Source organism: Lactobacillus sp. ESL0246 (assembly GCF_003692965.1).
GTDB lineage: Bacteria > Bacillota > Bacilli > Lactobacillales > Lactobacillaceae > Lactobacillus.
On sequence record NZ_REHC01000012.1, the window covers coordinates 57,672 to 115,342 of the forward strand.

The following is a 57,671-nucleotide window of genomic DNA, read 5'->3' on the forward strand; positions in this document are numbered from 1 at the left end:
AATATATAGAACCAAGTCCAAGTAAGGAGGTTAACACGATTAGTTACAATAAATTTAACAAAAATTGACCAAGCTCGTTCACATATTTTAGCTAAATTAGATTCATGATCAAGATAATTAATGGTTCGAGCAAACGGCTTAATTTTAAATAAATATCGTTCAAGCACATCATCCCAAACAATAACTACTATAAACATTATCATAAGCATCAACAGCTTATTAACAGTTGATGAACCCGTGAAACGAAATGCATTCATGAATTTAGGAGAGATTGGCGCATCCATAAACATAATTACTGGAATCAAATAGCGCATTTGCCGCGGGCTAAAAGTCACAATAATCTTTTTAAAGATAAGAAAAACAGCAATAACCAATAAAAACATGAATGGAGATGATGGATTGTTTAAGAATTCACGATTCCAGTCACCGCCACCATTTCCAGAAATAATTTGCGACCAATAAACAGCATCAAAGCCAGATACTCCAATTACGACAATAAAAAACGAAAACAGTCCAATAATTACAGATAAGGTCAGTAATTTACCATCAATCGAAACATTGGATAGGAACATGCCCCAAGCAAAAAAGAGCACTAAATAAAGACCATAAAACGAGTATTGAAATGACAAATTACCCGCACTTAAAGCAAAACCTAAAAGCGTAAGCAGACTCAGTATCAGTAACTTCTGCTTTTCGGTTTGCCTATTAAGCAAGTCATATAAATATGGCTGTAGTAAAAGACTAAAAAATAACCCAGCAAATAAAACTGAAGTACTGGCAATAATCGGGAACAACATCCCCCATACCCGCCACATATTAAAGCTACTAGGCAATTTGAAGAAGAAAAGAATGTAATACACAATCAGCGTTACACTAGCAAGTAACCAGCATTTAAAACTTTCACTGACGCTCAGCTTTTTCTTGCTATAAACAGCACCAAAAACCATTGGTACAATCATTAAAGTTGCATTATGCAACATATTCGGTATAAAGCGAATAAAAGAATAATGTGCTCTAGAAGCAATTCCTTTCAAACTGTACATTTGTACTAGCATGAAAAGAGTTGCTACTAGAAGACAAACAATCTTGGCAGCTTTTAACGTTTTTTTATTTTTATTCATATTTCCAGTACATATCCTAACTAAAAGTAATGTTATTAATGAATTCGTCTTATACTTTATTATGTACAAGACATTCACTCTTTACCTTTACTCAGTAAAGAATTCTTGCAAATCACGCCTCAACTTTGAAGCCATGATTAATGTGACAGTCCCTGACACAATGACCTTTTCCTTAATCTGCATAATACAAGCTAAACCACAGCCTAAACACTAAAGGAAAATTATTAAATTTCGTATTCTTATCACCGATAGCAAAGTAATCAACAGTGCTGCTACAACAGCTTGGATATCTACATCACTACTAGTAATAGGCAACTCTTACCCTCTTGTTACCTTTAGAATGATTCCAAAAGAAAAATATATCCTAAAATTAGTCCTAAAACCGAACAAATCAAGTTCACTTTCCTTTGAAATAAATAATTGATCGGGATTAAACAAGTAGCTATCTTTAATAAACCACTAATCCAAGTTATAATTCCCATTTTCTCTCAAATGACAACCGTATTGGTAGACCCAACTCTAGCGTAATCTTGAAGAGCAATGCTACCCACAAACAACAACTAATCAGATACATGTCCAATTAGAGCTACATAAAGATGGGCCATCAATTTTCACCTTCTTCCTGCAGATCCCAATAGTCTTGATAAATATTATAATCTTGAGTAGCAGGATTAGTAAAATCAAAACCATGAGTTTTATTACGCTGATTTTGATAAGTTTCATTATTTTGAATCCGTTCAGGTTCTAATCCCAATTCTAAGCGTAAATAATCAGACACTCGTTGTAATTCCTGAGTCGACTGAACCTGATAAGAAGCACCTTCAATTGTGGCATTATGCCCATGGAGATAATCATTTTTAACATTTTTAGTTGAATTGCGATAATTAAAAGCAATCTGCTGCAAAGCATCAAATGGTAAGTTGGTTTTTACATTACCAGAAATTGAAGTCAAAACTGAGTCCAATTTAGTTAATGTGTTGAGTGCTACCGCTTTTTTAATTAGCGTTGTAATTACTTGTCGCTGGCGCTTCTGTCTGCCATAGTCTCCTTGCGGATCATCATAACGCATCCGTGAGTATGCCAAAGCACCACCGCCACCCATATGAGTTAACTGACCTTTTTTAAAAATATAGCCACCATACTCAAAACTAAGCGTTGGTCGTATCTTGATTCCACCAACATAGCGAATCAAACGCATTATGCCTTTCATATTAACTAAGGCATAATACTTGATTGGTATATTGACCAACTTAGAAACACTGGCCATTGACATTGCTGCCCCACCCAATGGATATGCTGCATTAATTTTTTCGATCTGGAACTTTTTTGTACCAACCATTTGTGCCATCGTGTCACGTGGTACAGACATTAGTGTATAACGCTCTTTTTGTGGATTAACAACAGCAATAATGATTGTATCAGTGTTACCAATCTTTTCGGTACGATCAAGAGCTCCCGTATCCGTACCCATTAACAATACCGCAAACTTTTTCTTGCCGTTAAATTCACCTTTTTTGATCTGAACCTGATTATTGTTATCATAGGTATCATCAACTGCATTCTTGGTTCGACAATAAATATAAGCAGAGTATGCTACTACTGCGACAATTGCAAAAAACAAAATGATCGATATCCATTTTAAGAGACTCTTTTTCTTGTTGTAATCCTTTGCGTGTATTTCAACCCGACTTTTCTTCGGATGATTATCGTTGTGATCCATATTCTTCGTTTACCCAATTTTTAATTACAATGAGTATATTATAGCAAAAAAAACAAGCCGTTGCTGGCTTGTTTCTTGTATCTTATTAAAATCATTAACTTATTAATTCGCAGTTAATGTCATCGTAAATTCTGTACTTTGATTACCATTCAATATTTCATCATTCGTTGTAGCAATAAAATTTTTATCTCTTAAAACTAGTGTAAGATTTGTAGAAGCAAATTTCACTTTAATATCCATTTTGCTCAACTCAAATTCATTAATATTCTCTTTAATATCCCATTCTTCAGAAATTGGCAAAAGAAATTTTAATGAAAAAGGCATCTCTTTATGAGAATTGTTTTTCAAATAACATTTAATATTGATACGATTTTCCTCAAGTACATAGGATACAATCACTTCAAAATGATATGGAAACTTTTTATAACTTGCACTGTTATCAATTAGAGTTAAACTAACTCTTGCATCTCCTTTATCAACGACCGTCCATGGCAGAAGTTCGGCCAAATTTTTTTCATCTTGACCATTTTCTGCAAAGACAATCTTCAACCTATTTTGCGTGTCGCCATCTTTAAAATAATCAGACTGGTTATTCTTTGAAACAAGATTAACCAGTTGTGCTCCCTTTTCATCCACAGCAACTTGCAAGACGGAACTTTCAATTATTTGCATAACTTTCTCCAAACTTTCTCCTCCCTAGAAAATATCACTTTGATGGCATCAATTCAAGCTTAAAATTAATTCAAATTCTTCATTAATATAAAAAATGCATTTATCAAGAATAGATAATTAAAGCTAAATTAGCAATTATTCTATTAAAAGCATTAAAATTATTAGCAAATTTCACTTTGATATATTATAATAATGGTGTTCCCGAGAATTATAAAATTAGTTTTTGGAACAAGTTAATAAGAAAACATCCCAAAGATATCTTTGGGATGTTTTTTTGAATAATTTTTCTTATCTATTAAATATCCATATTAAAAATTCTTACTTTACATCTTTTTTGAATAGGCGCCATCCACTCAAAATTACAGTTACTAAGCAAATAATTGTTGAAATGATAAAAACTACGTGCATACCATAGATAAAGATCTCTGGTTGTTTAGGTAAATATGCGGTAACACGAGAGCCCTTTGCATGACTCATTGCCGCAAAAAGAACGGTTGTTGCGCTGGAAATTCCGATAACCATACCTAAATTTCTTGAAAGCGAGTTAATACTACCAGCAACACCTAAATCTTTCTGTTCAACAGAACTCATTACTAAAGAATTATTTGGTGAACTGAAAATACCACTTCCAAGTCCCATGATGGCAATACTAATAATGAATAACCAAATTGACGAATTAAGGTTACACAAGGTATAACCAATTTGGCTAATTAATAATAAAACTAAGCCAATAAAGGTAATCAATTTAGGCCCAATTTTATCAGATAGCGTACCAGCAATAGGAGCTGCAAAAAGCTGAACAACTGGCAAAATCATTAAAATATAACCTGTTTGACTTGGAGCCAAGCTGCGCGCATTTTCTAAATAAAAAGGAGTAACAACATTAAAGAAAAAGTTCGTTATAAAAATTAACAGTGCACACAATAAGCTAATTGAAAAGTCAGGATTTTTAAACAAGTTAAATTGCAATAGCGGGTTTTCAGTATGGTTTTCAACAGAAACAAACCAGACAAAGCTGATAATTCCAATTATCAATAACGCTAAAACTGGCAAAGCTGTGAAGCCAAGCTGCTGACCTAAGAAAATTCCGCCAAATAAAGTAATCATTCCTAAAGCAAACCCAACTGAACCAGTCTTATCAAGAGGAGCATTAGTAAATGTAATATCTTTAGGAAGATAAATCGCACCAATAATCGCAGCAATGATTCCAACGGGAACATTTAACCAAAAAATGTATGACCACGAAAGTTTACTCAAAATCAGGCCACCAAGTCCAGGACCTGCAATCGAACCCAAAGCCACAAAAGAACCAATTGTTCCCAGAGCTTTACCTCGTTCAGTCGAAGGAAAAATTTCAGTAATAATTCCGTTATTAGTAGCCATTGTCATCGCCGCACCAACGGCTTGAATAGCCCGTGCCAACAATAAGAACGGTAAATTGATTTTAATACCAGATAACAATGAACCTGCAATAAAGAAAATAGCTCCAAAACGGAAAATTTTTATTTTTCCTTGCAGGTCACTTAACTTTCCAAAAAATAAAATAAAACTACAAACAACAATTAAGTAAAGAGAAACAACCCATTCCGATTGACTCATCGGAATTTGTAAATCATTACTAATTACTGGTAATGCAATATTAACAATTGTTCCATCAAGGGTAGACATAAATGTAAATAGCCCAACAGCTACTAATATCCACCACCGATTTTTTTGCACCTTTTCGTTAGTTTGGTAACTTACAGTTTGCGACATTTTTACCAATCTCCTCAATTCAAATTTTAGTTAGGTACCTTATTTGATTAAATTATACACTTATTTTTGCAGTTGCCAAGTAGCAAAAAACAGCCACATTGATAATGTGACCGCTTTTACTTCTTATATAAGTACACTAAATACTAATTTTTAAAAATCATGAGCATGATAATAATATTTTTCGCACATCCCGAGGAGATTCGGCTTTGAGTAACCGTTCGACATTATTGTTGTCGCGGACAATATCAACTAATTGCTCCAAAGCTTTTTCATGTTCATGCTTTAATCCCGGTGAAAGAACAAATAAGCAAGTAACAGAAGCATATTGATTACATGTATTTATTTCTAATGAATGATCAAATAGAATCAACGATAAACCAATGTTTTTATTGCTAATACTAGGCGCAGCATGAGCTAAAAAAATATCATTAGCAATTAACATATAAGGTCCATATTGATTAATCAGTTGTACGATTTTTTCAAAATAATACTGGTCAATAATTCCATCTCGTTCAAGTAAATTACATCCCAACTGAAGTGCTTTTTGCCAAGTTAAATCGGTAGTATTATTATGGTAAACCATGATGCGTTCAGTAGGTAATATACTACCTAATGTCGGTAAATTAGATTTCTTTACGTTTTTGCTTTTAGGGAAAATAAAATGATCAATGCTTTGTCTAAGTCCACTTTCATCCTTAACATCTGCATATTCATTTATAATTGATACTAAACTATTTACCACACTAGTATTATGCTCTACCTTAAGTGGATACTTCTGGCGCAAAATATTTTCAATTAGACTTTGATCATGCTTAGTTATAACTGCTCTAACATTAACTACAGGAATAGGATATTTTGTACTAGATAATATTGCTGTGCTAATAATCAATTTTGCTTGGTAATCATGTTTAAATATGTTAGGTAAATCTCGTATCTCAAGAGGTAAAGAAAATTTAATTAAGGGATACATCTTTCTGAGTTCTTGATAAAGCATCGCTGAAGTACCTATACCACTCGAGCAAACCACTAATACATCAGCTAGTGAAGCTCTTCTAAATTTATCGCTATTGGTTAAATCATGGTAATTTTTTTGACTAACCGATCCTAAATAAAGACATATCAGTGCTATTTCTTCACTTGGCAATTTTTTTCTTAAATAATTTTCTAATGGAGCACATGCAATCGTAGTAAACTTAATTAATTCTGGATATTGTCGTTTAATTTCATCTACTTCACTTGAAGAAAATGGTACGTCAAATTTCACTCTAAAAAAAGTAGCATATAAATGATTACATAAAACCTTAGTAAATAATTTATAAGAAATTTGTTGTTCAGTTAATTGTTCATATCTAAAAATAATATCCTGAGCAATATTATTTAAATCCTTATATAAATTTTTATTAACACAATTAACTTCTGTAGCTTGTGAACAAAGTATAATTTTACTAAAAAAAACTATTTCACCATTGCAAACTTTTTCCCCAATAAGTGACCGCAATAAATCTTCACATGTTGTCAAAACATTTGTCGTATTGGTTGCTATCCAATTATATTCTGAATCTTCTTGAATAGTAAATTTTTTTAATATTCTCCACTTTATAAAAACCAACAAATAGGCTAACTGTTCTATTGAATTTTCTGAAAAATTAATTTTCATTCGTTGTTGGGTATTAATGACTAGTTGCCTAGCTTTTGAAATAGAATAACGTAAATCTTTAATAAAAGAATAAGTTAACCTATTTTGATAAAGTAATAATTTATAAATTGTTAATCTAATTGCCACTTCATTACCAGTAATTTTATGACCCATTCTAGAGCTAGCAATTTTTAATTGAGGAAACCTTCCATTAATTGTCTTAAAATCTTTAATGATGGTGTTACGAGAACAATTAAATTTCTTAGCTAATTTATTAATAGATAAATAATCATCTTGTATTAACAATAAAATAATAACCGTTTGACGATCAATAGAATGTAAATTGTTTTCATAATTATAATCTTGTTTTGAAACCATTATGTTACGTTCATTAATCAATTTTTTTCTTGTACGATTCGTAATTTTATAACCATACCTAGGAACATTAACAATTTCATCTAAATTATGCTTACGTAAATTTTGATTGATTGTTTCTAACCAATTAAAAGCAGTTCTCCGAGATATGTTAAAAGTTTCAATAATTTCTTTTAAGCTAACAAAATCTGATGATTTAATTAAATAATTTAATAATCGATTAGCCCTAATCAAACTGGTAGAATTGCTTGCCACCACGTTTATCACCCTTCAAATTTAGTAACATAGCAATTTGCCCAAAATATCACAGACTTAATTTATCAATTACTTCATTTATTACTTGATCAATACCAATATTGGTTAATAATGGAAGTCCATTAATAACTGGTGTACTAACTGCATCATTATCATATTGAGTTGTCGTTATAACTAGGTCATAATCATTTGCAAGTGATTCTACTTGAGCAACTGATGACTGACCTAACGTATATTTGTTTTCTGAAATACCTCTCTTAGATAATTCTTCTTGTAACTTATTCATTGCCGATGTACTAGTAACAACACCTGCTCCACATGCAACTAAAATCTTTTTCATAAAAATTACTCCTTAAAACCTTTTTATTTTTTTACTGCCATTTGTTTTTCTTCTGCAATAATTTTTGTTCTGTTCCACCAGCATAATCCTAAAATCAAAACAATTCCTACTATATACGCTACCAATTTAAATGGGGCTACTTGAACAATCAACCATGGATATGGATTTGAACCATAATCAATACTAGAAATCAATGATGAGCCTTTAGGAATACTAAAATGAGCTGCTATTGCACATTTAGTAATTAATGGTGCCAAATTAGTACCAATCCATAACCCTAATACGACATTAATCGCACCAATAATAAATGATCTAAAGAAATCACCATGAGTAATTGATACAATTAGTGGAAACATAAATACGAATCCAACAAGTCCAATTGTCGGTAAGAATTGATTACCTGGTAAAATGAAAGCAAATAATAAAGCAACCGGAATCATTAAAGTAGCACATGCCAAAACAACTGGACTACCTATACCTACGGCAGTATCCATTCCAATATAAATTTTTCTTTTACCTGAAAACTTCTTTTGGGTAAATGCTTGAATTGCATTTGATACTGGTACAACACCTTGTAACAGTAACGCAGCCATTTTAGGTGTAATAATCATTACTGCCGATAAGGTTACACCCATCAACATTATCTTACCTAATTTAGTAGCTACACTCATTCCTGGAATAAAGCCATAAGCCAAAATTCCAATAATAATACCAATAGCGAATCCTAAAAGAGTAGGCTCACCCCATGAACCAAATTTTTTATTAAAATCTTTAGCATCCATATGGATCTTGTTAATTCCAGGAATTTTATCAATAATCCAGTTAAATACAATGGCAATCGGAACAAATGAACCGGCATATCCATGAGGAATTGAAATTCCTGGCAATCCTAAATATTTTTCAGAAAGTGGTGCAGTTCTATCCGCAGTTACCATTATCACAATCATATTTACACTAGCTAAAAAAAGGCTAAGTACAATATCTTTAGTTAAAGCGTATACTAATGATCCACTGAATGCAAAATGCCAAAAGTCCCAAATATCAACATCTATTGTTGATGTAGTTTTTGTTAATAACATCAAAACATTTATAGCAATTCCAAGAGGAATCATACTTACGCCAACAGCTGTACCATATGCAATAGCTGATGCTGATGGCCAGCCAACATCAATTACTTGCAAATTTAAGTGCATAACTTGGATCATATTTTTAATGGCCGGATTCATTACATCAGTTAAAATAGAAACAGTAGCATTTAATCCAATAAATCCGATCCCCACCATTAAGCCACCACGTAGCGCTTTTGTAAAAGGAACTCTTACACATAAGCCAAATATCAACATAATAATTGGAATTAGAACAGTTGGACCTAAGCCAACAATATACATAATGAAATCAATGATAGGTTTCATAAATATTTCCTCCCATAAACTTTATTTAAATTTGCTTTGAAATAGCTTTATATAATTCAACATTATTTTTAAGTTGTATTAAATTACTTAATAAATCTTGGTTTTGAAATAGCGCCATTAATTTTTGTAACATTTTTACCTGTCCATGAGATGTTTTTAATGCTAGCATTACCACAATCTGGACTTCCAAAGTTTCATTTGTAATGGCCATATTATGAAATTTTATAGGATGAGCTAAAGTTGCAAAGGCAATAGCCGCTTCATTGACATACTGAATATCAGTATGAGGAATAGCAACGGCAATTTCACCACTAGGTAATCCAGTAGGATGAACTTGCTCTCTGTCTTTAACGGCTTGCTCAAATGTGTCTTTAACTTTCCCTTGTTTTTTCAATTGTTGGGCTAAATAATGAATAATTTCATCACTGCTATTAAGATTTATTCTTGCAAAAACTAATGATTGATTTAAAAGTTCCATCAATTCACTTCTTTCTTTATTGTTTCTTTTTAAATTTAAGCACTTACAAAATCAATTTTTAAGTCAATTACATGACAAAATTTAGTGCAATCAATTAACTATTAAAGTTATTATTTTTTGCATGTAATTTTGATACAGGATTATTTTGTCCATAATACGCAGCTTTTCCATGCTTACGATAATAGTGCTTGTTTAACAAATAATGTGGTAACTCACAATTTGCTCGTGTTAATTGCATAGTATGATAATCTTCTTCTGCTACTGTCTCTAGCACTTTGGCATTATAAACCGCCTTTTCAGGCGTTTCTCCCCAACAAAAAGGTCCATGATGACTAATAAGTACACCAGGTGTCGCTTTATAATCAAGATTTCTTTCTTCAAAAGTACGGACAATTGAAACACCAGTATATTTTTCATAATCTGATGCAATTTCACTTTGAGAAAGAGAATCAGAAACTGGAATTGCATCATAAAATGTATCAGCATGAGTCGTATTCATTGCTGGAATATCCATTTTAGCTGCAGCAAACGATACGGCCCATGGAGAATGTGTATGTGCAATGCCGCCAATTTCTCCAAATTTACGATATAAAATAACATGAGTTGGAGTATCACTTGATGGATTTAGATCACCTTCGATTATTCTACCTTGCAGATTAATTACAACCATGTCTTGAGGTTTCAATTGTTGGTAATCAACTCCAGATGGTTTTATAACAAATAAACCACTTTCTCTATCGATTCCTGAAACATTACCCCAAGTAAATGTAACTAATCCTAACTGCGGTAATTGCATATTTGCTTTATAAACCTTTTCTTTTAGTTTTTCTAACATTTATTTACCTTCTTTAGCTTTCAATATGTTCTCTTAAAATTATTTAACTATTTTATAAGTCATGCTTTAAGTCAAGATTTATACTTATTTTTAGTGCAACCGATTAACTAATAATTTTCTACAAAACAAAAAGCACACCATATATAGTGTGCTTAAAATTTAATATATTATTATCTCTTTGAGCATCTATATCCTGCCCTAATTGCTTCTTTTTCAGAGTTAAAATATATCGCATTAACCATATTTAGACGATAACTATGTTGCCCAGGTACATGATAAATTTTTGAATTACGGTTGCCAATAATTCTTTTAGTTCCTGTTTCTATGTACCGATGTATTTTGTGTAAATAATTACGGGATTGTCTGTGATACCCTTTAGCTTGAACTACCATTGTTGGTTGAAGAATGTCTTTATCTAGAAGATTGATCAAACCACAACTACTTAGTAATAGCAATACAGGTAATAATATTTTTAATAGTCGATTTTTCATTTAAGTACCTCAATCAATAATTAAATATCACTTATATTATTATAACAAATCATTAAATCATGTCGAAACACTATAAGTATTTTTTGCTAGTTCTTTTAGCTTTTAATTATATTTATCAAAAATTCTTCCACTTACTTGATTCAATAACTTACTGGCTAAATCATAAAAGTTAGCTTTGACCCATTATCTTGGTAAACAAACAATTTTGTATTACAATTATAGTTATCTAAAAAAAGTGGTTATCTTACAGAATTTTCAAACTAAATATAGTGGCAACATGATTTCTGCTCAAATTTTTAGTTAGAAAGAGGACAATATGATTGATAATACCCCTCATCAAACCAAAGCATATCTTGCTGGCGTTAATTTAAATGACCCTAATTTTGACTACTACATGACTGAGCTTGCTAACTTAGCCGAAGCAGATAATATGGAAGTTGTTGGCCAATCACGACAAAACGCAGAAAAAGTAGTTACTGGTACTTACCTAGGTCTTGGTAAAATTAACGAAATTAAAGAGATGGCACGTGGACTAAAGGCTAAAATTCTTATATTAAACGATGAACTTTCACCAGTCCAAATCCGCAATTTAGAAAATCTAACTAAATTACAAGTTATTGATCGCACAGAATTAATTCTTGAAATTTTTTCTAATCGTGCACGAACTAAACAGGCCAAATTGCAGGTCCAATTAGCACGTTTACAGTACGAACTGCCACGTTTACATCCATCGCAAAACAACCTAGACCAGCAACGAGGAGGTGGTTTTGCCAACCGTGGTGCTGGAGAATCAAAGCTGGAATTGAATCGGCGAACACTGGGTAAGCAAATCTCTGCTATTAAGCAAGAACTAAAAGCAATTTCGGAACAAGAAGAAATCAAAGCTAAACGTCGCAATCAAAACCATATTCCAAAAGTAGCTCTTGTCGGCTACACCAACGCTGGAAAATCTACGACAATGAATGGACTTTTGAAAAAATTTTCTCAAGAAAATCATGATAAACAGGTTTTTGCTAAAAATATGCTTTTTGCTACCCTAGATACAAGTGTACGCCGCATTGAATTAAATAATAACTTTAGCTTTATTCTTTCCGACACGGTTGGGTTTATTTCTAAGTTACCACATAAGTTAGTTGAATCATTCAAAGCCACTTTACAGGAAGTCAAAGATGCTGATTTGTTAATCAACGTTGTTGACGCTGCTGATCCTAACATGATTCAAATGATTCGAACTACACAAGACGTACTAACTGAAATCGGGGTAAAAGATACACCAATGATTACAGCTTATAATAAAGCTGATAAAGCCAATCGTAATTATCCCCAAATTGAAGGTAATAATATTTTGTATTCAGCTATTGATACAGCTTCAATCACTACTTTAGCTAAGTTAATTACTAAACGAGTATTTGCTGATTATCAAAAAGTTGATTTACTCTTGCCACTATCTGCTGGTAAGACTCTAGCTCAATTACATGAAGACACGCAAATTATTAGTGAAACTTATCAATCTGATGGTGTTCACCTAACTGTGCGCATGTCTTCGCAAAAGCAAAATCAATTCACACAATACGTCGTATAAGTATAATATTTATTCAAGCAAAAGAGACCTTTAAATTAAGGCCTCTTTTTATTAATTATAAGAAAAATTATTGAATCACTCGTTTAGCAATACAAGGATAAAAATAAGAACTAATTGTTTGTTGCACCACTCCTTGGTCTGGACTTGCTGCATTCACATATTGATTATTGCCAATGTAGATACCAACATGGTACGGGGCATCAGGAGATCCCCAATACAATAAGTCTCCCGGTTGCAGTTGATTCATTGCAACTGTTACTCCTACTTTAACCTGATCAGTAGTTACTCGCGGCAAGCTTATTCCACCAACTTTGTTATAAATATACTGGACAAGTCCTGAACAGTCAAAATTATCGGGGCCATTTCCACCCCATGCATATCCTTTACCAACCTGACTTCTTGCTAAATCAGCTACAGCTTTGGCACGTTTATTTACTTCAACAGTTGCAGTCTGTTTATTAACTGATGTTTTTTCGATCCCTTTAATTTTATTGATATTTAACTTACTAATAATAACCTTATTTTTAGACTTGGCTACCTGATTCACAAATCTTTGCCTTTTACGTTCTTTTTGACGGTTATTTCTATTATTCTTTTTCTTAGCAACAATTGATTTACTTTTAGTCTGATTTATATCGACTGTATAACGTGCTTCAATCCATTCATTAGGACCAATGCGATACCATAATCGCTGCTTACGGTCTACAGCAACTTCAACAACGTTCCATTTACTTTTGTCTTTTGCATGAAAGGCAATTAATTGTCCACCATCATAATTAGTCCAAATTTTCACACTTTTTCCGGGCAAATAATTAATCTGAACACGCTTGATCGGTGCTTTTAATGTTGCGGCATTCACCATTTTTTGAGGTACAGCAGTCACTACACCAGTTATGGTTATTGCTGCTGCTAACCCCATTTTCCAAAAATTCCGCTTCATAAATCCATACTCTCCTTATTAGTAGCCTAAAGTAATCAAAAGAAATAATATTAACTTTATTTTAACTGCTTAAAGTTTTTAATCAAGTTACAGCCATCTTAATGTTAACAAAAAAGCACCTAGACTATCTCCAAGTGCAATTTTTTTGCTTATTTAGTTATTTGACTAGTCAAGCACGCGCTTGGCAACTGAGGGGTAGAAGTATGAACTTAAACTGTCCTTGACAACACCTTGTCCTGGTGCTGCTGCATGAATATATTGATTATTACCAATATAAATACCTACATGATAAGGAGCATTAGGCGACCCCCAGAATAAAAGATCTGAAGGTCTCAAATTTTGCATTGAAACTGTTTTGCCTTGTTTGACTTGAGTATAAGTCGAACGACTAACCTCTTTACCCGCAGCCTTGTTATAAACATATTGAACTAAGCCTGAGCAATCAAACGCACCAGGACCATTACTTCCCCAAGCATAAGCTTTCCCAACTTCTGCATTGGCTAAGTCTACAACTTTCTCCGCCTGTGTTGAACTGATAGAAGATGCTAGACTTTTTTGAACTACTTTTTTAATATGACGAGCAGGCTTAACAGTATAACGAGCTAATATCCATTGATTATCGCCTATTTGATACCAAGTTCTACCTTTCTCATCAACTGCACTACTCAACACTGAAACTGTCTTGCCGTGCTTAATTCTTTCGCCGGTAAAAGTTGGATTCTCGTAATTATCCCAAACATTGATACCGTATCCAGGAATATAATTAATTTTGACTTTTTCAGTTGCCGCATCAACATCAGAAGATGTCAATTTTGTATTAACAGTGGTAGCAACCCCAATACTAGTAACTGCCAGAGCGGCGGCCGTGGTAAATTTTACTAAATTACTCTTAACTTTCAAAATTAAATTCCCCCCAATATTAAGTTTATTTTCAATCAAATAATATTTAAACAATATTTATCTACTTCTACATACATTTATAATTCTACTCGTGCAGTGTTACAAAAATGTTACAAAAATAATACTGATACGTAAAAAAGCCCTATCAGGAATTTTGCTCTTGAAGGACTAAAATTTGGATTCTTGTATTTTAGAAATATTATTGAGTTTGATTGGTTTTATTCAATTATTCTCTTTGCAGCAGAAGGATAAAAGTAAGCACTCATTGGTTGCTGTAATACACCTTGATCAGGAGTTGCAGCATGAACGAACTGATTATCACCCACGTAAATTCCAACGTGGTAAGGAGCAGCAGCTGACCCCCAAAATAACAAATCGCCCTTTTTAAGTTTCTTCAAAGAAACATTCTTACCAAGTGTCACTTGAGAGTAAGTAGTTCTTGGCAGTTGGGTATTACCAGCTTTTCGATAAACGTACTGTACTAAACCCGAGCAATCAAAAGAATAAGGACCAGTTGCACCATATACATAACCTTTTCCCACCTGCTTTTTAGCAAGTCGTACAACAGCATTACGGGATTTAGTTATAGAATTAGCACTAACATCATTTGATGTAGTCACCAACGCTGTACCAGCAGTCGTAGTTCCTATTAAAACCAGTGCTACTACTGCAATTATCTTTATTAACCCATATTTATGTCCGTGTTTCAAAACCAATCTCTTCTCTCAACTAAATATTTCTTATTGTTTCTTGTTTAATTTGCTAGTTAACTTGACTGACAATCTATATACTACTCAATAAATGTTACACATTCATGTCAAAGAAGCTACAAAACATTAAGAATTAGTCGAAGTGTAATTTTAAAACTCTACGATTAGGATTAGGCTTAGGCTTTTAATAATTTTGGTACTAATGTTGCAAGTTTTTTTGTGGTAGTGGCCCAATCATCATTAACTAATATGTGAGCTTGTTTCTTTAGGCTTTTTGGTAATTCGTTTAATTCACTGCCACTTAGACGTTCACTAATTTTGGCTGGACTGTCACCTCTTTGCATTAATCGTGCTGCTAATTCTTTTTTAGTACTGGTAGTAACATACAAAAAATAAACTTGCTGTTTCAAGGCCGTAAGATACGACCTAACGCCATTAATATCAACAATTAGTGAAACTAATTCATGTTCTTGCCAAGCTTCATCTAAAGCCTCTTTACTAGAGCCATATTGGTAAGAGCCATACTTAATATGTTCGAAAAAATGTAGTTTTTCAAAACTTGCATCGCTTTCAAAATAATATGATTGATTAGGCACTTCTTCTTGGCGCATGGGTCTGGTCGTATGCGTCACTACTCGTGGAATAGCAAATTCGCGAGTCAAATATTCCGAAATAGTAGTTTTACCAGCACCGCTCGGGCCAGCAATTAAAATTAATTTTCGCATAATCCAAGCCCCCTTTACTTGAAAACCATTTGCTTTTATAATAATATCTTTCTATTATAATGAAACATGGGTAAGAGAGGAAGTAAAAATTATCATGAAAAAAACAGATGTAAAAATAGATGATATTCTGAGTGCAAAATCTGAAGAAGAACTCACCCAACCCTTTATTGGCAAGGTTGAAAAAATTTACGAAAATTCTGCCCTGTTAAAGATCATTGACTTTGATCCCATCGATAAAACTTCAGTTGGTGATCTTAATCATAAGATTGTCGTCAACTTTAAGAATTTAAAGACTGCACCTAAGCGCAAAATCAAAGAAATTCGAGACCTTGCAGAGAGCGATGTCAAAGTTGAAAAAATTGCCAAAACTGACCAGATATCAGAGCAAAATTCTACTGAAAAGCAAACTAATGATAAATAATAGTTTCTCTAGTGAGTTTTAAACAAAAAAGCGCAATTTCTTGTTAACAAAAATTGCGCTTTTTTAGTATGAATTAATACCTAATGCCAAGATAAACCCAAACTTTCACTAAAACTATGATCGCTAGTTTAACTAAAAATAGAGTCTCTCTTAGCGTAAAATAACTTGCCCTTAAGCAAACTTAATCAGGACTCACTGAATCTTAGCTACCATCTGTAGCTTTTGCATTGCTACCTTGCAAAAATACTCCTACTGTTCAATTTTTAAAAATATAATTAGCACTTAAACCCGCTGAATTAGAGTCAATCCAACGCGATGACTTCAAAAAATGACGCTCTCTTTAGTTTGTCCTAACCTAGCAGTAATAAGAATAAGCTATAAAATTATTATTTCTTCCAAAAACTACTATAAGTTAACACTTCTTAAAATTATGGGAGCATTCAACTTTTGAATAACACATTTTGTAACGTCATATATAAGCAATAAATTATGATAGGTATTTATTAATTACAAATACCAAATATATCATATTAAGTGGTAATAAATAGGGCTTAAAAGCTATTACCAAATGTGCTTAAGAATATGATATATCATTTTGACAGCTCGTACAGATTATAAAAAAAAAAAAAAAAAAACAATATAAAATTACCTATCTTTCAAATAGAAGCACGTCCTTTTTCAACTGATTATTATTTCATTTTTGTTGTCATAATTGGGGTCACAAGCAATTTTTAAATTAATAACAAGCAATAAAAAGTTATTTAATTACCATGCAAAAATAGTAATTAAAATAGATCGGACTATTAGTTATCCTTAAAGCCTTTTTTTTTACACTATTTTTGCCTACAATTAACTAATAAATATTTATTACTTGGAGAAAAAAAGTGAAAGAAAAAGTAAAAACCATTCTATTTTGGTTCATCCTCAGTCAACCGTTTTTAGATTTATATTGGTTCTATCATGGAGAGTTAGCCAATATTTTGCCATTTACCTTACCTACTATTATTCGTCTTGTGACAATTGGAATACTGCTAGGCCTTTTCTTTAGTCAAAAAAAGGCACGCAAGCAGCTAATTAACCACAAATGGTTATTTTGTTATCTGTTAGTTTTATTCATTTATTCGGTATTGCATCTTCTCCATGTTAAAAACTTTACCAGTATTAATCCCAGTGGCTATAATTACTCAACTAGTGGTGAAATTTTTTACTTAATTAGGATGATATTGCCCTTAATTGTCTTATATTTAACTTCAGAATTGCACTTTAGTGCGTTAAATTTACGCCAAGTAATCACAGGAATTTCAACGCTTTTCTCCGGAACAATTGTCGTATCTAATTTATTCGTAATTTCATTAAGATCTTACGAATCCGGAACGATCAGTGCCAATATTTTTGCTTGGTTCTTTAATACCAATATTGGTTACTCACACTTAGCTTCAAAAGGTTTTTTCAATTTTACCAATATGATTTCAGCAGTCTTATTCATGCTATTACCACTTATGGTCTACTATCTATTCACCAATTTTAATTGGCGCATTGTCACTTTAAATATCATTCAGGCACTGGCAATGGTGGAAATTGGGACAAAGGTTGCAGCAATTGGCCTAATTGGGGGAATAATCATTTGTTTAGGATTATTTCTTTTCCATAAGTACCTAGTTAAAGACATTAAGTCAGATGGGCGAGCTTTATTAGTGGTTATTTTGCTTGGAATATCTGCTGCTGGATTAATAACTATAGGTCCGGCTGTTCAACGCTACCATTATGAAATTTATTTAGCAAAACAGTCCGACCATGATTTAACTAAAGCAAAGCAAGAACTAACGCAGGGACTTAAAAAGTATCCTACAGGAAATAAGCGCACTGAATTTTTACAGCGCTATATTAAACAATACTACCAAGTATACGCTCTTAATCCTAAATTTGTTTTTAAAAGTTATCCTTACCAATATGATCCCGAATTTTGGCTGCAGATTATGCGTGAGCCGGGCCAAAGTCGTATGGGAAATCGTCATATTGAGCAAGCAATGCTTAAGCAAGTTGTTAAAACTAATAATAACTTGGGTGACAAGTTCTTCGGCATTTCTTATGTGCGTGAGAACAATATTTTTAATCTTGAGCGCGACTTTTCTGCTCAAATTTACTCCTTGGGTTGGCTGGGGATGATACTCTTTGTTAGCCCGTACTTAATTATTATCATTTATGCAATCTACCGCTGGTTGCGGTATCAATCTACTCGAACTTACTTAGTAAGCTCACTCATTCTTTCAAGCAGCTTTATTTTGTTAGCTGCTTTCTCTTCCGGTAATGTCCTTGATTTCCTAACCGCCAGCTTTATTCTTGCCTTTATCGAGGGTAATTTGTTGAAATATTCGTAACACTAAATAATTAAAACAGGTAACTAACCATTATTTTGGCTGTTACCTGTTTTTAGTTATTTTTGCTTAATAAACGAAGCATCTGGAATTCTAATTAAATAATAGCGAGTAGCAGTATGACCAGCATGTAACCCAATACCATTTTGCCATACCGATTTATACTTTGCTGTATAAACCGCTACATAGGCTCGTTGATATTTGCGATCCTGCTTTCTTAATTCTTTTTCATTATATGGAATCCGAGCAGCGTTTATATCTAAGGGATTCTTATCATAGGCCACTGTCGCAAAATTACTTGAAACTGTTGTCTTATTCCCAGCACAATAGTAGGTGTATGTCTGGGTACCAATTTTTTTCTTTTTTGAATCAATCGTTACATAACTGGAGTTACCAGCTCCCGTATTAATAATTAATGGTTGATACGTAATAGTTGATGAAATTTCACTCGTATCTTCAAGATCAGGATTATCGAGCATTGTTTTACCAAAAAGGTATCCTACTCCGATTAGCAAAACCAGAACTTCCAAAAGATCGATTAATAAATTGGGCCAATTAAATTGCTGATGCTTCTTGATAATCATCGCTAAATGACGTTTACGAATATTTTGAACAATAAACACCAGATAAAGAATAGCGATAACCCATAATAAAACACCAAGAAAATTCCAGCTTATCATAATAGACCTCCTATAAGTTCCATTATATTGTAAAAAGTTTATTTTGGATAGGTGCTTTAAATGAATGTCACTTCATCAACCAAATTTTACTCACTCCAAATTAACCCTTGCTTGTACTTACCTTTTTATTGCTTACTGTCTTGCTTTTTACTGGTATCTCATTTTTTTGATACTCACGCACTTGATGGAGTTTAGCCATTACCGCATCAGCAAGACGCTCACTTACTTCATCTTCATTTTCAATGAGTTCCTTATCCGTAGCCAATTGGTCAATTCGAAAGCCAGATGCATTCAAATAGTCTGATTCAGTCTCAAAATAAACATTCAGAGGTTGTTTCGTATTTTCATCAAAAAAATTAGCAATTTTCTTATAATCACTGTACGGCAAGTTGATAATATTATTTTCTATCGCGAATGTAACTGGTCGCTGTCCTGTCACTTCAAGAGCAATATGTCCTAAAGAATCATGCCTTATTGCCGCACCCAACTCTTTCACCATCTTAGATGCCAATGTCTTAATTTTGGTTTTCGATTTGCTAATTTCAGCGTACTTAATCGTTTCTAAATCTTCTAAATAATCTTGCTGTTCAATTTTATTGGTTAAATCGATTAAATTGATTTTCAAAGTAAAAGTCCTTTTCAAATTTAAAACTTAGTTATTAGTCTTCTATAACGATACTCAAATTCTTACCTAAAAACAATTTATTTTTATTTCTTTTAAAATTATTTTTAAAAAACATCAAATTTAAAAAACAAAATTATTTTGCCAAAAGTTAAATTGTTATCATAAAACCACTTTATTTATAAGTGTTTTGCCAAAAAATAAAATAACAAAATTATTTATATTTTTGCGAAAACGCATTATTTTTGTTAGCTACTCGGAAAACATAACTATGACCACTTTACAAGCGTTTTCATCTAGAGTAAATTTATCATACAGATAAAAAATTAAATTAATTTTTTAGTGAAAGGTAGACAAAAATGTCAGATAAAGTTTATACAGATTATTTCTATAAATCAGCCGACTTTGATAAAAATCATAATATGGGGTACAAAGAACTTCATATTCCAGAAGGTGTCGAGGCACAGCCTCTAATTGTACCTCCAGTTTTGGAGCCAGATAAGCAGGAAGGTAACGATATTTGGTTTACAATTGAATCTCAAGAAGGAGATTTCCAATTTTTACCAGGTAAAAAAACACATACTTGGGGATATAATTTCCCCGTCCTTGGTAAAACCATGGTCTTAACAAAGGGACAAAATGTTCATGTCACACTAAAAAATAGCTTACCCGAGTTAACAACCTATCATTGGCACGGAATGGAAGTTCCAGGACCTGGAGCAGATGGTGCATGTCATTCACCTGTATATCCTGGAGAAGAAAAGCACATTGAGTTCACTGTTAACCAACCCGCTGCCTTAACATGGCTACATGCTCATCCATGTCCATCAACTGCTGCCCAAGTTTGGATGGGGTTAGCAATGGGGGTTGTAGTAACTGACGAAAATGAGGCTAAGCTACCAATTCCTAAGACTTATGGCAAAGATGAATTTCCAATTATTTTACAAGATCGAATTTTCCATGAAGACAACCAATTTGATTACAAGGCAGATTATAATGCTATGGGAATCTTTGGTGATGTTCCTGTTATCAATGCTGTGATTAAACCTTATGTTGATGTAACTACTCAAAAGGTTCGTTTACTATTCTTAGGTGGCTCAAACCGACGAGAATGGCGACTCCACTTTACTGATGATCTTGTAATGACTCAGATCGCTGGTGATGATTCTTTCTTGGAACATCCTGTGAAAATGACTAAGGTTTTAATCGGGCCCGGTGAACGTCAACAAGTTGTCGTTGATTTTGGTGCATATCATGATGGCGATATCGTTAACCTATATACTGATGACTTCAAATTGGTTGAATTTAGAATTCATAAGTACGAAAAAGACGACAGCGTTATTCCTGACACATTATTTACGCCAAATGATCCTGAAGTTAATCCAGATGCAGAAGTACGTAAAGTAACAATGGATAATCACAACATGATCAATGGCAAGCAATTTTCAATGCAGAGAATTGATATGAAGCAAAAGCTAATGAGCACTGAATATTGGGATATTACTAATACTAATGACAAGACTCATGGTATGCTTCACCCATTCCATATTCATGGTGCTCACTTCTTAGTTGTTTCGCGCGATGGCAAAGAACCTTATCCAAATGAAAGAAATGTTTACAAGGATACCGTAGAAGTTGCTCCACAAGAAACAGTCCGCGTTAAGGTTTACTTCCAAAATGCTGGTGTCTTCATGTATCACTGTCACATTATTGAACACGAAGATGCAGGAATGATGGCTCAAATCCAGATCGTAGATCCAAAAGAACCAGATAAGAAATATGATTTGATGGATATGGAAACCTTAACCAAGGCGTTTGCTGAAGAAAAAGGAATCCCAATGGATGAAGTTTGGTGCCCAGGAATGGACGTCGAAGGAATGGATGTTAAAGGCACTGACCATACTATGGATTCTCTATCTGGTGCTAGTCACCATTAATTTAACCATTAATAAAAATATTAAAATCGCTCATTTTATTGAGCGATTTTTGCTTTACACTATTTTTCATGATATAAATACCTTATGACTAAAAAGAAATTCTTCAACAAGGTTTTAATTAAAGTTGTATCAGGCTTACTTATTGTGGGGCTTATTTTTGTTTGCCTAAATTCAAAAGAGATCATAAATCATTATGATTGGTTAACTCTCAATTCGAAGCAGAAGATAAATGTTCCTTTAGAAAATCAGTACCCAGAGCTGCCTAATGGCTGTGAAGTAACCTCTTTAGCTATGCTTTTGCGCTATTATAATATTAAAGTAACTAAGTTAGACCTATCAGAAAAGATTAATCATGTTGCTTCTTTTACTGATAATGGTCAGTATCGTGGAAATCCCCATGTCGGTTTTGTGGGCTATATGAGTCTAGCAAATGCAGGATGGTGCGTTTATAACGAGCCCTTAATGCAGGTAGCTCGCAAATATACTAATCGTATTCAAAATTTTACTGGACACGACTTTATTCAAGTAGTAAAACTGGTATCTGAGGGTCACCCCGTGTTGATTATTACTACCACTAATTTTGACCGCGTTAAAGACATGCAAACTTGGTCAACTAAGCAAGGAATAGTGCATGTTACGCCATCATCACATGCTTGTGTTCTTACAGGTTTTAACAAGGAAAAAAGGCAAATTTACGTTAATGATCCCTTTGGTCAAAAAAATAAAAAAGTTTCCTGGAGTGGACTAGAACGTAGCTATAATCAGCAAGGAAAGCAGGCATTATTTTTAAAATAACAAAAAAGGCAGGTTCAATTAAGAACCTGCCCTTTTTAAATCAAGGCTCATTTTTACAATGAGTGACCACTTCTGTTCACATCAGGTTAGTCAACGACCAACACTTCCCGTGTCTGCCACTTAAGGCGGGTGTCCTTATCCAAATCCGCATCTCGCGTTTTTGTCGACTCGCAATTACTTATTATAAACATCTTTATTTCGCTTGTAAAATTTTTTTATTCTGAAAAAGATTTCAACACACATATTAGATAATAGCATTCCTAATGCAATTGCTCCTGTAACTACAATCACTCGCAAAATAGCATCATTGGCTCCTTGAATATTGCCAGAAGTCAATCTACGCACCGCTTGATAAGCCGGAACTCCGGGTACAAGTGGTACAATAGCTGGAATATAAAATACCGTTGCTGGACACTTCTTTCTTCTTGCAAAAATAATTCCCAAAATTCCTACAGCAAAGGACCCAAGTAAGTTTGCAATTAAGCGCCCCATATTAGCTCTCATTGCCAGCCAATAAATTATCCAGCAAATAACCCCCGCCATTCCACTCAAATTCAAAACTCTTCGTGGAACATTGATTGTCAACGCAAAACCAACCGAAGCTCCATAAGCAAAAATAAGATTAATAATTATTTCTAACCACAATGGCATTTTTATGCTCCTAAAAACTTCAATATAATTCCAACGCCACCACCTAAGGCAAAAGCAGTTAAACATGCTTCACAAATTTTAACCATTCCAGAAAGCAAGTCACCTTTAAATAAGTCACGCAAAGCATTTGTTAAAGCTAAGCCTGGAACCAACGGCATTAGTGCTCCCGTTAAGATATGATCAATGACCATTGTAGGGAATATGTGATCCATACCAACTGCCATTGTTGTCATTACAATGGCAGCAACTAGTTCAGACAAAAATTTAACGTTTGTAAATCGTTTAAAATAGTAAAAAGAAATGAAGCCACACATTCCAACTATTGCAGCAGCTGGAAAATCAATCCAATCATAATTATTCATAAACATAACCATTAAAGTTGCACTAACTATAGCAGCCCCAACAGCCTGTAACCAGATTGGAAATGTCGGATAACTTCCATGAGCAATTTTATCTACCTCATTTCTGACCTGCTGCAAATTGATTTTTTGATCTGCGAATGCCCTTGACAATGAATTAATTCGATCCACCAATTCAAGATTAATATTTCGTTCATGAACTTGCACCGTTTGACAATAATTTCCTCGATCTAGGCTCATGAATATTCCCGTTGGAACAATAAAAACACGCGGATCTGGTTCCCCTGCTGTTTTCGCAATCCTAATCATTGTATCCTCTACGCGGTACATTTCACTCCCCCCCTCAATCATCAATTCACCTACAGTCAAACAAGTATCTAACAACTCTTGGTAAAAAGTCTTATCTTGCTCATTCACAATTCTATACCTCAAAACTTATTTCATCGTTTCAATATCAATTGTTTTATCAATCCAATTTCCTTGGAAAAAGTCTCGCTCATGACTAACAATAATGACACCACCTGCAAAATTAATTATTGCTTTTCTTAAAGCATCCTTGGAATCACGATCTAAATGATTAGTTGGCTCATCCAAAAACAATAAATTGGCTGGTTCGAATTGCATTTTGGCTAATTTGACCTTCTCCTGCTCGCCACCGGATAATTTTTTTAACGGACTCATTGCCTGCTGGGCGGTTACCCCTAATCTAGCCAATGCTCCACGTAATTCCTTTGGCCTTTTACGTTCAAATTCTTCTTGTAAATATTGAAGCGGAGTCATGTTATTATTGGGCCAAATTAAATCTTGTTTAAAATAAGCAATTTTAGCAGTTGTCACTATTTCAAAAGAACCTGCAAGTGGGTTAAGTTGGCCTAATAAAGTCTTCAACAAGGTTGATTTACCAATACCATTAAAACCTGTGATAGCAACTTTTTCTTTACCACCAATAGAAAAATTAAATGCTTTTTTAACTAGTGGCTCGTTATATCCAATGACCAGATCCTGTGTTTGCAACAGTAAATTTGAGGCAGTTGCAACATAAGGAAATTCAAAGTGGGCATGCCGATTTTCTTTTGGAGGGTTTAAAATATCCATCCTAGCAAGTTGACGTTCTCGAGACTTTGCGCTCTTGGATCTGGTTCCCGCCTTATTCTTGCGAATATAGGCTTCAGTCTTGGAAATTTTGCGCTGTTGATTAGTGTAAGCCTTTAAATAGGTCTCTTTATTGGCTTCTTTTTGGCGCATTGCCTGTTTAAGTGTTCCCGTGTACCGCGTAATTGTCCCTAAATCAACATCAATAATACAGTTAGCAATTCGGTCTAGAAAATCATAGTCATGGCTGACAACGATAAAAGCACCTGAAAAATCATTTAAATAATCTACAAGCCAGTCAATATGTGTTACATCTAAATAATTTGTAGGTTCATCCAATAATAATACATCTGGATTTTGCAGAAGTAACTTGGCCAGAATTATTTTTGATCGCTGTCCACCAGATAATTTTGCCACATCATGATCATAACCTAAATCAGCTAATCCTAATCCCGCGGCAACTCGTTCAATTTCCGTATCAATTCCATAAAAGTTATGCTCTTCTAAGTAAGTTTGTATCTTACCGGCCTTTTGCAGCAATTCATTAGTACCATTATCGCCATACTGCATATACAGCTTTGTTAGCTCTTTTTCTTGTTGATAAAGTGGCGCAAAAGCGGTTCTCAAAAAGTCACGAATTGTAACTCCTGGGGTCAGCTTAGCATACTGGTCTAAATAACCAACACTTACCCGACTTTGCCACTTAACTTGACCATCATCTGGTAAAATTTCACCAGTTAAAATTTTAATTAAAGTTGATTTACCAACACCATTTTGTCCAGTAACTCCCATGTGATCTTCTTTGTTCAAAACAAAATTTGCATCTTCATATAATGTTTTATCAACAAAGTGCTGGCCTAAATTATTAACAGTCAGTAAACTCATTATCTATCCCCTTAAAGTAAAAAACAACTTGCTCTAGTATATAATAAAGTTATATCTTTAGCTTGTTTTTGTTCGCCAGCTAAATTTTTTTAAATTAATCAAGTAATAATTGCTATTCAATAAAAAAGTTAGGTATTACCTTGTAAATAATATCTAACTTCTTAATTAATAATTTCATATAAAGTACAACTTATTTTTGGTCCCGCTCAAATTTTTGTAGGGCTGTTAATACTTTAGGCCAATATCGCTTAGGAAGAATCAACTGTAAGCGATCATGATAAATTGGAAAGTCACTTCTCTTCATTCCAGTAATTTGTGCTAAATCCTCATCAGATAACTGAAATTCATGAGCAATGCGTTTAATTTCAACTGAAGCATGACCCCGAAACCATGATAAAACAAAGAAAAACATTGCAAAGATACTAGCTACCATAACAGCTATAGGTAAAGACCATTTAAAAGTTCGATTACTAATGAAAAAAACAGCAATAAATGCGATTAATGATGAAATAATCCCATAGACAATAGGAAAAACTCTTTGCTTATGCATCCTTTAGCCTCCACATCTTGAAATTTTTTAATTAATCAGTGAGAAATTATTAATTTGCAGAATTTTGATTATTAGTTGTTGCATCAGAGTCATTGGAAAGAACTGATTGATAGATCTGATAATTATTAAATGGAGTAGGATCTTTCCATTTAATATTGTTATTTTGTTCATTCATTTTATTGAGCCTTGTTTCATCGTTATCAAGAATCTCACTATCTAACCCTAAATTCAGACGTAATTTATTAGATACTCGTTGCAATTCAGCAGTTGATGCTATTTGAATTGATGACCCATTAATCCACGCATCATGCCCCTGAATATAATCACTATCAATATGCTGCGAACAATTGCGATAGGTTAATGCTAAAGCTAGCATATCATTAAAAGTTAGATTCGTATTAACATATTTAGTAAAAATTTTAACTAATTTACGATAATTCGCAAGAGTATCAACTGAAATCGCCTTATTAACAACAGCCGTAATTACTTGTCGCTGACGAACTTGTCGGCCATAATCTCCCCTAGGATCGTCATGTCGCATTCGAACATAGGCAACAGCATGTCGACCATTAAGGTGTTGCTTACCTTTATGAAAATCGCACCAATCATACGAAAAACTAAATGGGACATTGACATCTACTCCGCCAACTGCATTAACCAAATTTCGTAATGCTTTCATATTAACTTCAACATAGTAGTAGATGGGAACATTAACTAACGCAGATACCGTCTTCACTGCAGCTGAACTACCACCTACACCATAAGCTGAATTTATCCTAAAAATATTATATTTATCACCTGGATCGCCCAAAATATTGGCTAAAGTATCCCGAGGAATTGAGGTCATTGTCGACTTACTTTTAGCTGGATTAGCGGTAGCCAGTATTATAGTGTCTGAATTACCGCGATCATGCCGCCCCTCAAGTCCTTGATCAACACCTAGAATTAAAATCGAAATTGGTTGACGTTTAGCAATTCGAGCTGATGTAGCTGTATTACCACCTTCACCATCAATGGCACTATGGAGTGCAAAATACATGTGTGCTGTCCATGCAAGTGCCAGACTCACAAAAATAACAGCAACTATACCACATAAGCGAGCAAAGGAATTACCGTGACGCGTACTTGTTGGACCAGCCAAGACATGATTACGTTGGATATTTAACGATGATTGTTTCTTACGGTAATCTTCTCTACGTTTTGAATTTGGATCCATTCCTTTATTTAATCCTTCCATCCATATTATGATTATGCATCTTTATTTGTATCACTTAAGAACTTGAATTAAAATATTATCAAATATAATTAATAATATCTTATTTTTTGCTTTTGAGCACAATTATTACTAAATTTCAAAGGAGATTTCTAATGACAATTCCTAAAAGAACGCAAGTTCCAACTAAACTTAAGTGGGACCTTACTCGTGTTTTTAAATCTGACAATGAGTGGATAGCCGAATACCAACAAATCAAACAAGAAATTCCCACTTTATCTAAGTTACGCTCTGACTTTATATCATCTGGTCAAAAACTATATACTGGTTTAACCAAAATTCTTGATATACGCAGGCGCCTTGAAAAAGTCTATACTTATGCCACTATGGCAAGTGATGTTGATACAAGTAATACACATTATCTGGGGTATGTTGCGCAAGCACAAACTCTTGCTAATGAATTTGAATCAGTTACCGCTTTTATCAATCCTACTATTTTAAATCTTTCTCCAGAAAAATTGCATAAATTTATGCAACAAGAGCCGTATTTAAATAAGTATCAGCATCTGCTTGATGAAATTATTCAAATGAAACCACATACCTTATCTTCTAATGATGAGAAATTGATTGCAGCGGCGGGAGATGCCCTAGAAAATCCCGAAAATACTTATAATGTATTAACAAACTCCGATATGGAATACGGTTATGTCCAAAACGATGATGGTGAAATGGTGCAATTGTCTGATGGCCTATATTCGCTGTTAATTCAATCGCAAAAGCGTGAAGTGCGACATGATGCCTTTGATTCAATGTATGCAACTTATGGGCAATTTCAAAATACTCTTGCATCAACATTGGCAGGCGTTGTCAAAAAGCATAATTATCTCGCTAATATTCATCATTATGATTCGGCTTGCAATAATGCCCTAAGTGAAAATTGTATTCCTAAAGTAGTATATGATACCTTAATCAAAGAAGTAGACGACCATCTTAACTTGCTACACGACTACGTATTTTTACGTAAGCAGCTTTTACAACTTGATGACTTACAAATGTGGGACATGTATGTGCCACTGACTGGCACGCCCTCTCTTTCTTATACTTTTGATCAAGCCAAAAGCAAAGCAAAAGAAGCTCTAGAGCCTCTCGGAAGTGATTATCTCAAACAAGTCGATTACATTTTTAACAACCGCGTTATCGATGTCGTTGAGTCACAACATAAGGTAATAGGTGCCTATTCTGGCGGTAGCTATGACACAGATGCTTATGAATTACTCAATTGGAATGATAGCGTTGATTCTCTTTACACATTAGTCCATGAAACCGGTCATTCTGTTCATAGCATGTATACTAGACAAAATCAGCCTTACGCCTATGGCGATTACCCTATTTTTGTAGCAGAAATTGCTTCAACTACTAACGAAAATATTTTAACTGAATATTTTCTCAATCATCTTACTGAACCAAAAGAGCGCGCTTTTATACTTAATTACTATCTTGATTCCTTTAAAGGTACCTTATTCAGACAAACCCAATTTGCTGAATTTGAACAGTATATCCATGAAATGGATGCTCAAGGTGAACCATTAACCGCAGACTTTTTTAATGACGCTTACGGCAAATTAAATCAGCGTTATTATGGGGATGCTGTTGAAGAACATAGTGATATTGATAAAGAGTGGGCCCGAATCCCTCATTTTTATTATAACTTTTACGTTTATCAGTACGCGACAGGTTTTGCTGCAGCGACAGCACTAGCTAACAACATAGTCCACGGAACTTATACACAAAAAGAAAACTACATTAATTTTTTGAAATCCGGTTCAAGTAATTATCCAGTTGAAATCATGAAAAAAGCAGGAGTAGACATGACCAAGCCCGATTATTTGGAGGAAGCTTTTAAAACTTTTGCTCAACGCCTTGAGGAATTCAAAAGTATTATCAAAAACAATTTTAAATAACAAAAACAAAAATCACTTTCTCATTTTATATAGGAAAGTGATTTTTGATTATATTAAACCCGCTCCTGCCAGAAGCGCCATGCAAGCTTTTGATATAACTTGCAGCCATCAAGATAATCTGCTACTTCAATAAATTCATTTGGTTGATGATCAGTTTTACCTTCCGCTGGCCCTAAAATAATTACAGGAAAATTACCAGCCTGAATATATTCAGAGGCATCAGTCGCACCTGTTCCTGCTGTAAATTCGCAGTCTTTACCAAATTCTTGCTGAACAACTTCTTGTGCCAATCTGGCTAATTGACTATTAGATTGATCTGGTAGGGGTACTTCAGGATAACTGTAACGAATTGAAAGCTTTGCTCCTTGAGAATTTAATTTTGCAATTATCTGTTCTAACTCACCACAAATTTGATCATTCGGATATTTCGGAGTTGTCCGAATATTACCGGAAAGCCAAGCCTGATCTGGCACAGAATTAATTTGATTACCACCCTGAATCTGACTAATTACATGTGTCAAAGAACCTAAAATAGGATCTTTTTCTTGGTGACCATCCATTAAAGATTGCGCCTGTTGTGCAAACTGAATTAGTGGCATAATAGCATTTTTACCTTCTTGTGGGATAGAGGAATGTACGCATTTTCCACTTGAAGACACATAATAATCAATTATACCTTTATGTGTTACTCGAATATTAAAATTGGATGGCTCACCAATAATAAGTCCGTCCAAGTCTTGAACATAACCTTTCTTGGTTAATTGTGCAGCCCCATATTCACCAGTTTCCTCACCAACTGAAGCCAAAAGACGAATTCGACCAGGTAACTTTTTGCCACTCTCAAGTAAGTCAAGCATTGATACAATCATCGCAGCTAATCCAGATTTCATATCGCTGGCTCCACGACCATAAATTTTTCCATTATAAAGCGTTGGTGTGAACGGTGGAAATTGCCAATTGGTTTGATTCCCAGCATCTACAACATCTTCATGACCAGAAAAGCCTAATAACGGTCCCTTATTGCCTAGTGTAACAACTAAATTATCCCGACCAGGTTCATAAGTAATACGCTCAATTTGGACTGGGTAATTAGCAAATAAAGCTGCTATATAGTCTGCCACTAAGCTTTCATGATCGTTCGCCGAATCAATTGCTAATAAATCAGTCAAAATCTTTATTGCACGCTTCTCATCCACAATTTTCCCTCTCTTACGTTTCTAATACCTTCGCCAAAAAGTCTTGAGCCCTTTGTGTTTTTGGTTGTGAGAAAAATTCTTCTGGTTTCGCCTTTTCTTGGATATAGCCATCAGCCATGAACCAAATTTCATCAGCAACGTTTTTGGCAAACCCCATCTCATGCGTTACAACAACCATCGTCATTCCTTTTTGTGCTAAATCCTGCATTACTTTAAGAACTTCACCAACCATCTCGGGATCAAGTGCAGACGTAGGTTCATCAAATAACATTACTTCTGGTCCCATTGCTAAGGCTCGCGCAATAGCAACCCGCTGTTGTTGCCCTCCAGAAAGACTGGCTGGAAAAGTATCAGCCTTATCTTCCAGTCCCACTTGTTTTAAGAGCTCAATTCCCGTTGCTGTAGCCTCTTTATCACTAACATGCTTAACTTTCATCGGAGCTAACTTAATATTTTCAATAATACTCATATGGGGAAATAAATTAAACTGTTGGAAAACCATACCCATTTTTTCACGTAAAGTATCAAGTTGATTTTCACTTAAAGCTGTTAACTCTTTGTTTTTAAATAAAACTTTCCCCGCAGTTGGCTGATCCAACAAGTTAATACAACGTAAAAAGGTACTTTTACCAGCACCAGATGGTCCAACTAAACAAATAACCTGACCATCCCGAACCTCAGCATTAATATCCTTTAAAATGTCATTTTGACCAAACGATTTTTTTAAATGTTCAACTTTAATCACTGTCTCATTAGTCATGTTTCATTTTCCTTTCAAATACTTTCATTAAACTGGATAAACTAAAAGTAATAATAAAGTATAAAATCATCGTAATGACTAAGGGCATAACACCTCGATAAGTATCCGCTTGAACAATTCGCGATTGGTAAATTAAATCCTTAACTCCAATGACTGATACAATTGAACTTTCTTTAATAAGGGAAACAAATTCATTACCAAGAGCTGGCCAAATATTTTTCATTGCTTGAGGCATAATCACATAACGCATTGTTGCTGAGCGAGAAAGCCCTAATGAACGTGAAGCCTCTGTTTGTCCTTTGGCAATTGAACTAACCCCCGAACGAATTACTTCAGCCACATAAGCAGCAGAATTAAGAGCAACAGCAATGATTCCTGATAATAGTGCTGGAATATTAATAATTAGCCCTAACCCGAAATAAATAAAAAGCAACTGTACCATTAATGGCGTTCCCCGGACAAATTCAATATAGGCCGTAGCAATTGTATGAGCAAATTGATTATGGCTTAACCGCATTAGCGCTAAGATTGCTCCAAGTAAGAAGCCAAAGAAAACCGAAATTGCTGAAATGAATAAAGTATACCCCACACCAGCTATAAAGAAATCCTTATATGCCCACATTGAATTAGAGGCCTTAGTAGCCTTTTGGTTTTTACCATTGGTCAAATATTTACCAGCTTTAGGTAAATAAACCTGATTAATCAGGTCTTTTTGTTTAATTTCTGCTATCGACTTATTAGCTGCATTCACTAAGCTCTTTGCCCCCTTATGAAAGGCAATTGCTGAGCCAGCTGAATCAACTTTAAAGCCTGATGGAATAGCAGTAATACCAGAAGTATTTTTTGCAAAAGCACCGGCAGTAGCCGTATCAACGGCAACAGCATCAAACTTTTTGGTTTGCAAACCTAAAATCAAATCACTATCTTTATCCATTGTTTTTAATGTAACTTTTTTAGCCTGCTGCTTAATAAGCGTAGCCTGTAAACTACCGGTTTGTGCACCAATTGCCTTGCCGGCAAATGAGTGATAATCATGATATTTATTCTTATCGGAAGTTCTAATTAAAAGATCCTGGCCACTTTTGTAATATGCATGACTGAAGTCTACACTTTGTGCCCGTTTTGGCGTTGCATCCATACCGGAAATAACCATATCAAGTTTGCCGGTTTCTAATGCTACCAGTAATGAATCAAAGTCCATTGTCCGGACAACCAGCTTAACACCTAAATCACGCGCCACCTTTTTTCCGATTTCAACATCGATTCCTTCGACTTTCGACTTGCCATTAATATTTTTGACAAATTCATATGGAGGAAAATCAGGACTAGTCCCCATTATCAGTTCGCCTTTTTGTTTAACTTTTTGTAAATAATTATCTGTCACCTTGGGTGCTGTTTTACTAGCAGCACCAACATTTTGCGGGATTATGGTTAGTAGTATCATTAACAATAGAATACTTTCAAGCCATTTCCATGCTTTTTTCATTGTTTTCCCTCCGTGTATGTAATAAAAATAATTATAATAATCAAAAAATAAAAGTACAACGACTAATTCAAAATTCGGCATAGATAGCAGTCATCCAAAGAACCTACCACAAAAATATAATAATTTAATTATATAATTTTAGTTAATTGATAACAAAAATAAATAAATATAATTATAATTTAATTTATTTTATAGAATTACAATTTAAATTTCAATATTTTAGTAAGTCTCCTAAATTTGATTATAATAAAAACCCCGAAGTTGTCCTAACTTCGGGGTTTTTATCAATTTTTACAATAGTGATTTTTTTCAAAATTAAACAACGCCCATTAACAGGCAAACAATTAATTATGAATGAGATGCACCTGAAACAGTATCCGAGTCATCTACTTTCATTTGATTTTCTTTTGTGACAGGATATGGCTTAATCCTTGTAGGATCAGTATTTGATCTCAAATTATCAGCCGTATAGTTAATATGCGTTATTCTTGCTCGTTTCACATCTTCAATCGTCTTACAACCAGTTAATTGCATATCGATCAATAATTCCTTATTTAGTTGCTCAATTACCGATTGAACTCCTTTTGCTCCACCTAATGCTAACCCATAGAGGTATGGCCGGCCAATCCCAACAAGATCGGCACCAAGTGCCAATGCCTTAAAGACATGTGAACCGCGCCGAACTCCTGAATCAAAGATGATTGGTACACGATGATTAACCGCCTTAGCAATTTCTGGAAGCATATCGATTGTTGCAGGCCCACAATCAACTTCACGACCACCATGGTTAGTGACAACGATTCCGTCAGCACCGGCACCCATTGCAAGATAAGCATCTTCAGCACACATAACACCCTTAACAAAAACAGGCAGCCCTGACATTTCTTTAATCCGTTTCACATCCTCCGGACCAATCTTTTGAGCAGATGAAGCATACATTTGAGCGACTGTTTGACCTTCACCCTTAGCACCCTGGTAACGAGTAAAGAAATCTAACGGTACTGGATAAGCAAACTTAGTTCGTAAATTAGCTTCTCTAAATCCTGAAACTAATGCGTCAACTGTTAAAAAGATTCCCTTGTAGCCGGCTTTTTTGACTGCATCAAAGACCATTTTATTGAAATCCCAATCTTTACTGAGATATAGTTGGAAAAAGCGTGGTGCTTCTGGAGCAGCAGCAGCAATATCTTCAACGCTCTTGTTAGCATAGGTACTAGAGCTAAACAATGCTCCGGCAGCGGCAGCACCTATCTGTGTTGCAACTTCAGCATCTTTATGTGCAATTCCATGACAAGCTATCGGTGAAATCATAACCGGGGTCTTTAATTTCATGCCCATAAATTCAGTATCAAGCTGAGGATCTGTCATATTAGTCAAAGCACGCGGAATAATTTGGAAATGATTAAACGCGGTCGTATTGTTTCTCCAAGTCCATTCATTCTCTGAACCAGAAGCAATGTAGTAGTATGCACCTTCAGGCATAACGTTCTTTGCACGTTCCTCAAGTTCATCAAGATTAATCATATTAATCGCTTCATCGCGATCACTTTGCGGAAAACCGTTGTAATAGGATGTCATTTTTTAAAACTCCTTTTGTTAATTCTATTCAATAAACTACACAACTATCATTATACATAAAATCGCTTACACAGGTTAGTTGAATTTCAATATGTTCGCCTATTCTAGTGAAAACAATTACATTTATCTTGTAAATATTATCTTCACTTATAAATTATGTCTAATAACACTGACAAAGTAAGCAATAAGATAAATAATCACTTCAATTAGTGCAATAAAAAATGTTACTGGTAAATTGGTTATAAACCCAAGATAGAGCCCAAGCCAAACACCTAATAATGCAAAGAAAACTGACCAAGCCAACATTGCCGGAATAGTCTTGCCAATATAACTAGCAATTGATGGCGGAAGGGTCAACAAAATAAATACTAACAATGATCCCACAATTTGAGCCCCAATTGAAACCGACATCGCCAAAGTCACCAAGAAAATCAAACTAACTAAGCCGGTTTTGACACCGTGAGCAAGTGCACCAATATGATCAAAAGAGTCAAAATTCAATTGTCTTTGAATAACAAAAATTAGCAATAGTACAATAATAGATAAGATAATTAATTGCCAAACCCCTTGCTTATCAACTCCAATTATACTGCCGAAAAGAATATTGGTCGCATAATTGCTATTATTACCTGAAATTGCTAAAAACAAGACCCCTAACCCAATGAATAGCGCTGAAATTGCGCTAATTGATGATTCTTTTTGTTCACTATGCAGGGATAACTCACCAACACTAACTGACCCTAATAAAGTAAATAGTAGCATTCCCCATAGGGGATTAATTCCCAGCCAAACTGCAAAAGCGGCTCCAGCAAAGCCAATCTCCGAAAGAGTGTGTGCTAAAAAACTAAAATTGCGCGCCACCACATAAACACCGACAATACCACAGGTAATTGCAATAAATGTACTAGCTAAAAAGGCGTTACGCATAAATCCAAAAGCAAACATTAATCGTAAGCCTCCTCAAATTGTGCCATTGACCCTTGTTCAATTTTATGATGATTTAAATAAAGGTAATCCTGCATATATTTTTTTGCCAATGGCACATCATGGGTTACGAACAATACCGTAATTTTATGCTTCTGATTTAAATGTCTGATTAACTTCATTAATTCATCCTTAGCAAGTGGGTCTAGGCTTGCTGTTGCCTCATCTAAAATAATCATGTTAGGATTTTCCAGCAATGCTTGTGCTAAATATGCACGTTGTTTTTGTCCTCCTGATGCTTCACCCATTCGAGTATTTCGAATTTGATATAAATTTGTTTCTTTAAGTTGCGCTTTAATTGCCTGCTTAATTTTACGATTCTTGATTAAGGGAGCATTTAAGCCAACAAATGCTTCAATTGATAATGGGTATTCTGGATTAATATTGCGAAACTGTGGCACATATCCCAAACGAGTATTTGAATCAAACTTGAAATTTCCTGCTGTTGGTACTAGCATCTTCATTAAAATATTAATCAAAGTCGTTTTGCCAGTCCCATTTGGTCCCAAAAGTGCAGTCATCGATCCCTGCTTCAATTTAAATTTTAAATTTTCAAAAATTAATTCTTGGTCAAATTTCATGGCAAGATTATTTACTTCTAAAATATCAGACAATTTACACTCCTTACTTGGTTATTCAGAAATTCCCAACTTTAACAAATTGATTTATTCCAATTTGATAATATTTGCGATTAGTTATTTTGAGTGCCCCGCCATATATTCGCACAGAATTACCGCGGAACAATTTGCCTAGATTAGTCCGATTTCCGCTTGCATCATACATATAAGCGTTATGCTTTAAAAGTCGCATTTTTCCTTCAACATTGCTGGCAACAACATACTGGTTTAGCCCTACTTGTAAATACTTTTTATTTTTAATTATCTTATCACCATAAATAGTAAGCTTTACACCAGCTTTTTTTAGTTCTGTAGCAGTAGCTACACCATTTTCATCATAAACTTTTGCATTGTGCATTAAAGTTTTATTTCCGATAGCTTCTGGCAAAGTTGGCTTTTGAGAAGTCTGATTATCTTTATCATGATTACCTGAATTGTCTGGATTCTGCGTTCCCTGCGAACTTTGTGAATCTTGCGAACCTGGTTTGTCATAATAATATTTGATTAGGTCAAAAAAGTCATCCATAGAATAGCCCCATTTGGCAAAATAACCATCAGGATCGCCATGATCCGTTCCACCAAGAAACTGCGATACAGCACGATGTGACCAAACTGTTCCTTGACCTGTATGTACAGCATTAACGGGAACAATATTATATCTGTGCATAATTTGAGCCACATAAATTGCATCATTGTTTATACTCTTAGTAAAATCAGTAAGATTGTTTTCTTCGCATAATTCTACTTGGAAAAAGCGATTGTTGGCGATAGGACCGGCTCCCCAAACACCATATGCTGGCGTCATCATCTGAATAACACCATTATGGTCGACAAAGGCATGTACATAAGAATAAATATTCATCCATTCACGATTGAAATAGACCGCCTCATCATGTGCACTAGCATTAGGAGTTGCTGTTTCATGAATGACAACTCCTTCAGGTTTACCATTACGATAATTTAACGGATTGTCTGTATAAAAACAGTTGTACTTAATCCCCTCCTGCTGCAACATTTGCTGCAGATAGGTCAGACTGCCATAACTTTCCTGTTTAGCATTATTATTTATTGTACTACCCTGGGCACTAGCATGAACTTCCACCACTCTAGCTGTTAGCATCGTACTCATTCCGATAACCATAGCTATCGTAGCAATTAATTTTTTCATTTTTATTTCCTCATATATTATTTTTGTGCAATCTCTGCTAAACTTTGATAACTTGTTGTCATCCACTCTAGATAAGTGGTTTTTGCTGGAATTGTTTCACGAATTTTTAAAACAGGAACATCATGTTCATCGGCCATCTTAACGAAATTATCAACAGTAGAACTAGAAGTCTGAGAATTAACTACAAAAAACGAGATTTTTCTTTCTTTAATTCCCTGCGATATTTTTTGCACTGTTGCAGGACTTGGATCCGTATTGTTTTGAACTGCTTTTTCAAAATCTTTATCTGCAACCTTGAAGCCAGCTGCCTTTAATGCATAATCAAAAACAGGCTCACTGACATAGACTGACTGGTGATGACCACCAATTTTTGAAGCAGCTTTTTGAACACGAGCAATCTCTGCCAAATACCGACGACCATTATTGCGATAATATCGTGAATGTTGTGGATCTTTACGGCTTAGTTCCTTAACTAACCAATCAACATACTTGGCAGGCATTTTCAAATCAAACCAGACATGTGGATTATCTCCCTTTTTTAAGCCAAGCAAGTCTTCACCAACTAATATAGGCTTTTTATCAACAGAGGAAGCCAATTTATTCATCCAGCTGTCATATCCTAAGCCGTTAGCAACAACAATATCTGCTTGAGACATAGCTTTAGCATCATTAGTAGTCGGCTCAAAGTCATGGGGATCCACATTGGCATTCTTAATAATTGCTTGTGCTGTGCCATACTTGCCAACAACGTTCTTTGCAATATCTGCATAAACATTAGTTGTAGTCATAATTGAAATTTTGTCTGTTTTTTTTGATTGTGATGAACACCCAGTAAGCGTCAGCATCAGTAACCCTAAGGTAGTCACAGCGAATAATTTTTTCAATTTAGTAAAATTCATTATTGTTGTCATTCCTTTACAATTTTTAGGCTATCGTTAGGGATCGCCAAATAAAATAACCGTAACTTCAACTAAAGTTACTTACAATTAATAACAATTATACACTAAAAAAACGCCACGATTAAAGTAACGCATTAAACATTGCTAACAATCTGATTAATATTACATTTCAGTTATTTTTCTTTTACCGTGATAAATTATATTCATTTTTTAAAACAAAAAACGTACCAGATATTCAGTACGTTTTCAGTGTAAGTAACATAATAATAAAATTTTTAACAACTATAATCCAATCATATGACTAAAGATTGGAACCAACAAATTATCAACTAAAGCAGTTGCAACAACGGCAACGGATGCCATCGCTCCCTGAACAGATCCTAATTCTAACGCAAAAGCTGAACCAACTGTGTGACCTGAAGTTCCTAATCCTAAGCCTGCACCTAAGGGATCTTCATTGAGATTAAACCATTTTACCAGTTGCTTACCAAGTGCATAAATAACGACCGCATTGATAATGCATGCCATTGCAGTTACTGAGGCATTACCACCAATTGACTTAGTTAATGGCATTGCAACTGCAGTGGTAGCTGATTGGCTGAGCATTGACTTAATACCAACACTATCAAGGCCAACTGCTTTAGAAACAAGCGTAATTAATATCATCGAAATAAATGTACCAACAACTAAGCCAAGTAAAATTACCAGCCAGTTTTTCTTAACAACATCGTTACGCTTGTACAACGGGACAGCGAAAGCAATTGTTGCCGGAGTAATAAACCAAAAAATAATATCTCCACCAGGCTTATAGGCTTGTGTGTAAACTATTGCTGTAGTTGTATTGAAGAATTTGGCTAAAACTGCTAAAACAGCAATTCCCAAAATCATTCCTACAAACAGAGGTTGGAAAAGAAAGAAGCCGTTAGACTTTTTGAATAGCCATTGACCGATCAAGAAAACGACCAGTGATAGGAAAACCCCAAATAACGGATTAGTTATAAACTTCATTACTTAGCATCTCCTATTTTCTTTTTGTGATGTATATTTACCTGACTCTCGGTTATCTTATTAACAAGCCAACTAAAAAATCTGGTTGTATATGCAATAACCACTAACAAGATAATTGTAGCTGCCACAATTACAATTATTAGCTGCACTCCCTGTGCTTTCATAATTTTCAAGTTAGCTGCTAATGAAATTCCTGATGGAACAAACATAAAACTAATTAAAGAAATTAGAACACTGCCAAAAGAGTCAACCCATTCTATCTTAATCACTTTAGTAGTTAATAACATATAAAGTAGAATCAATCCAATCACTGGTGTTGGTACCGGAAATGACTTCGGCATCAAATCTGAAATCACTTGTGACACAAATAAGATTGCGGCATAAATGAACATCTGAACCAAAATTGGTGCTGACTTCACTTTCTTTTCTTCCATAAAAACCATTCCCTTTCTCTCACAACTTGCTTTCAAGTAATACCATAAGCTAAATAGAGAAAATTGTATCTGGTTATTGGATGAACTGCAAAAAATAAGCCACGAATTACCTAAAAGCGATTTCACAATGCGATTAAGGTGAATTTATGTCCTTACATGTCTAACCTTCTTTTTAATTCTTTTCGATAAGATCGACCTACTTGAATTTTGACACCATTATTCATCAAAAGTAATAAGGTATGATTAAACCACGGCTGAATTTCTTTAATATCTCCGATATTTACGATAGCGTTACGATGAACTTGGACAAATGTTACATCAGTTAAATGCTGCTTTAGCCAGGCCAAAGTTTTCCTTGTTTCAAACTTTTGTTTGACAGTGGTAATCGTTAATACCCCGTTATTAACTGTAGCAGCAACTATATTTGCTTTTTTAATTACCACATTTCGATCATCAAGTTCAACAATCAGGACTTCACTTTCGTTACTTGATGTCTTCTGAAATTTAGCTGTTAGATTTGCAGTAGCTTTTTTTAAAGCACGGTCAATTCTCTTTTGCTCAAATGGCTTGAGTATGTAGTCAAACGCCCCTATATCAAAAGCCTTAACCGCATATTCATCATATGCGGTGGCAAAAATAATTAGTGGTGCGTGAGCTAACTGCTTCAATTCTTCTGCAAGTTCAAAGCCATTTTCATCATTTAATGAAATATCTAAAAACAATAAATCAATTGGATACTTTAGCAAAATTCCTTGAGCTTCTTTAATATCTTCTGCTTGATAAAGTGTTACTGGGTGATTTTTTAAACTCGGACTCTTTTTAATTAAATATAATAATTCCGTTCGTGCTAACGGTTCATCATCTACAACTAAAATTTTCAACTTAATCTCCTGCTATCTTCTCAATATTTTTGCTTTGTTTCATTGGTATTTTCATGCTGAAAGTTGAACCAGCAGAACTGGTTACAATTTTAAGTTTGCTACTCGTTCCGTATAACCCTTGCAGTCGTCGATTTAAATTATAAAGTGCGGTCCCACTTCCACGTGATTCATCAATTACTTCTTGTCCTAACCGAGCAAGAACCATTGAATCGATTCCATTTCCATTATCACTAACCTTGATTTCCAAAGATTGTCCCCTTTTTGTCAAACCAACCATAATTTTATTTCCGGTCTTTCTCCCCTTAAAAGCATGCCTAATCGCATTTTCAATAAAAATTTGTAAACAAAATGGTGGTAGCAAGGTATCAGCCGGTACTTTAATTTGATAATCAATTGAAAACTTATTAGGAAAGCGGAGTGTCTCAATTCCTGTATACGCTTCAACATATTTTTTTTCTTGTTCTAATGAAATTTCTTTTTTTGACCATTTTTAAGACTGAGTCGAAAATAGGTACTTAATTGCATTAATGCTTCATGCGCTTTATCAACATTTACCCGCATTAATGCTCCAATGGTATTAATCGCATTAAATAAAAAGTGTGGGTTAATTTGGAGCTGAAGTGCTCTTATTTCAGCCTCATTAACTAGGCTGGTCTGCTGTTCAGCAATTCCAATTGCCAATTGACCAGAAAAAATCATCGCTAACCCACGAACCAAATTTTCCTCAACAACTGTCATTTCCCGTCCTTCACGCAAATAGAGCTTTAATGCTCCAATTGTTGCATCATTAACTCTTAATGGACAAACAATCGCTGAAGTCAGGGGGCAATCATGGTGAGGACAGCCAATCTCTTTTTTAGAATACGCTACCTTCTCCTTTCCAGTTGAAATTACATACTTAGACATATCAGTAAGCACTGGTTCTCCTGAAATATGGTGATCTTCTCCCATGCCAATATGAGCTAAAACATTTCTTTGATCGGTCAAGCCTACTGCATCAAAATGAGTATATTCTTTAATTATTTGACAAACGTGTTTAGCCGAATCGAGATCGAGCCCATTGCGAAAATAAGGTAGTGTCTTGTTAGTCAGTTCTAAAACATCTTTAGTTTGGACTGCTCGTAATTGTCTTTCGTTAGATAAATAAGTCTGCAAAATCTCAATAAACAAGTAAGAGCCAATTGAGTTGAGCAATATCATCGGAACAAAAATCAATTTAACCAATCCCAAACCGCGGAATACAAAAATAAAGGCCATCTGAATCAGTTCTGCCAGCAACGCTAAAACCACTGTCCAAAGTGTAGATGGATACAAATTATTTTTCTTAACATGGTCTCCCAAAACGCCAATTAAGAATCCAATTAAGACCGAACTAAAAATATAAAAATAATCAGAAAAGCCACCAAAAATGACTCTATGTAAGCCACCTACTAATCCAACCAGCATTCCAACGTAAGGCCCACCGGTCAAACTAGCTGTGGTAATCACTAACATTCTTGTATTAGCAATCGAATCAGATTGAGACATTTTAGTAATAATTAGTGGCGTTACAATCTCTTTTGAATTCGAAATCTCCACCCCAGTTAAATTTGAAATAATTACAAAGATTGAAAAAATTACAAACAACCATGTCTGCGATTTAAGCGTTCTTTTTTCAATTAGATTCCTAAAAAAACGCATATTTACTAGCATAAATGCCAGTACCATAATAAGACCTAATCGCTCTGATAATAAAATAAATAGATTAAACAAATTGTACTCACTTCTTTAATTTATGTTAGACTACCCCAGTTTTATCTTTTATTATGCCATAACACTAATTTCATAATTTACGAAACATGTTTAATTACCCTTTTTGGAGTTTAAACAGCCAAAAAAAGGAACTAAAAAAATCTCAATCCAAACGATTGAGATTTTTTATTAAATACTATGTTGTTAATTATGATGTTTAATATTTTTCTTCCATAGACCTAAAATCACACCTGCGACAATTGAGCCAATAATTGTAGCTACAAAGTACAAAACAATATGATTGGCTAATGGTGATACCCATAAACCACCATGAGGTGCAGGCACACCAATTCGCCAAAAACCGACTAAAGCTCCTCCAACTGCAGAACCTACAATACATGAAGGAATAACGTGTTTAGCATCAGCAGCAGCAAATGGGATAGCACCTTCAGTAATAAAGGAGAAGCCCAAAATCCAGTTAGTCACACCAGCACGACGTTCATCAGCAGTAAACTTATTCTTAAAGAAAGTAGTTGCAATTGCAGTCGCAAATGGTGGAACCATTCCCCCAACCATTACGGCAGCCATCATAACAGCTGCCACTGTTGAATGAGGATCATTAGCAAATGCACCAGAAGCAAAGACATAAGCAGCCTTGTTGAAAGGTCCTCCCATATCAATTGACATCATAGAAGCCAAAATCAAGGTTAAAACAGTTAAGTTTCCTGTACCCATTTGATTTAAGAAACTGGTAATACCAAAGTTAATCGTACTAAAAATCGGATTAACAATGTAATACATAATCAAAGCGACTAATAGCAAACTTAAAATTGGATAAATCAGCATTGGCTTCATGCCTTCCAATGACTTAGGTAACTTAGCGAATAATTTCTTTAAACCAACTACCAAGTATCCAGCAATAAATCCTGAGGCAAGTCCACCCAAAAATCCGGCAGGAGATTTTGCATTAGTAACCACATTGGCAACATATGCACCACCATATGCACCGCTATATACAGTGGCCATAAAACCACCAACAAAACCGGGCATTAAAGCAGGCAGATCACCTATCGACTCAGCAATGTAACCCGACAAGATTGGTACCATAAAGGCAAAGGCCATGTTACCAGCATTATTTAAGAAGATGAATGCAGGAGATTTAGGACCACCAGCATAGTTTTCCACGATGAAAGAAATAGCCATTAAAATTCCGCCACCAATAACGAACGGTAACATGTGCGAAACACCATTCATCAAGTTTTTGTAAACGGATCCCCAGAAGCCTTGTTTGGTATTTTCACCAGAATTACCCTGGGCACCCGCTTGACCGTCCGCATGGTATACATTGGCATTACCAGATAAAATTTTCTCAACTAATTCATCAGGCTTATTAATCCCATCAACAACAGGTCGATTAATTAATGGTTTGCCATCAAAGCGTGGCATATCAACTTTTTTATCAGAAGCAATAATTACACCTTGAGCCCGTTTAATCTCATCGGCAGTTAATTGATCTTTCACACCCTCGGAGCCATTAGTTTCAATCCGAACATCCGCACCGAGTTTTTTACCAGCTTTTATTAAGGCTTCTTGTGCCATATATGTATGAGCAATACCATTAATACATGCGGTTACCCCGACTATTAAAGGTCGGTCACTCTTTACAACGGGCTTTTCTTTCTCTGCCTTTTTCTCTGCATCTGTTTTTTCTTCTGCATCTTCAAAAAGTTGAATTACTTCTTCAGAAGTCTGAGCCTTTTTCAATGCCTCGACTAAATCTGGATTAATTAATAAACTAGATAGCTTTGCTAAAGCCTCAAGGTGAGTATTATCCGCACCTGCTGGTGCTGCAATCATGAAAAAGAGGTAAACCGGTTGACCATCAAGTGAATTATAATCAATTCCTGCTTTACTCTTTGCAAACAATACCCGTGCTTTATTAATCGATTTATTACGAGCATGAGGCATTGCAATTCCATCACCAATACCAGTAGTCGACTCTTTTTCACGGGCCCATATTGCTGAAATAAATTCATCTTCATTATTAACAATACCGGTCTCAACCTCTAGGTCCGCCATTTCTTTAATAGCATCTTCTTGATTAGTTGCCTTTAGCTCCATAATCATTGATTCTGGAGCTAATATGTCCTTAATTTTCATTACAATCCTTCCTTAATTATAAAATTTGTTCCACTTTAATCTGCGGTAACACAGCTTCAATCTGACTCTTAACTGCAATATCCTTGGTAAAAGCGGTTGCTGCACCACAAGCCATTCCAATTCTAAAGCTTTCAGCTGGATCATTATTTTTAACGTATGTTCCTACAAAGCCGGCAATCATTGAATCCCCAGCACCAACAGAGTTTATAGCAGTTCCAACAGCACCTTTAGCATGATAAACATGATCAGTAGTTATTAAGTAACCTCCCTTACCTGCCATTGATACCATTACGTTTTGTGCACCTAATTGAAGCAATTTACGAGCACAATCAAGCAGTTCATCATCAGAATTAAACGTTGTATTAAACATTTCCGCCAATTCATGATGATTGGGTTTAACAACAAGTGGATGAAAACTAAGTGTATCCAGCAATGCTTGACCAGTAGTATCAACAACAAAGTTGGCTCCTGCCTGAGTAATTGTTGGTAACAACTGTTGATAAAAATCGGGTGGCAACGTGGGAGCCAATGAACCACTTAAAACAACAATATCACCTTTTTTTAAATCACTTAATCGATCCTTAAAAGCAGTTATTTCCTGCTCAGTAATGCTTGGACCTGCAGCATTAATTTCTGTTTCGGCTTCGGCATGAACTTTAACATTAACTCTTGTAGCATCAGAAATTGTAACAAAATCATTCACAATTCGCCGTTGATTAAGCTGACGGACAAGTTCTTTACCAGTAAATCCACCAACGAATCCCCAAGCAGTGTTATCAATTCCTAACTGGTTCAAAATTTGAGAAACATTGATTCCTTTGCCTCCCGCTAAAAATGAGCAATTATTGCTTCTATTAACTTCCCCACTTTTCACCTGCTGTAACTGAATAACATAGTCTAAAGCAGGGTTAACAGTGACCGTATAAATCATTATTTAACCTCTTTCACATTGATTTTAGCTGGTAATAAGTCCAGATGAGCTTTATCTAAGATAGTAGTGATCAACATTGCATTTTTGATATTACCAAACGTTGCAAAACTTTGATCACCTATCTTTGATATATCAGAAAGAATATAAGTTGTTTCTGCGTGTTTCCATGCCAATTTTTTGATTGCCGCTTCTTCAGGATCTGGAGTGGTCAGACTCCCCGAATGATCAATCCCGTTAGTGCCAACAAAACAAGCTGCAAAATTCATATTCCTCAATTGCTTAATTGCTGATTGACCAACAACCGCATGTGTATCTTCCTTAATTCTTCCACCTAAAAGTATAGTATTAATATTATGGTTAAGTGCCCCTAAGGCAGTTTCAAGACCATTGGTCACAACGGTCACGTTGACCATATTAGCCAAGAATGGCACCATTTCGTAAGCTGTTGTTCCAGCATCAATAAAAATGTAGTCATTTTCATGAACATAGTGCTGAACAGCATACTGGGCGATTCGGATTTTATCATCGTGATTCATTGTAAAACGAATGTGTTGTGACACATCATGAGCAAAACTGGTGACCGACTGAGCGCCTCCATGAATTCGCTTAATCAAACCTTTTTCTTCCATTTGATTAAGATCACGCCGAATTGTTGACTCGGATGTTGAAGTCATTGCACACAAGTCGCTTACCCGACATAAGCCATGTTGATTAACACGATTTTCAATTAATTTTTGTCGCTCTTGCGTGAGCATCCCATTCACCTCCAAAGTATTTTATTCTGTTAAGTAAATAAAATCAATCATTAACAATCAAAATACGTCATTTTCATGCAAAAATTATCAAATTTGACTAAGTCTGATAAATAAAAATTAGGTTATGAGTTACCTCACAACCTAATTTTATATAAATAACTTATTCTTCATCTTTCTTAATACCTGGTAACATAAATGAACACACAAGCCCGATTAATGCAAACCCCAGCATTAATAAGAAACCAAAACGATATCCGCTAGTCAGTTTTACTAATTTATTACCTTTTGAACTGGTAGCACTAACTGTTACTACCAACATTGCTAAAGCTGTTCCTAATGAACCACCAATTTGTCTGATAGTTGATGAGGAGGCATTGGCATGTGCTGTCAAATTATCTTCAACCATATTAATTCCAGCTGTGAAAGTAGTCATCATCGTAAATGAGATACCAACCATACGTAATGCATAACAAGCACTAATTAATATTAGACTAGAGTAAGCATTAAATATTACCATTGGTAATGTACCTAGAAGTAACATTGCAAAGCCAAATAATGACAATTTCTTAATGCCAACTTTATCATACATAATACCAGAAATTGGGTTACAGATAATCATAATTAACGCACCCGGCATCATGACTAGCCCAGCGGTCAAAGCTGTTTCTGCTCTAGTTGTCTGTAAATAAAGAGGTAAGACCAATTCAACACCAACCATTGAAATATTACTAATTGTGCTTAACATCGTACATAAATCAAAGCCGATATTTTTAAAAACACGAATATCCAATAATGGTTCTTTCATGTTTAATTGACGCAGGCAAAACAACACAATAATTATCAAACCAAGTATAAAAGTGATTATTAATAGCAGTGAAATTTTCCCAGTATTACCGATTTCAGATAATGTATATAAAATCAAGCCAAAGCCGAAAGTTGATTCCAATAACGAAATAATATCAATCGAACCTTTATGGAGTACTGTAAAGTTTTGAATTAAAAAGAAAGCCAAAATTCCAACTAAACCACTGGTGATACTTAGAATAATAAACAGCATTTGCCAATCTGCATATTTTAAAATCAAACCCGAAATTGTTGGACCGACTGCTGGCCCAAAACCAATAACCAAACCAGTTATTCCCATTGCCAAGCCACGTTTTTCTGGTGGAAACATAATCAAAATAACATTTTGAATAAATGGCATCAAGCCGCCTGCTGCAATTGCTTCAATAATTCTTCCCAAAAGTAAAACATAAAAATTAGAAGCAAAAATACAAATTATCGAACCAGTAAAAAAGATGCCAATCATTGCTATAAAGTTTTGCCGTAAATTAAATGATTCAAACACCCAAGCCGACATTGGAATCATTAATCCCACCACTAACAAATAAGCAGTAGTCAACCATTGAGCAGTCGCTTGGCTAATATTAAATGATTTGATAATTGACGGCAAGGCATTGTTTAAAAAAGTTTCTGCTAATAAGGCCACAAAGGCTCCAAATAGCAAAACTGCCATCATAGTAGTTCTTTGTTGATTAGAAATATTTTTAATCTCTTGTTTCATTTGTTCTCCTTATATGTAGTAAGCTACATTTTTGGTTAAATTAAAATATCAAAAATTAGAAATGATCTTTTCTATTGCCTGTTCAAGCCTCTCAACTTCTTGAGGTGAAGAGCCTAGAACAATTCGTTGATTAACGTTATCCATAATTATGCGTATTTTTTCAGCATTATCATTAATTAGATTGAACCCTTGGTTAGTTAGGGTCAGAACAACTTGTCTTTGATCATGTTCAAGGTGTGATGTTGCAATTAAATTGCTATCAGCCAACCGTTTAACAATTCCTCTAACCGTTGGATGACTCAATACAAAAGCATCAGCAATTTCTTTTTGGGTAACTGTCCTGCCCTTAGAATCATATAAGTAAAGCAGTAAAGAAATTTGGGCACCGGTTAAAGAATACTTATCAAATACTTTAGCAAATTCATTATTCAACTGTTTTTCAATTAATGTATTGGCGATTTTTATTTTGGGCCCTAAATTATTTAAAAACATTTTTGACATATTATTTATCCTCTATTTATGTAGTATACTACACAAATTAAATTTAACCAGACTTTTTCCATTTTCGTAAAAAATTCCTCCATTATCGGTGTGGTAAAATTAAAATTGGCTATTAAGGGGGAATTTTAATTAATGGAACATAACAATCCGAATAATGTAGAAAATCATCTATCATCTAAACATCACATGAAAATTCATTGGAAAGATTTTTTTAAAAGTTCAGATGATACTTTGGTCAAAGACGCAACACTTGTAGAAAAAGGCTCCTTAGTTGGCAGAATTGGCATTATGTTATTATCTTGTGGTACTGGAGCTTGGCGTGTTAGAGATTCAATGAATACAATTGCACGGGCATTAAATATTACCTGTTCGGCTGATATTGGTTTGATTACTATTGAATATACCTGTTTTGATGTTGATAACCAATCTTATTCTCAAACCTTATCGCTGGCTTCAACCGCTGTTAATATGAATAAATTAAATAAACTTGAAAACTTCGTTCGTCGTTTTGAAGCAGAAAATGACTACATCACAATCGGTGCAGTTCACCATCGCTTATCGCAAATTGAGCGCAATACTAAAAGTTATCCACTACTTATTTCAGCTCTAAGCGCAGGCGTAGCATGTGCTGGGTTTATCTTTTTGCTTGGTGGAGGATGGCCTGAAATGCTTTGTACGTTTTTCGGTGCCGCAATAGGAAATTACTTCCGCGGTTTGCTTGGTAAACAACAAATTACTTTAGTAGCAAAAATTGTTGTGGGTGTAGCTATTTCGTGTGCTGTTTACTTTTTAGGCTTTAAGCTTGGCGAATTTATGCTTCATTGGGATTATCATCATGCATTCGGTTATATTGGTTCAATGCTTTATGTCATTCCTGGCTTTCCATTCATCACTTCCGGACTTGATATGTCAAAACTAGATATGCGTTCTGGAATTGAGCGACTTGCATACGCCATATTGGTTGTTATGATTGCAACAATGGCGGGTTGGGGAATGGCGACTTTACTTAATTTGCGTCCTGGTTCAATGCCCGCACTTAATTTATCCCCTCTTTTCTTAACAATATTTCGCATTATTGCTAGTTTTTGTGGGGTTTATGGGTTTTCAATCATGTTCAATGCTACACCAGCAATGGCAACAGTTGCAGCAGCTATCGGCGCCTTTGCTAACACCCTACGCTTAAGTTTAGTTGACTTTTCACATACCCCTGCTGCCATGGCTGCATTCATTGGTGCACTACTCGCGGGGTTGATTGCTAGTTTTGTTCGCGATCGAGTCGGCTTTCCTAGAATTGCAATTACTGTACCAGCCATTGTTATCATGGTTCCAGGTTTATATATGTATCGTGCTGTATTCAACTTTGGCATTACGAATATTAACATTGGTGCTTACTGGATTATGAATGCCTTAATGATTATCATTGCTTTACCAATTGGCCTTCTAACTGCAAGAATTTTGACAGACGCCAAGTGGCGACATGCTGACTAGATGCACAAATGGTAAACCATATATACAAATGCTTATAAATAATCCTGTTGCTTATTATTTTGTAAGCGGTTATAATAGTCTATGAAAAAATATAGGGATTGTTACAGGTAAAGCTGGCGTGGCCTACTAAATCATTTAGGTTTAGTGGGCCTTTTTTAGTTTTATTTCCGAAGGGAGTAGTTATATGTCAAAAGGAGTTTGAAGATGATCATCAAAAAAAAATTAAATAATAACGCTATTATAGCCTATGGCCAAGATGGTATAGATCAAATCTTAACTGGTAAAGGTATCGGCTTTATGAAGAAACGAGGAGATAACGTTGAAGAAGAAAAACTAGAAAAAATTTATAAGCTGAGCACAGCTGATAGTCAAAATAAATTAATTAGCATTGTAGGAACTATTCCAATAAGATATTTAGATTTTACAGATCGAGTAGTTAAAGAATTATCTCAAAAATTAAGCAGGGAATTTGATGATAATATTTATATTGCATTGACAGATCACATATACTTTACTGTATCAAGATATAGGAAAAAAGAAAAAATAAATACATCGCTTTTATGGGAAGTAAAGGATATTTATCCTGAGATATATAAAGAATCTCTCCACATTTTAAAGAAAATAAATAATGAATTTAAAGTAAATTTGACAGTAGAAGAGGCTCGGCTTTTAACTTTTCATATTGCCGATAATCTTAAGAACAATTGCCAAAACTTCAATATTGGTGATTCAATAAAAATAGTTACCGATATGCTTAATATAGTTAAATATTATTTCAATATTAACTATGAAGAGGATTCACTTGAATATACTCGTTTTGTGATTCATTTAAAATTTTTAACTAAAAGAATTTTAAGCAAGGAAAAGCAATCTACGGATGCAGTATTTTTCTATTCAGAATTACCCCAAAAAATGCCTGAAGCCTTTAACTGTATGTTAAAAATAAAAAAATACATTGCTAAAACTCAGCATTTTAATCTTTCTATCGGTGAACAGTCATATTTAACAATTCATATTCAACGAATCATTTTAAATCATAAGTAAAAGAAAAGAGGAATAAAATTGAATAACAAAGAAATCGCTGAAAATCTATTAAAAAACTTAGGGGGTGATAGTAATATCCTCACTTGTACTCACTGTGCAACAAGATTACGTTTTACATTAAAGGATAATAGTTTGGCTGAAACAAAGAAAATAGAAAATATCCCAAGCGTAATTTCAGTTGTTCAAGCGGCTGGACAATACCAAGTTGTTTTTGGTCCCAAGGTAATTGATGTTTACAACGCTATGAAAGAATTATTAAGTACAAACATCAAAAATTCAACAGAAAAAAAGAAACACCAAAATATTTTTGAGGCTTTAATTGACCTTGTATCTAGTATTTTTACACCTATTTTATATGTTTTAATTGGATCAGGCATCATCAAAGGCCTACTTTCTATTTTTACTTCATTAAAATGGATGAGTACTACGTCAGGCACATATGAAATTTTCAATGCAGCTGGCGACAGTCTTTACTACTTTTTACCAATGATTTTAGCAATTACATGTGCACAAAAATTTAAAACCAATATATTCGTTTCCATTACTATTGGTGGTGCTCTTGTTTATCCAAATATTGCAGCTTTATATGGAAAAACAGTTCAATTTATGCATATTCCTATTGGAATCGCTACATTCAAAAGTAGTGTTTTCCCAATTATTTTTGCTATTTTTACTCTTTCATATTTAGAAAAAGTTCTAAAAAAAGTTATACCATCTGCTGTTGAAAATATTTTTGAACCTTTAATTTCTTTATTAATACTTGTACCCTTGACCATTATTGTTTTTGGTCCCATTGGTTCCACTTTAGCAGATTGGATTGCTAGTTTTTACATGTATTTATATGGTTTGAGCAAAATTGTTGCTGGAGGATTTATCGGATTCTTTGCTCAAGCAATGGTTGTTTTTGGAATTCATTGGGGACTATTTCCTATTATCTTTTCAAATATCCAAAAATATGGTTTTGACACTATTTTAGCTGTTTTCGGTCCAAGTATTATTTCCCAATCTGGTGCTGCTTTAGGAATCTTTTTAAGAACAAAAGATTCTAATATGAAAAAAATAGCATCTTCTGCAACTCTAATGGGATTCTTTGGTATTTCAGAACCAGCAATTTATGGTGTTACGTTAAAATATAAACGTGCATTCCTCATGGCAATGATTGGCGGCGGAATTGGGGGAGCAATTTCTGGTGCCGCTGGAGCCAGAGCAACAGCAGTTGCAGTTGCAAGTATTCCGAGCTTCCCAGTTTACTTTGGTCACGGCTTTTTACAATTTGTAATTGGCTATTTCTCTGCATTCTTTATAGCTGCAATTCTAACTTACTTGTTTGGCTATGATTCCAGTCTTGATAATACTCAAACTGTAACAGCTCAGTCTAAAACTAATCCTTCACCGTCCAATAATAATCCTAACTCTCAACAAAACACAGACAAATGGGTTAATCAAAAAATATCTGCCCCAGTAACTGGAAAAATAGTTTTATTAAAAAATATTAACGATGAAGTATTTTCATCAGAATCACTTGGAAAAGGACTCGCTTTTGCACCCGATTTAACTACACAACAAGTACTCTCGCCAGTTGATGGTGTTGTTACCGCAACTTATCCCAGCATGCATGCATACGGAATTACTGGAGAAGATGGACGCCAATATCTTGTTCATATCGGCATTAACACTGTTGACCTAAAAGGAAAATATTTTTCAAAAGCAGTGTCATCAAATAGTAAGATAGATCATGGCGCCCCTTTATGTACTGCTGACTTTGCTAAAATTGCTGATGAAGGATATGATACGTCCGTTATTGTAACTTTGATTAATTCAACTTCACAAACCCACACAATAATTAATGAAAAAAACAACATTAAAGCTGGTCAAACTGCTTTGACTTTCTGTGAAAATTAAATATGGAGAAAATATGATTATTAAGAATTCTGTTTATGGTAATAAATGGGGATACCTTGATCCCGAAGTTTTAAGTAGAACTAAAAAAAAGAAGTTACTCACTGATGAAGATGTTAATAAAAAAATAGATATAACAAAAATTGATTTTTTACAAATAAGATCAAGTATGGGATCTCCCAACAAAGATCTTACAACTACTAAAATAATTGTGAAAAACATTTTAATTAAATGCCATAGTCGATATATTCCTGCCATTATATGCCATCCTCAAAAAATAAGAATTACTGATAATGCCTGCCTTTATTTACATGGAGGAGGATTTATAGGTGGTAATAGTTCAACTATACTCAATCAATGTAAATTAATTGCTGAAAAAGCGAATTGCACAGTTGTTGCGCTTGATTATCGTTTAGCACCTGAAACACCTTTTCCAGGTGCTCTACAAGACTGTTTAGAAGCTATTGAATGGATTATAAATAATAAAAACAAATTAGGTTTTATAAATTCACAGATATTTATAGCGGGAGATAGTGCTGGTGGAAATTTAGCAATTGCTTGTGGTTTATCTGATAAAAACCATTTTATAAGACAAGTAATTTCCATTTATGGAGCATTGGATCTTCAAGAAACATCTAAAACAATTTATCATTGGTCTTATCTAGATTATAAAATGATAAATGAACAAGTCAATTTTATTCATACAAGATTAAACAAAATAATATTGATTAACAATATTATGCGACCTCTTTACATTAATAATCAGAATGTAACTAATTACTTGATTAGTCCAATTTATGCAAAAAATTTTAAAAACATGCCACCTGTGACTTTAATTGAAGCAGAATTCGACTACTTTTTACCAAGTAATAGATACTTTGCTAATTTGTTACGTAAAAATGGGATTGCAGTTAAAGAGATTTTGTATAAAGGCTTAGATCATGGATTCTTTGACCGTTTGGGTTTCCTCAAGCAAACCAAGGATGCATGTATAGAAATTGCTAATATAATAACAAACAAACCCTAATATCTTTTAACAAAAAATTGCTGATACGACTAACTTGTATCAGCAATTTTTATATTAATTTATTTTACTTCCTTGCAATATTTTCGATGGCATTTCTACCTGAGAAAACACAATAACCGGCATGAGTTCCTGGCACATTTACTCCATAAGTATCACCGTATAACACAGCGGAACCATCCCCGCCAATAGCATATAGTCCTTGAATTGGTCGTCCTTTAGTATCTAAAACTTCATTTTTAATATTAACGCGCAAGCCGTCACCAGTCGTATAGGCTCCAACACCTAATTCAAGGGCATAAAATGGCCCATTTCCATCAACCGGTAGCATATACTTAGCTGGCTTATGAAAGTCACTGTCCTCACCCTTGGCTGCCATTTCATTGTAATGCTTAACATATTCTACTAAGTTGGGCGTTTCGATTTCCGCAGCCAATTCAGCTAAACTTGCTGCCTTGTGCAGGTACTCGTGACCCTCTTTTTCAGCCTTTTCAATGTCATCACGCAAAGACGGGTAACGGTCTTCTGGTACAAAGGGCTTCATTGATCTTGGGAAAGACTTGTCGGTAAAATCATCCAGAATCTTTTGACTAAAAATACAAAAGACGCGGTCTTGCCGATTCATTGCATTACCTTCGTTCGCCCAGTTGACCACACAAGCACTTTCATCAACAAAACGTTCACCTAGTTCGTTTACCCACATTTGCGGCTGATCACAAACTGAACTCCAGATGGCCGTTCCCCATAGTTTAAATGAAGGAATCTTCTTACTCTTGAGCTGGCCACCAAACATCATGGCCATACCAGTGAAGTACTGCTTTGCCCCCAAGTTCCAAGCAAGATGCAACCCATCACCTGTGTTTTTACCAGAATTAACAGGAATAATATTATTTGGATTTTGATGTGGTGTATTTTCCAACAGTTTTTGGTCGTTCAAATAGCCACCGGTAGCTAAAACGACGTTTTTGGCGGTTACCACAGACGTACTCTTATCATCAACTTTGGTCAAAGTTACAGCATAAGTCTTGTCGGCATTTTGCTTTAAGTCAGTTACCCGCGTCAAAGTAACAATTTCAACGCCCTTGCTCTTGACGTATGGTTCTAAACCGTTGTGAATAGCATCGTGACCCTTACCCTTGAACAAATGCCAAGTTTTAGCGCCAGTACCAAGACCAGAAACTAGCCAAAACTTAACGCCGTGATTCTCAAGCCAGGAAACATTTTTACCGGCTTGATCGATATACTTTTGCCACATTTTACCATCAGCTCGGTAATGAGAATAAGTTAATTCCTCGTTGAGCAATTTGTCTTTATCAATAACAGCATTTTCCTTTTGCTGTATTTCAGAATCAGCAGCGAACACACCTTCAACGTAATTACCGGTTCCACCTGTGGTTTTGCCTTTTTCTACTAGCAAAGTCTTTAAATTATTATCAGCAGCTTCGCCAGCAGCCGCAAAACCAGCTAACCCAGCACCTACGATTACTACATCATATTCTTCCATTATTCAGACCTCATTATTTTATAAAAAGCATGTACAATTTGCCCATGCTTTTTAAAATTACTTGTTCTTCTTAACTGACTCGGCTGCGTCAATTCCGGCTAAGCGACCCGAAATATATGCAAAGCCCAAAGTACCGCCTTCAAAATCAACATAAGCCTTACCATACATGCCTGAAGCATCGGCTCCTGCGACATATAAGTTAGCAACTGGTTCTCCGTTTGGCGCTAAAGCACGCATTCTTTCATCAATTGTGGCACCGCCTAATGTACCAAGATTGCGGGCAATAAACTTAACTGCGTAAAATGGTCCCTCTTCCACCGGAATCATTCGCTTAGTATCAGAGAAGAATAGATCATCTTCGCCTTTGGTTTTGGCTTCATTATATTGTGTAACCGATTTTTGCAGATTATCAGGGTCAACACCCATTTTTTCAGCTAGTTCAGCGATAGTTTGACCAATAAAAACAACATTAGTAGAAGCCAATTTGTTTAAAAGACTTGTAAAATCAGTTTTTTCGTGTTCACGTTTAATACTTTCGTCAGTATCAGTTGGATAATTGAATTCCATATAGAATTCACGCTTATTCTTCCACGTACCATAGTGATCTTCGATTGCAACCGTGCCGCCTTCCTTAATCTTGTCAAGCATTGCTTGATCCAAAATCACAAATTCGGTTTGCTTAGGCTGCTCTGATAGTTCCGCACCGTGAACTGCAAAATCCAAAGCATGAGTTTCACTGGCATAGCGCTGACCACGATTATTAACCCGTAAGTTAGGAAAATCTGCTAAAGCATTTAATGGCATCCAATTTGGTCCCACTAACTTGGCCATAGCGCCAATATCCTCATTGCTGAAAGTTTGCCAGAAATAGTGAGTTGAACCATTAATATGACGAGCTGTTCCAGCATCCCAAGCCATGTTCAAACCGTCCCCAGTATTTTGTAGAACCTGACCTTGGGTACTGACATCACCCAGATATTCTTTGCGCATCTTGGCATTACCGCCAAAGCCACCTGTTGCAATAATTACTTTTTTAGCATTAACTTGTAATTCTTGATCGTCACCTTGCGCAATTAAGCCAACTACCTTACCATCATCATCTTGTAATAACTTCTGCCCTGCAAAGCCGAAGTACATTTGTCCACCAAGAGATTTAAACTTTTCAATCAGTTTGGTAACGGCTTTTGTACCACCTTCTTGATAACCATGCAAAGTTGCCGGCATGCCAATATGATCAAAACTGCCACCTGTTCCGGCATCAACCAACTTCATAATTGCACCATTTTCATTGAGCCAGTCAACTGTTTTGCCAGATTCATCAATAATTCTGCGTACTAAAATTGAATTCATATAGCCTTGTGACGCATCCATATATTCATCATAAAGCCACTTTTTAGAAACGACTTGGTCTTGATCTTTTTGTTGCTGACTATCACCGGCAAACATCCCGCCGGCAAAGGTACTGGCACCTAATGGCGAAATTGTCTTTTCTAAAAGAGCAACACTAACGCCATGTTGTCTAGCAGCAAGTGCGGCAGCTACACCGGCTCCACCAGCACCAACAACCGCAACATCAACATTAATGGTTTTCTTAGCACTTATATTGGTCTTAGCACCATTAGCTTTTAGCGCTTCAAAGTCAACATCAGCTTTTGTTAAAGCATTTTTAACTCCCTCGATTATTCCACGTGATGTTTCGGAAGCTCCAGAAACGACATCCACATCAACATCCTGATGCACAACAATTTTTTGCGCCATCTTCTTGAAGGCATTATCGGCCAAACTTCCGGGTGCATATTGATCAAGTGCCTTAACGCTAATAATTTGATCTGAGCCCACTTCGACCTCAAGGTTAATTTGACTTTCCTTGCCTTGACCGGAACCAGTGTATTTACCGGGCTTAGTAGTGATTTTTACCATAATTAAAATCCTTCTTAACTAATCAAATAACTTATTTACGACGACGTGCATCATTTGCGTCTGGCAAAATAGCCATAAAGATGATAGTAATAACAAAGACAAGCCCCTGAATCATAAAGGTTAAAGCATAATTTCTACCAGCAATTGCTGAAACGATAACCGGAATACAATATGATAGAAGCAGTGACACAGTCCCAACTAAACCACCTGCAGAACCAGCATACTTAGGTCCAATTTCTGGAAAAGTAATTGGCAGTGACTGCATAATTGGACCGGTAATGGCACCAAATAACCCGCCTAAAATTAAGGCAATTGTTAGTGGCATGCCGATTGGAATATACCAGGTCATGGCAATTAATAATCCACCTAAGAGCGTAACTAACATCATCACTGGCTTAGCTTTTCTCGCTTTATTAATTAAGGCTGGACCAAAAAGTGAGCCACATAAACTACCAATTGTACCTACCGCTGCAGCCATTCCGGCGCCGGCTGGAGTCATTCCCCGGGCAACAAATGCTTGTGGCAGAATTCCTGAGAAGGCTTCACTAGCACCCATCCCGCAGCCAACTGATAAAGCAACTAGCCAAGTCTTTTTACTACGTGCAGCAGTCTTGAAAAACTCCATTGAAGATTCTGCTCTATCTTGTTTAA

General features: G+C 34.9%; 49 protein-coding genes and 2 pseudogenes (2 of these 51 cut by a window edge). 10 read left to right on the plus strand and 41 right to left on the minus strand.

The features are described 5' to 3' along the window. The 10 genes and pseudogenes from F5ESL0246_RS06950 to F5ESL0246_RS06995 all read right to left on the minus strand — a co-directional run. Nucleotides 1-1,121, minus strand: partial view of an LTA synthase family protein gene (locus F5ESL0246_RS06950; RefSeq protein WP_122019003.1) — the 5' portion only. The gene continues 1,852 nt to the left of window position 1, outside the view; 1,121 of the gene's 2,973 nt are visible here — the first part of the coding sequence; it begins with the start codon at nt 1,119-1,121; its stop codon lies off the left edge, out of view. Nucleotides 1,122-1,725: 604 nt separating this feature from the next. Further along, the gene (locus F5ESL0246_RS06955) at nt 1,726-2,841 is read right to left on the minus strand and encodes an LCP family protein (RefSeq protein ID WP_122019005.1); all 1,116 of its coding nucleotides are present in this window, start codon (nt 2,839-2,841) and stop codon (nt 1,726-1,728) included. A gap of 102 nt (nt 2,842-2,943) precedes the next feature. Next, nucleotides 2,944-3,525 (minus strand): aldose epimerase, encoded by a 582-nt coding sequence (locus F5ESL0246_RS06960; RefSeq protein WP_122019006.1) that lies wholly within the window; start codon nt 3,523-3,525, stop codon nt 2,944-2,946. 306 nt (nt 3,526-3,831) lie between these two features. Continuing rightward, nucleotides 3,832-5,268 carry an MFS transporter gene (locus F5ESL0246_RS06965; protein ID WP_122019008.1) on the minus strand — a complete coding sequence of 479 codons (1,437 nt, stop codon included), beginning with the start codon at nt 5,266-5,268 and terminating at the stop codon, nt 3,832-3,834. Nucleotides 5,269-5,425: 157 nt separating this feature from the next. After that, nucleotides 5,426-7,534: an HTH domain-containing protein gene (locus F5ESL0246_RS06970; RefSeq protein ID WP_158592504.1), complete on the minus strand. Its 2,109-nt coding sequence runs from the start codon at nt 7,532-7,534 to the stop codon at nt 5,426-5,428. Nucleotides 7,535-7,583: 49 nt separating this feature from the next. Then, a complete protein-coding gene (locus tag F5ESL0246_RS06975) occupies nt 7,584-7,874 on the minus strand; it encodes a PTS sugar transporter subunit IIB (protein WP_122019012.1) in 291 nt (96 codons plus the stop codon). Nucleotides 7,875-7,897: 23 nt separating this feature from the next. Next, the gene (locus F5ESL0246_RS06980) at nt 7,898-9,286 is read right to left on the minus strand and encodes a PTS galactitol transporter subunit IIC (protein WP_122019014.1); all 1,389 of its coding nucleotides are present in this window, start codon (nt 9,284-9,286) and stop codon (nt 7,898-7,900) included. Between the two features lie 25 nt (nt 9,287-9,311). Beyond that, complete coding sequence (locus F5ESL0246_RS06985; protein WP_122019016.1) at nt 9,312-9,764, minus strand: PTS sugar transporter subunit IIA; 453 nt, start codon at nt 9,762-9,764, stop codon at nt 9,312-9,314. 94 nt (nt 9,765-9,858) lie between these two features. Further along, entirely contained in the window at nt 9,859-10,599 is a 741-nt protein-coding gene (locus F5ESL0246_RS06990; RefSeq protein WP_122019018.1) for an L-ribulose-5-phosphate 4-epimerase, read from the minus strand. 170 nt (nt 10,600-10,769) lie between these two features. Then, a pseudogene (locus F5ESL0246_RS06995) lies at nt 10,770-10,913 on the minus strand (DNA-entry nuclease); the annotation flags it as partial. 493 nt (nt 10,914-11,406) lie between these two features. On the opposite strand from F5ESL0246_RS06995, the gene hflX reads away from it, so the two are divergent. Beyond that, nucleotides 11,407-12,672 (plus strand): GTPase HflX, encoded by a 1,266-nt coding sequence (gene hflX / locus F5ESL0246_RS07000; protein ID WP_122019019.1) that lies wholly within the window; start codon nt 11,407-11,409, stop codon nt 12,670-12,672. 67 nt (nt 12,673-12,739) lie between these two features. Here hflX and F5ESL0246_RS07005 read toward each other — a convergent pair whose 3' ends face one another. From F5ESL0246_RS07005 to F5ESL0246_RS07020, 4 genes are all read right to left on the minus strand, one after another. Next, nucleotides 12,740-13,612: a C40 family peptidase gene (locus F5ESL0246_RS07005; protein ID WP_122019021.1), complete on the minus strand. Its 873-nt coding sequence runs from the start codon at nt 13,610-13,612 to the stop codon at nt 12,740-12,742. A 165-nt stretch (nt 13,613-13,777) separates the two neighbouring features. After that, nucleotides 13,778-14,512: a C40 family peptidase gene (locus F5ESL0246_RS07010; RefSeq protein WP_122019130.1), complete on the minus strand. Its 735-nt coding sequence runs from the start codon at nt 14,510-14,512 to the stop codon at nt 13,778-13,780. 218 nt (nt 14,513-14,730) lie between these two features. Beyond that, nucleotides 14,731-15,222, minus strand: a complete 492-nt coding sequence (locus F5ESL0246_RS07015) for a C40 family peptidase (RefSeq protein WP_369916870.1) — start codon at nt 15,220-15,222, stop codon at nt 14,731-14,733. A 176-nt stretch (nt 15,223-15,398) separates the two neighbouring features. After that, nucleotides 15,399-15,947 carry a guanylate kinase gene (locus F5ESL0246_RS07020; protein WP_122019023.1) on the minus strand — a complete coding sequence of 183 codons (549 nt, stop codon included), beginning with the start codon at nt 15,945-15,947 and terminating at the stop codon, nt 15,399-15,401. A gap of 94 nt (nt 15,948-16,041) precedes the next feature. On the opposite strand from F5ESL0246_RS07020, the gene F5ESL0246_RS07025 reads away from it, so the two are divergent. Beyond that, on the plus strand, nt 16,042-16,368 hold the full coding sequence (locus F5ESL0246_RS07025) for a DUF2187 domain-containing protein (RefSeq protein WP_122019025.1): 327 nt from the start codon (nt 16,042-16,044) through the stop codon (nt 16,366-16,368). Nucleotides 16,369-17,252: 884 nt separating this feature from the next. Then, nucleotides 17,253-18,746: an O-antigen ligase family protein gene (locus tag F5ESL0246_RS07030; protein ID WP_122019027.1), complete on the plus strand. Its 1,494-nt coding sequence runs from the start codon at nt 17,253-17,255 to the stop codon at nt 18,744-18,746. A gap of 56 nt (nt 18,747-18,802) precedes the next feature. Here F5ESL0246_RS07030 and F5ESL0246_RS07035 read toward each other — a convergent pair whose 3' ends face one another. Together F5ESL0246_RS07035 and F5ESL0246_RS07040 are read right to left on the minus strand one after the other, a co-directional pair. Continuing rightward, nucleotides 18,803-19,423, minus strand: coding sequence for an LVIS_2131 family protein (locus tag F5ESL0246_RS07035; RefSeq protein ID WP_122019029.1), 621 nt, complete (start codon nt 19,421-19,423; stop codon nt 18,803-18,805). A gap of 100 nt (nt 19,424-19,523) precedes the next feature. Beyond that, nucleotides 19,524-20,048 (minus strand): hypothetical protein, encoded by a 525-nt coding sequence (locus F5ESL0246_RS07040; protein WP_122019031.1) that lies wholly within the window; start codon nt 20,046-20,048, stop codon nt 19,524-19,526. A 356-nt stretch (nt 20,049-20,404) separates the two neighbouring features. Here F5ESL0246_RS07040 and F5ESL0246_RS07045 point away from each other — a divergent pair, with 356 nt between their 5' ends. Both F5ESL0246_RS07045 and F5ESL0246_RS07050 read left to right on the plus strand, forming a co-directional pair. After that, on the plus strand, nt 20,405-21,982 hold the full coding sequence (locus tag F5ESL0246_RS07045; protein WP_122019033.1) for a multicopper oxidase family protein: 1,578 nt from the start codon (nt 20,405-20,407) through the stop codon (nt 21,980-21,982). An 84-nt stretch (nt 21,983-22,066) separates the two neighbouring features. After that, nucleotides 22,067-22,777, plus strand: a complete 711-nt coding sequence (locus F5ESL0246_RS07050; protein WP_122019035.1) for a C39 family peptidase — start codon at nt 22,067-22,069, stop codon at nt 22,775-22,777. Between the two features lie 174 nt (nt 22,778-22,951). On the opposite strand, the gene F5ESL0246_RS07055 is transcribed toward F5ESL0246_RS07050, so the two are convergent. From F5ESL0246_RS07055 to F5ESL0246_RS07075, 5 genes are all read right to left on the minus strand, one after another. Further along, nucleotides 22,952-23,428, minus strand: coding sequence for a threonine/serine exporter family protein (locus F5ESL0246_RS07055; protein ID WP_122019037.1), 477 nt, complete (start codon nt 23,426-23,428; stop codon nt 22,952-22,954). Between the two features lie 2 nt (nt 23,429-23,430). After that, nucleotides 23,431-24,207: a threonine/serine exporter family protein gene (locus F5ESL0246_RS07060; RefSeq protein WP_122019134.1), complete on the minus strand. Its 777-nt coding sequence runs from the start codon at nt 24,205-24,207 to the stop codon at nt 23,431-23,433. Between the two features lie 15 nt (nt 24,208-24,222). Next, nucleotides 24,223-25,764, minus strand: a complete 1,542-nt coding sequence (locus F5ESL0246_RS07065) for an ABC-F family ATP-binding cassette domain-containing protein (protein ID WP_122019039.1) — start codon at nt 25,762-25,764, stop codon at nt 24,223-24,225. 190 nt (nt 25,765-25,954) lie between these two features. Beyond that, nucleotides 25,955-26,314 carry a hypothetical protein gene (locus tag F5ESL0246_RS07070; protein ID WP_122019041.1) on the minus strand — a complete coding sequence of 120 codons (360 nt, stop codon included), beginning with the start codon at nt 26,312-26,314 and terminating at the stop codon, nt 25,955-25,957. 49 nt (nt 26,315-26,363) lie between these two features. Continuing rightward, the gene (locus tag F5ESL0246_RS07075; RefSeq protein WP_122019043.1) at nt 26,364-27,530 is read right to left on the minus strand and encodes an LCP family protein; all 1,167 of its coding nucleotides are present in this window, start codon (nt 27,528-27,530) and stop codon (nt 26,364-26,366) included. A gap of 152 nt (nt 27,531-27,682) precedes the next feature. On the opposite strand from F5ESL0246_RS07075, the gene pepF reads away from it, so the two are divergent. Beyond that, complete coding sequence (pepF, locus tag F5ESL0246_RS07080; protein WP_122019045.1) at nt 27,683-29,488, plus strand: oligoendopeptidase F; 1,806 nt, start codon at nt 27,683-27,685, stop codon at nt 29,486-29,488. A 53-nt stretch (nt 29,489-29,541) separates the two neighbouring features. Here the strand turns inward: pepF and F5ESL0246_RS07085 are convergent, their stop codons facing one another. The 17 genes and pseudogenes from F5ESL0246_RS07085 to F5ESL0246_RS07165 all read right to left on the minus strand — a co-directional run bounded on the left by F5ESL0246_RS07085 (nt 29,542) and on the right by F5ESL0246_RS07165 (nt 48,141). After that, nucleotides 29,542-30,684, minus strand: coding sequence for an ArgE/DapE family deacylase (locus F5ESL0246_RS07085; protein ID WP_122019047.1), 1,143 nt, complete (start codon nt 30,682-30,684; stop codon nt 29,542-29,544). A 13-nt stretch (nt 30,685-30,697) separates the two neighbouring features. Next, on the minus strand, nt 30,698-31,444 hold the full coding sequence (locus F5ESL0246_RS07090; protein WP_122019049.1) for an amino acid ABC transporter ATP-binding protein: 747 nt from the start codon (nt 31,442-31,444) through the stop codon (nt 30,698-30,700). After that, nucleotides 31,437-32,930: an ABC transporter substrate-binding protein/permease gene (locus tag F5ESL0246_RS07095; protein ID WP_122019051.1), complete on the minus strand. Its 1,494-nt coding sequence runs from the start codon at nt 32,928-32,930 to the stop codon at nt 31,437-31,439. The genes F5ESL0246_RS07090 and F5ESL0246_RS07095 overlap by 8 nt, the downstream gene beginning before the upstream one ends. Nucleotides 32,931-33,278: 348 nt before the next feature. Next, nucleotides 33,279-34,508 (minus strand): lactate oxidase, encoded by a 1,230-nt coding sequence (locus F5ESL0246_RS07100; RefSeq protein ID WP_122019053.1) that lies wholly within the window; start codon nt 34,506-34,508, stop codon nt 33,279-33,281. Nucleotides 34,509-34,655: 147 nt separating this feature from the next. Continuing rightward, on the minus strand, nt 34,656-35,453 hold the full coding sequence (locus F5ESL0246_RS07105; RefSeq protein ID WP_122019055.1) for a metal ABC transporter permease: 798 nt from the start codon (nt 35,451-35,453) through the stop codon (nt 34,656-34,658). Next, nucleotides 35,453-36,073 (minus strand): ATP-binding cassette domain-containing protein, encoded by a 621-nt coding sequence (locus F5ESL0246_RS07110; RefSeq protein ID WP_122019136.1) that lies wholly within the window; start codon nt 36,071-36,073, stop codon nt 35,453-35,455. The genes F5ESL0246_RS07105 and F5ESL0246_RS07110 overlap by 1 nt, the downstream gene beginning before the upstream one ends. 55 nt (nt 36,074-36,128) lie before the next feature. After that, nucleotides 36,129-37,283, minus strand: a complete 1,155-nt coding sequence (locus F5ESL0246_RS07115) for an SLAP domain-containing protein (RefSeq protein WP_122019138.1) — start codon at nt 37,281-37,283, stop codon at nt 36,129-36,131. Between the two features lie 11 nt (nt 37,284-37,294). Further along, entirely contained in the window at nt 37,295-38,179 is an 885-nt protein-coding gene (locus F5ESL0246_RS07120; protein ID WP_369916877.1) for a metal ABC transporter solute-binding protein, Zn/Mn family, read from the minus strand. Nucleotides 38,180-38,458: 279 nt separating this feature from the next. After that, nucleotides 38,459-39,184, minus strand: coding sequence for an LrgB family protein (locus F5ESL0246_RS07125; protein ID WP_122019058.1), 726 nt, complete (start codon nt 39,182-39,184; stop codon nt 38,459-38,461). Beyond that, nucleotides 39,184-39,618 (minus strand): CidA/LrgA family protein, encoded by a 435-nt coding sequence (locus F5ESL0246_RS07130; RefSeq protein WP_122019140.1) that lies wholly within the window; start codon nt 39,616-39,618, stop codon nt 39,184-39,186. Before F5ESL0246_RS07130 ends, F5ESL0246_RS07125 begins: the two co-directional genes overlap by 1 nt. Nucleotides 39,619-39,770: 152 nt before the next feature. Further along, the gene (locus F5ESL0246_RS07135; protein WP_122019060.1) at nt 39,771-40,499 is read right to left on the minus strand and encodes a LytTR family transcriptional regulator DNA-binding domain-containing protein; all 729 of its coding nucleotides are present in this window, start codon (nt 40,497-40,499) and stop codon (nt 39,771-39,773) included. 1 nt (nt 40,500) lies between these two features. Further along, nucleotides 40,501-42,206 (minus strand): annotated as a pseudogene (locus F5ESL0246_RS07140) (LytS/YhcK type 5TM receptor domain-containing protein). Between the two features lie 228 nt (nt 42,207-42,434). Next, the gene (locus F5ESL0246_RS07145; protein ID WP_122019062.1) at nt 42,435-44,390 is read right to left on the minus strand and encodes a fructose-specific PTS transporter subunit EIIC; all 1,956 of its coding nucleotides are present in this window, start codon (nt 44,388-44,390) and stop codon (nt 42,435-42,437) included. 16 nt (nt 44,391-44,406) lie between these two features. Then, nucleotides 44,407-45,321 carry a 1-phosphofructokinase gene (gene pfkB, locus F5ESL0246_RS07150; RefSeq protein WP_122019064.1) on the minus strand — a complete coding sequence of 305 codons (915 nt, stop codon included), beginning with the start codon at nt 45,319-45,321 and terminating at the stop codon, nt 44,407-44,409. Further along, nucleotides 45,321-46,076 (minus strand): DeoR/GlpR family DNA-binding transcription regulator, encoded by a 756-nt coding sequence (locus tag F5ESL0246_RS07155; RefSeq protein WP_122019066.1) that lies wholly within the window; start codon nt 46,074-46,076, stop codon nt 45,321-45,323. Before F5ESL0246_RS07155 ends, pfkB begins: the two co-directional genes overlap by 1 nt. A gap of 160 nt (nt 46,077-46,236) precedes the next feature. Beyond that, nucleotides 46,237-47,640 carry a DHA2 family efflux MFS transporter permease subunit gene (locus F5ESL0246_RS07160; RefSeq protein ID WP_122019067.1) on the minus strand — a complete coding sequence of 468 codons (1,404 nt, stop codon included), beginning with the start codon at nt 47,638-47,640 and terminating at the stop codon, nt 46,237-46,239. Between the two features lie 48 nt (nt 47,641-47,688). Continuing rightward, nucleotides 47,689-48,141, minus strand: a complete 453-nt coding sequence (locus F5ESL0246_RS07165; protein WP_122019069.1) for a MarR family winged helix-turn-helix transcriptional regulator — start codon at nt 48,139-48,141, stop codon at nt 47,689-47,691. 132 nt (nt 48,142-48,273) lie between these two features. Here F5ESL0246_RS07165 and F5ESL0246_RS07170 point away from each other — a divergent pair, with 132 nt between their 5' ends. The 4 genes from F5ESL0246_RS07170 (at nt 48,274) to F5ESL0246_RS07185 (ending at nt 53,599) form a co-directional block, all read left to right on the plus strand. After that, nucleotides 48,274-49,629: a threonine/serine exporter ThrE family protein gene (locus tag F5ESL0246_RS07170; protein ID WP_122019071.1), complete on the plus strand. Its 1,356-nt coding sequence runs from the start codon at nt 48,274-48,276 to the stop codon at nt 49,627-49,629. Between the two features lie 204 nt (nt 49,630-49,833). Beyond that, nucleotides 49,834-50,673, plus strand: a complete 840-nt coding sequence (locus F5ESL0246_RS07175) for a PRD domain-containing protein (RefSeq protein ID WP_122019073.1) — start codon at nt 49,834-49,836, stop codon at nt 50,671-50,673. An 18-nt stretch (nt 50,674-50,691) separates the two neighbouring features. Then, nucleotides 50,692-52,575, plus strand: coding sequence for a beta-glucoside-specific PTS transporter subunit IIABC (locus F5ESL0246_RS07180; RefSeq protein ID WP_122019075.1), 1,884 nt, complete (start codon nt 50,692-50,694; stop codon nt 52,573-52,575). 13 nt (nt 52,576-52,588) lie between these two features. Beyond that, a complete protein-coding gene (locus tag F5ESL0246_RS07185; RefSeq protein WP_233551610.1) occupies nt 52,589-53,599 on the plus strand; it encodes an alpha/beta hydrolase in 1,011 nt (336 codons plus the stop codon). A gap of 64 nt (nt 53,600-53,663) precedes the next feature. Here F5ESL0246_RS07185 and F5ESL0246_RS07190 read toward each other — a convergent pair whose 3' ends face one another. The 3 genes in view from F5ESL0246_RS07190 to F5ESL0246_RS07200 are tightly spaced (at most 57 nt apart) and all read right to left on the minus strand, a layout consistent with a single transcriptional unit that may run on beyond the window. After that, the gene (locus F5ESL0246_RS07190) at nt 53,664-55,100 is read right to left on the minus strand and encodes an FAD-dependent oxidoreductase (RefSeq protein WP_122019077.1); all 1,437 of its coding nucleotides are present in this window, start codon (nt 55,098-55,100) and stop codon (nt 53,664-53,666) included. A 57-nt stretch (nt 55,101-55,157) separates the two neighbouring features. Further along, nucleotides 55,158-57,020, minus strand: coding sequence for an FAD-dependent oxidoreductase (locus F5ESL0246_RS07195; RefSeq protein ID WP_122019079.1), 1,863 nt, complete (start codon nt 57,018-57,020; stop codon nt 55,158-55,160). Nucleotides 57,021-57,051: 31 nt separating this feature from the next. Then, nucleotides 57,052-57,671, minus strand: partial view of a nitrate/nitrite transporter gene (locus tag F5ESL0246_RS07200; protein WP_122019081.1) — the 3' portion only. Its footprint extends 601 nt past the window's final position; the window shows 620 of its 1,221 coding nt (coding positions 602-1,221); its start codon lies beyond the right edge, outside the window; it ends in the stop codon at nt 57,052-57,054.

Bases quoted from the DNA above. Each gene is read 5' to 3' on its own strand.
- F5ESL0246_RS06955 (WP_122019005.1), bottom strand. From the start codon at position 2,841: ATGGATCACAACGATAATCATCCGAAGAAAAGTCGGGTTGAAATACAC.
- F5ESL0246_RS06965 (WP_122019008.1), bottom strand. From the start codon at position 5,268: ATGTCGCAAACTGTAAGTTACCAAACTAACGAAAAGGTGCAAAAAAAT.
- F5ESL0246_RS06975 (WP_122019012.1), bottom strand. From the start codon at position 7,874: ATGAAAAAGATTTTAGTTGCATGTGGAGCAGGTGTTGTTACTAGTACA.
- F5ESL0246_RS06980 (WP_122019014.1), bottom strand. From the start codon at position 9,286: ATGAAACCTATCATTGATTTCATTATGTATATTGTTGGCTTAGGTCCA.
- F5ESL0246_RS06985 (WP_122019016.1), bottom strand. From the start codon at position 9,764: ATGGAACTTTTAAATCAATCATTAGTTTTTGCAAGAATAAATCTTAAT.
- F5ESL0246_RS06990 (WP_122019018.1), bottom strand. From the start codon at position 10,599: ATGTTAGAAAAACTAAAAGAAAAGGTTTATAAAGCAAATATGCAATTA.
- hflX (WP_122019019.1), top strand. From the start codon at position 11,407: ATGATTGATAATACCCCTCATCAAACCAAAGCATATCTTGCTGGCGTT.
- F5ESL0246_RS07005 (WP_122019021.1), bottom strand. From the start codon at position 13,612: ATGAAGCGGAATTTTTGGAAAATGGGGTTAGCAGCAGCAATAACCATA.
- F5ESL0246_RS07020 (WP_122019023.1), bottom strand. From the start codon at position 15,947: ATGCGAAAATTAATTTTAATTGCTGGCCCGAGCGGTGCTGGTAAAACT.
- F5ESL0246_RS07025 (WP_122019025.1), top strand. From the start codon at position 16,042: ATGAAAAAAACAGATGTAAAAATAGATGATATTCTGAGTGCAAAATCT.
- F5ESL0246_RS07035 (WP_122019029.1), bottom strand. From the start codon at position 19,423: ATGATAAGCTGGAATTTTCTTGGTGTTTTATTATGGGTTATCGCTATT.
- F5ESL0246_RS07045 (WP_122019033.1), top strand. From the start codon at position 20,405: ATGTCAGATAAAGTTTATACAGATTATTTCTATAAATCAGCCGACTTT.
- F5ESL0246_RS07050 (WP_122019035.1), top strand. From the start codon at position 22,067: ATGACTAAAAAGAAATTCTTCAACAAGGTTTTAATTAAAGTTGTATCA.
- F5ESL0246_RS07055 (WP_122019037.1), bottom strand. From the start codon at position 23,428: ATGCCATTGTGGTTAGAAATAATTATTAATCTTATTTTTGCTTATGGA.
- F5ESL0246_RS07065 (WP_122019039.1), bottom strand. From the start codon at position 25,764: ATGAGTTTACTGACTGTTAATAATTTAGGCCAGCACTTTGTTGATAAA.
- F5ESL0246_RS07070 (WP_122019041.1), bottom strand. From the start codon at position 26,314: ATGCATAAGCAAAGAGTTTTTCCTATTGTCTATGGGATTATTTCATCA.
- F5ESL0246_RS07075 (WP_122019043.1), bottom strand. From the start codon at position 27,530: ATGGATCCAAATTCAAAACGTAGAGAAGATTACCGTAAGAAACAATCA.
- pepF (WP_122019045.1), top strand. From the start codon at position 27,683: ATGACAATTCCTAAAAGAACGCAAGTTCCAACTAAACTTAAGTGGGAC.
- F5ESL0246_RS07090 (WP_122019049.1), bottom strand. From the start codon at position 31,444: ATGACTAATGAGACAGTGATTAAAGTTGAACATTTAAAAAAATCGTTT.
- F5ESL0246_RS07095 (WP_122019051.1), bottom strand. From the start codon at position 32,930: ATGAAAAAAGCATGGAAATGGCTTGAAAGTATTCTATTGTTAATGATA.
- F5ESL0246_RS07100 (WP_122019053.1), bottom strand. From the start codon at position 34,508: ATGACATCCTATTACAACGGTTTTCCGCAAAGTGATCGCGATGAAGCG.
- F5ESL0246_RS07105 (WP_122019055.1), bottom strand. From the start codon at position 35,453: ATGTTTGCTTTTGGATTTATGCGTAACGCCTTTTTAGCTAGTACATTT.
- F5ESL0246_RS07110 (WP_122019136.1), bottom strand. From the start codon at position 36,073: ATGAAATTTGACCAAGAATTAATTTTTGAAAATTTAAAATTTAAATTG.
- F5ESL0246_RS07125 (WP_122019058.1), bottom strand. From the start codon at position 39,184: ATGAAGTTTATAACTAATCCGTTATTTGGGGTTTTCCTATCACTGGTC.
- F5ESL0246_RS07130 (WP_122019140.1), bottom strand. From the start codon at position 39,618: ATGGAAGAAAAGAAAGTGAAGTCAGCACCAATTTTGGTTCAGATGTTC.
- F5ESL0246_RS07145 (WP_122019062.1), bottom strand. From the start codon at position 44,390: ATGAAAATTAAGGACATATTAGCTCCAGAATCAATGATTATGGAGCTA.
- pfkB (WP_122019064.1), bottom strand. From the start codon at position 45,321: ATGATTTATACGGTCACTGTTAACCCTGCTTTAGACTATGTTATTCAG.
- F5ESL0246_RS07155 (WP_122019066.1), bottom strand. From the start codon at position 46,076: ATGCTCACGCAAGAGCGACAAAAATTAATTGAAAATCGTGTTAATCAA.
- F5ESL0246_RS07160 (WP_122019067.1), bottom strand. From the start codon at position 47,640: ATGAAACAAGAGATTAAAAATATTTCTAATCAACAAAGAACTACTATG.
- F5ESL0246_RS07165 (WP_122019069.1), bottom strand. From the start codon at position 48,141: ATGTCAAAAATGTTTTTAAATAATTTAGGGCCCAAAATAAAAATCGCC.
- F5ESL0246_RS07170 (WP_122019071.1), top strand. From the start codon at position 48,274: ATGGAACATAACAATCCGAATAATGTAGAAAATCATCTATCATCTAAA.
- F5ESL0246_RS07175 (WP_122019073.1), top strand. From the start codon at position 49,834: ATGATCATCAAAAAAAAATTAAATAATAACGCTATTATAGCCTATGGC.
- F5ESL0246_RS07185 (WP_233551610.1), top strand. From the start codon at position 52,589: ATGATTATTAAGAATTCTGTTTATGGTAATAAATGGGGATACCTTGAT.
- F5ESL0246_RS07190 (WP_122019077.1), bottom strand. From the start codon at position 55,100: ATGGAAGAATATGATGTAGTAATCGTAGGTGCTGGGTTAGCTGGTTTT.
- F5ESL0246_RS07195 (WP_122019079.1), bottom strand. From the start codon at position 57,020: ATGGTAAAAATCACTACTAAGCCCGGTAAATACACTGGTTCCGGTCAA.